This window comes from Arthrobacter parietis (genome assembly GCF_039530425.1).
Taxonomy (GTDB): domain Bacteria; phylum Actinomycetota; class Actinomycetes; order Actinomycetales; family Micrococcaceae; genus Arthrobacter_D; species Arthrobacter_D parietis.
Genome location: NZ_BAAAON010000001.1, coordinates 356,312 through 413,982, shown reverse-complemented (window position 1 = coordinate 413,982; position 57,671 = coordinate 356,312). Strand labels below are relative to the sequence as shown.

At 64.6% G+C, this 57,671-nt stretch carries 53 protein-coding genes (1 of these 53 cut by a window edge); 32 read left to right on the top strand and 21 right to left on the bottom strand.

The window, feature by feature from the left end; translation table 11 throughout:
- From pulA to ABFX19_RS01905, 8 genes are all read left to right on the top strand, one after another.
- Positions 1-2,424 carry the 3' portion of a pullulanase-type alpha-1,6-glucosidase gene (pulA, locus tag ABFX19_RS01940; RefSeq protein ID WP_346027282.1) on the top strand. Its footprint begins 645 nt before the window's first position, so only the last 2,424 of its 3,069 coding nucleotides appear in the window; the start codon falls outside the window, past its left edge; the stop codon is at positions 2,422-2,424.
- Between the two features lie 172 nt (positions 2,425-2,596).
- Positions 2,597-3,574, top strand: a complete 978-nt coding sequence (gene paaA / locus ABFX19_RS01935) for a 1,2-phenylacetyl-CoA epoxidase subunit PaaA (protein ID WP_277357709.1) — start codon at positions 2,597-2,599, stop codon at positions 3,572-3,574.
- On the top strand, positions 3,575-3,928 hold the full coding sequence (paaB, locus tag ABFX19_RS01930; RefSeq protein ID WP_056543633.1) for a 1,2-phenylacetyl-CoA epoxidase subunit PaaB: 354 nt from the start codon (positions 3,575-3,577) through the stop codon (positions 3,926-3,928).
- Complete coding sequence (gene paaC, locus ABFX19_RS01925) at positions 3,925-4,749, top strand: 1,2-phenylacetyl-CoA epoxidase subunit PaaC (RefSeq protein WP_346027281.1); 825 nt, start codon at positions 3,925-3,927, stop codon at positions 4,747-4,749. The genes paaB and paaC overlap by 4 nt, the downstream gene beginning before the upstream one ends.
- Positions 4,743-5,240: a 1,2-phenylacetyl-CoA epoxidase subunit PaaD gene (paaD, locus tag ABFX19_RS01920; protein ID WP_346027280.1), complete on the top strand. Its 498-nt coding sequence runs from the start codon at positions 4,743-4,745 to the stop codon at positions 5,238-5,240. The genes paaC and paaD overlap by 7 nt, the downstream gene beginning before the upstream one ends.
- Positions 5,240-6,400 carry a 1,2-phenylacetyl-CoA epoxidase subunit PaaE gene (paaE, locus tag ABFX19_RS01915; protein ID WP_277357706.1) on the top strand — a complete coding sequence of 387 codons (1,161 nt, stop codon included), beginning with the start codon at positions 5,240-5,242 and terminating at the stop codon, positions 6,398-6,400. The genes paaD and paaE overlap by 1 nt, the downstream gene beginning before the upstream one ends.
- Positions 6,401-6,427: 27 nt before the next feature.
- Entirely contained in the window at positions 6,428-7,207 is a 780-nt protein-coding gene (locus ABFX19_RS01910) for an enoyl-CoA hydratase/isomerase family protein (protein WP_346027279.1), read from the top strand.
- Between the two features lie 68 nt (positions 7,208-7,275).
- On the top strand, positions 7,276-7,872 hold the full coding sequence (locus ABFX19_RS01905; protein WP_346027278.1) for a nitroreductase family protein: 597 nt from the start codon (positions 7,276-7,278) through the stop codon (positions 7,870-7,872).
- Positions 7,873-8,118: 246 nt separating this feature from the next.
- Here ABFX19_RS01905 and ABFX19_RS01900 read toward each other — a convergent pair whose 3' ends face one another.
- From ABFX19_RS01900 to ABFX19_RS01880, 5 genes are all read right to left on the bottom strand, one after another.
- Entirely contained in the window at positions 8,119-9,096 is a 978-nt protein-coding gene (locus ABFX19_RS01900) for an NAD-dependent epimerase/dehydratase family protein (RefSeq protein ID WP_346027277.1), read from the bottom strand.
- A 4-nt stretch (positions 9,097-9,100) separates the two neighbouring features.
- On the bottom strand, positions 9,101-9,808 hold the full coding sequence (locus ABFX19_RS01895) for a class I SAM-dependent methyltransferase (RefSeq protein ID WP_346027276.1): 708 nt from the start codon (positions 9,806-9,808) through the stop codon (positions 9,101-9,103).
- Positions 9,805-11,367, bottom strand: a complete 1,563-nt coding sequence (locus ABFX19_RS01890) for an AAA family ATPase (RefSeq protein ID WP_346027275.1) — start codon at positions 11,365-11,367, stop codon at positions 9,805-9,807. Before ABFX19_RS01890 ends, ABFX19_RS01895 begins: the two co-directional genes overlap by 4 nt.
- 128 nt (positions 11,368-11,495) lie before the next feature.
- Positions 11,496-12,020 (bottom strand): hypothetical protein, encoded by a 525-nt coding sequence (locus tag ABFX19_RS01885; RefSeq protein WP_346027274.1) that lies wholly within the window; start codon positions 12,018-12,020, stop codon positions 11,496-11,498.
- A gap of 1,536 nt (positions 12,021-13,556) precedes the next feature.
- Positions 13,557-14,000, bottom strand: coding sequence for an Lrp/AsnC family transcriptional regulator (locus ABFX19_RS01880; RefSeq protein WP_056543672.1), 444 nt, complete (start codon positions 13,998-14,000; stop codon positions 13,557-13,559).
- A 214-nt stretch (positions 14,001-14,214) separates the two neighbouring features.
- Between ABFX19_RS01880 and pdhA the strand changes: the two genes are divergently transcribed.
- The 4 genes from pdhA to ABFX19_RS01860 are packed head-to-tail and all read left to right on the top strand — an operon-like array spanning position 14,215 to position 18,935.
- Entirely contained in the window at positions 14,215-15,381 is a 1,167-nt protein-coding gene (pdhA, locus tag ABFX19_RS01875) for a pyruvate dehydrogenase (acetyl-transferring) E1 component subunit alpha (protein WP_428830999.1), read from the top strand.
- A gap of 2 nt (positions 15,382-15,383) precedes the next feature.
- Positions 15,384-16,454 (top strand): alpha-ketoacid dehydrogenase subunit beta, encoded by a 1,071-nt coding sequence (locus ABFX19_RS01870; RefSeq protein WP_346027273.1) that lies wholly within the window; start codon positions 15,384-15,386, stop codon positions 16,452-16,454.
- Complete coding sequence (locus tag ABFX19_RS01865; protein WP_346027272.1) at positions 16,451-18,028, top strand: dihydrolipoamide acetyltransferase family protein; 1,578 nt, start codon at positions 16,451-16,453, stop codon at positions 18,026-18,028. The genes ABFX19_RS01870 and ABFX19_RS01865 overlap by 4 nt, the downstream gene beginning before the upstream one ends.
- 40 nt (positions 18,029-18,068) lie before the next feature.
- Positions 18,069-18,935, top strand: a complete 867-nt coding sequence (locus tag ABFX19_RS01860) for an MBL fold metallo-hydrolase (protein WP_346027271.1) — start codon at positions 18,069-18,071, stop codon at positions 18,933-18,935.
- On the opposite strand, the gene ABFX19_RS01855 is transcribed toward ABFX19_RS01860, so the two are convergent.
- On the bottom strand, positions 18,870-19,562 hold the full coding sequence (locus ABFX19_RS01855) for a dTMP kinase (RefSeq protein WP_346027270.1): 693 nt from the start codon (positions 19,560-19,562) through the stop codon (positions 18,870-18,872). The two genes, ABFX19_RS01860 and ABFX19_RS01855, sit on opposite strands and share 66 nt — an antisense overlap.
- 180 nt (positions 19,563-19,742) lie before the next feature.
- Here ABFX19_RS01855 and ABFX19_RS01850 point away from each other — a divergent pair, with 180 nt between their 5' ends.
- From ABFX19_RS01850 to ABFX19_RS01840, 3 genes are read left to right on the top strand one after another with little or no spacing between them, the layout of a single operon-like run.
- Complete coding sequence (locus tag ABFX19_RS01850; protein ID WP_277357695.1) at positions 19,743-20,228, top strand: cupredoxin domain-containing protein; 486 nt, start codon at positions 19,743-19,745, stop codon at positions 20,226-20,228.
- Positions 20,221-20,679, top strand: a complete 459-nt coding sequence (locus ABFX19_RS01845) for a hypothetical protein (protein ID WP_277357694.1) — start codon at positions 20,221-20,223, stop codon at positions 20,677-20,679. Before ABFX19_RS01850 ends, ABFX19_RS01845 begins: the two co-directional genes overlap by 8 nt.
- A gap of 10 nt (positions 20,680-20,689) precedes the next feature.
- On the top strand, positions 20,690-21,898 hold the full coding sequence (locus ABFX19_RS01840) for an MFS transporter (RefSeq protein ID WP_346027269.1): 1,209 nt from the start codon (positions 20,690-20,692) through the stop codon (positions 21,896-21,898).
- 28 nt (positions 21,899-21,926) lie between these two features.
- Here ABFX19_RS01840 and ABFX19_RS01835 read toward each other — a convergent pair whose 3' ends face one another.
- Positions 21,927-22,841, bottom strand: coding sequence for a phosphatase PAP2 family protein (locus tag ABFX19_RS01835; protein ID WP_346027268.1), 915 nt, complete (start codon positions 22,839-22,841; stop codon positions 21,927-21,929).
- Between the two features lie 118 nt (positions 22,842-22,959).
- Complete coding sequence (locus ABFX19_RS01830; RefSeq protein WP_346027267.1) at positions 22,960-24,954, bottom strand: fibronectin type III domain-containing protein; 1,995 nt, start codon at positions 24,952-24,954, stop codon at positions 22,960-22,962.
- A 127-nt stretch (positions 24,955-25,081) separates the two neighbouring features.
- Here ABFX19_RS01830 and ABFX19_RS01825 point away from each other — a divergent pair, with 127 nt between their 5' ends.
- The 3 genes from ABFX19_RS01825 to menD all read left to right on the top strand — a co-directional run bounded on the left by ABFX19_RS01825 (position 25,082) and on the right by menD (position 30,175).
- The gene (locus ABFX19_RS01825) at positions 25,082-26,062 is read left to right on the top strand and encodes an o-succinylbenzoate synthase (protein ID WP_346027266.1); all 981 of its coding nucleotides are present in this window, start codon (positions 25,082-25,084) and stop codon (positions 26,060-26,062) included.
- A 161-nt stretch (positions 26,063-26,223) separates the two neighbouring features.
- Entirely contained in the window at positions 26,224-28,362 is a 2,139-nt protein-coding gene (locus ABFX19_RS01820; protein WP_428831021.1) for a PhoX family protein, read from the top strand.
- Positions 28,363-28,471: 109 nt separating this feature from the next.
- Positions 28,472-30,175: a 2-succinyl-5-enolpyruvyl-6-hydroxy-3-cyclohexene-1-carboxylic-acid synthase gene (gene menD / locus ABFX19_RS01815; RefSeq protein WP_346027264.1), complete on the top strand. Its 1,704-nt coding sequence runs from the start codon at positions 28,472-28,474 to the stop codon at positions 30,173-30,175.
- A 48-nt stretch (positions 30,176-30,223) separates the two neighbouring features.
- Here menD and ABFX19_RS01810 read toward each other — a convergent pair whose 3' ends face one another.
- The 5 genes from ABFX19_RS01810 to ABFX19_RS01790 form a co-directional block, all read right to left on the bottom strand.
- On the bottom strand, positions 30,224-31,636 hold the full coding sequence (locus ABFX19_RS01810; RefSeq protein ID WP_346027263.1) for a D-alanyl-D-alanine carboxypeptidase family protein: 1,413 nt from the start codon (positions 31,634-31,636) through the stop codon (positions 30,224-30,226).
- Between the two features lie 88 nt (positions 31,637-31,724).
- On the bottom strand, positions 31,725-32,477 hold the full coding sequence (locus ABFX19_RS01805; protein ID WP_277359338.1) for an amino acid ABC transporter ATP-binding protein: 753 nt from the start codon (positions 32,475-32,477) through the stop codon (positions 31,725-31,727).
- 3 nt (positions 32,478-32,480) lie between these two features.
- Entirely contained in the window at positions 32,481-33,266 is a 786-nt protein-coding gene (locus tag ABFX19_RS01800) for an amino acid ABC transporter permease (RefSeq protein WP_346027262.1), read from the bottom strand.
- Positions 33,267-33,344: 78 nt separating this feature from the next.
- On the bottom strand, positions 33,345-34,148 hold the full coding sequence (locus tag ABFX19_RS01795; RefSeq protein WP_346027261.1) for a transporter substrate-binding domain-containing protein: 804 nt from the start codon (positions 34,146-34,148) through the stop codon (positions 33,345-33,347).
- A gap of 136 nt (positions 34,149-34,284) precedes the next feature.
- The gene (locus tag ABFX19_RS01790) at positions 34,285-35,637 is read right to left on the bottom strand and encodes an isochorismate synthase (RefSeq protein WP_346027260.1); all 1,353 of its coding nucleotides are present in this window, start codon (positions 35,635-35,637) and stop codon (positions 34,285-34,287) included.
- 94 nt (positions 35,638-35,731) lie between these two features.
- Between ABFX19_RS01790 and ABFX19_RS01785 the strand changes: the two genes are divergently transcribed.
- From ABFX19_RS01785 to ABFX19_RS01775, 3 genes are all read left to right on the top strand, one after another.
- Positions 35,732-36,496 (top strand): demethylmenaquinone methyltransferase, encoded by a 765-nt coding sequence (locus ABFX19_RS01785; RefSeq protein ID WP_346027259.1) that lies wholly within the window; start codon positions 35,732-35,734, stop codon positions 36,494-36,496.
- Positions 36,497-37,765 (top strand): geranylgeranyl reductase family protein, encoded by a 1,269-nt coding sequence (locus tag ABFX19_RS01780; protein WP_346027258.1) that lies wholly within the window; start codon positions 36,497-36,499, stop codon positions 37,763-37,765.
- Between the two features lie 147 nt (positions 37,766-37,912).
- The gene (locus ABFX19_RS01775) at positions 37,913-39,016 is read left to right on the top strand and encodes a polyprenyl synthetase family protein (protein ID WP_346027257.1); all 1,104 of its coding nucleotides are present in this window, start codon (positions 37,913-37,915) and stop codon (positions 39,014-39,016) included.
- Positions 39,017-39,152: 136 nt separating this feature from the next.
- Here ABFX19_RS01775 and ABFX19_RS01770 read toward each other — a convergent pair whose 3' ends face one another.
- Positions 39,153-39,551 (bottom strand): endonuclease domain-containing protein, encoded by a 399-nt coding sequence (locus ABFX19_RS01770; protein WP_346027256.1) that lies wholly within the window; start codon positions 39,549-39,551, stop codon positions 39,153-39,155.
- A gap of 321 nt (positions 39,552-39,872) precedes the next feature.
- Here ABFX19_RS01770 and ABFX19_RS01765 point away from each other — a divergent pair, with 321 nt between their 5' ends.
- The gene (locus tag ABFX19_RS01765) at positions 39,873-40,043 is read left to right on the top strand and encodes a hypothetical protein (RefSeq protein WP_346027255.1); all 171 of its coding nucleotides are present in this window, start codon (positions 39,873-39,875) and stop codon (positions 40,041-40,043) included.
- A gap of 166 nt (positions 40,044-40,209) precedes the next feature.
- Here ABFX19_RS01765 and ABFX19_RS01760 read toward each other — a convergent pair whose 3' ends face one another.
- From ABFX19_RS01760 to ABFX19_RS01750, 3 genes are read right to left on the bottom strand one after another with little or no spacing between them, the layout of a single operon-like run.
- Positions 40,210-40,677, bottom strand: coding sequence for an HIT family protein (locus tag ABFX19_RS01760; protein ID WP_277359347.1), 468 nt, complete (start codon positions 40,675-40,677; stop codon positions 40,210-40,212).
- Positions 40,674-41,096, bottom strand: coding sequence for a hypothetical protein (locus ABFX19_RS01755; RefSeq protein WP_056543734.1), 423 nt, complete (start codon positions 41,094-41,096; stop codon positions 40,674-40,676). The genes ABFX19_RS01760 and ABFX19_RS01755 overlap by 4 nt, the downstream gene beginning before the upstream one ends.
- A gap of 36 nt (positions 41,097-41,132) precedes the next feature.
- Entirely contained in the window at positions 41,133-41,768 is a 636-nt protein-coding gene (locus tag ABFX19_RS01750; protein WP_277359348.1) for a trimeric intracellular cation channel family protein, read from the bottom strand.
- 53 nt (positions 41,769-41,821) lie between these two features.
- Between ABFX19_RS01750 and ABFX19_RS01745 the strand changes: the two genes are divergently transcribed.
- The 9 genes from ABFX19_RS01745 to ABFX19_RS01705 all read left to right on the top strand — a co-directional run bounded on the left by ABFX19_RS01745 (position 41,822) and on the right by ABFX19_RS01705 (position 52,024).
- Positions 41,822-42,589, top strand: coding sequence for a sirohydrochlorin chelatase (locus tag ABFX19_RS01745; RefSeq protein ID WP_404800750.1), 768 nt, complete (start codon positions 41,822-41,824; stop codon positions 42,587-42,589).
- Between the two features lie 129 nt (positions 42,590-42,718).
- Positions 42,719-44,455: a nitrite/sulfite reductase gene (locus ABFX19_RS01740; RefSeq protein WP_277359349.1), complete on the top strand. Its 1,737-nt coding sequence runs from the start codon at positions 42,719-42,721 to the stop codon at positions 44,453-44,455.
- A 2-nt stretch (positions 44,456-44,457) separates the two neighbouring features.
- The gene (locus tag ABFX19_RS01735) at positions 44,458-45,198 is read left to right on the top strand and encodes a phosphoadenylyl-sulfate reductase (RefSeq protein WP_277359354.1); all 741 of its coding nucleotides are present in this window, start codon (positions 44,458-44,460) and stop codon (positions 45,196-45,198) included.
- A gap of 245 nt (positions 45,199-45,443) precedes the next feature.
- Positions 45,444-46,367: a sulfate adenylyltransferase subunit CysD gene (gene cysD / locus ABFX19_RS01730; protein WP_428831020.1), complete on the top strand. Its 924-nt coding sequence runs from the start codon at positions 45,444-45,446 to the stop codon at positions 46,365-46,367.
- Entirely contained in the window at positions 46,367-47,749 is a 1,383-nt protein-coding gene (locus ABFX19_RS01725; protein ID WP_346027253.1) for a sulfate adenylyltransferase subunit 1, read from the top strand. Before cysD ends, ABFX19_RS01725 begins: the two co-directional genes overlap by 1 nt.
- Before the next feature lie 33 nt (positions 47,750-47,782).
- Positions 47,783-48,499, top strand: a complete 717-nt coding sequence (locus ABFX19_RS01720; RefSeq protein ID WP_277359351.1) for an ABC transporter ATP-binding protein — start codon at positions 47,783-47,785, stop codon at positions 48,497-48,499.
- Entirely contained in the window at positions 48,483-49,322 is an 840-nt protein-coding gene (locus ABFX19_RS01715) for an ABC transporter permease (RefSeq protein ID WP_277359352.1), read from the top strand. The genes ABFX19_RS01720 and ABFX19_RS01715 overlap by 17 nt, the downstream gene beginning before the upstream one ends.
- Entirely contained in the window at positions 49,319-50,524 is a 1,206-nt protein-coding gene (gene cobA, locus ABFX19_RS01710; protein ID WP_346027252.1) for a uroporphyrinogen-III C-methyltransferase, read from the top strand. The genes ABFX19_RS01715 and cobA overlap by 4 nt, the downstream gene beginning before the upstream one ends.
- Positions 50,525-50,566: 42 nt before the next feature.
- Complete coding sequence (locus tag ABFX19_RS01705; protein ID WP_346027251.1) at positions 50,567-52,024, top strand: FAD-dependent oxidoreductase; 1,458 nt, start codon at positions 50,567-50,569, stop codon at positions 52,022-52,024.
- A 36-nt stretch (positions 52,025-52,060) separates the two neighbouring features.
- On the opposite strand, the gene ABFX19_RS01700 is transcribed toward ABFX19_RS01705, so the two are convergent.
- From ABFX19_RS01700 to ABFX19_RS01685, 4 genes are read right to left on the bottom strand one after another with little or no spacing between them, the layout of a single operon-like run.
- On the bottom strand, positions 52,061-52,492 hold the full coding sequence (locus ABFX19_RS01700; protein ID WP_277359810.1) for an ATP-binding protein: 432 nt from the start codon (positions 52,490-52,492) through the stop codon (positions 52,061-52,063).
- Positions 52,485-52,817, bottom strand: coding sequence for an STAS domain-containing protein (locus ABFX19_RS01695; protein WP_277359811.1), 333 nt, complete (start codon positions 52,815-52,817; stop codon positions 52,485-52,487). Before ABFX19_RS01695 ends, ABFX19_RS01700 begins: the two co-directional genes overlap by 8 nt.
- Positions 52,801-54,753: a glycosyltransferase gene (locus tag ABFX19_RS01690; protein WP_346027250.1), complete on the bottom strand. Its 1,953-nt coding sequence runs from the start codon at positions 54,751-54,753 to the stop codon at positions 52,801-52,803. Before ABFX19_RS01690 ends, ABFX19_RS01695 begins: the two co-directional genes overlap by 17 nt.
- A complete protein-coding gene (locus ABFX19_RS01685) occupies positions 54,750-55,871 on the bottom strand; it encodes a PP2C family protein-serine/threonine phosphatase (RefSeq protein ID WP_346027249.1) in 1,122 nt (373 codons plus the stop codon). The genes ABFX19_RS01690 and ABFX19_RS01685 overlap by 4 nt, the downstream gene beginning before the upstream one ends.
- A 138-nt stretch (positions 55,872-56,009) precedes the next feature.
- Between ABFX19_RS01685 and ABFX19_RS01680 the strand changes: the two genes are divergently transcribed.
- Positions 56,010-57,671 (top strand): sensor histidine kinase (locus tag ABFX19_RS01680; RefSeq protein WP_346027248.1); only part of this gene is annotated, 1,662 nt, incomplete at its 3' end.

Sequence of the window (57,671 nt, the reverse complement as noted above, 5' to 3'; positions counted from 1 at the left end):
GCATCCTTCGACACTCTGGCCCTTCCGAAGAAGGCCGCGCGCCAGGCAAAAGACCTGCTCAAGGGCGAGCTGCTTGTTGTGCAGGTCGGTGCCGACGGAACGGTCCTGCAGGCCACCGGCGTGCAGGTTCCCCGCGTACTGGACGCCCTCTACCCGAAAGCCCTCAAGCGCACACTCGGTCTGAGCTGGAAGGGCCCGCGCCCGCGCTTCGACCTGTGGGCGCCGACAGCCCGCCAGGTGAGCCTCCACGTGTACCGCGAGGGGTCCGGCGGCGAGGCCCTGGCCACAGTTCCCCTGAAAGAAGGGCACGACGGCGTGTGGTCGCTTCTCGGCGAGAAGGACTGGAAAGACGCTTATTACCTCTACGAAGTGGAGGTCTACGTGCCGGAAACGGGGGCAGTGGAGCGCAACCTCGTCACCGACCCCTACAGCGTAGGCCTGTCTACTAATTCCGAGCGCAGCCTGATCGTTGACCTGGACGATCCGGCACTGGCGCCGTCCGGCTGGAAGTCGCTCGAGAAGCCAGCCCTTGCACAGCCCGAAGACCTTTCACTGTATGAACTGCACGTCCGGGATTTCTCGATTTCCGACACCACAGTGCCTGCCGAGCGCCGTGGGACGTACGCAGCCTTTGCCGAAACGGGCAGCGACGGAATGAAGCGGCTTGCGGACCTGGCGGATGCCGGGCTGAACGCCGTGCACCTCCTGCCGGTGAATGACATCGGAACGATTGAGGAGCGCCGCGACGTCCAAGCCGAGCCGCAATGTGATCTGGAGAGCTTCGCTCCTGACAGCGAGGAACAGCAGGCCTGTGTCTCTGCCGTCGCGGGCAAGGACGGCTTCAACTGGGGCTATGACCCGCTGCATTACACGACACCGGAAGGCTCTTACTCCACCAACCCTGAGGACTCCACCCGCATCCGCGAATTCCGCGACATGGTGGTGGGCCTGAACACCACGGGCCTGAGGGTGATTCAGGACGTGGTCTACAACCACACCGCCGGCGCCGGCCAGACCTCGACCAACAACCTGGACCGGATCGTGCCCGGGTATTACCACCGGTTGAACCCGACCAGCGGCGGCGTCGAGACCTCGACCTGCTGCCCAAATACGGCAACCGAGAACGCCATGATGGGCAAGCTCATGGTGGACTCCATTGTGACCCTCGCGCGCACCTACAAGCTGGACGGCTTCCGGTTTGACCTGATGGGTCACCACAGCAAGCAGAACATGCTCGACGTTCGCGCGGCGCTCGACGAGCTGACGCTGGAGAAAGACGGCGTCGACGGCAAAAGCATCTATGTCTACGGCGAAGGCTGGAACTTCGGCGAGGTGGCCAACAACGCGCGGTTCGAGCAGGCCACCCAGCTGAACATGGCGGGCACGGGCATCGGCACCTTCAATGACAGGCTGCGTGACGCCGTGCGCGGCGGCGGACCGTTCGATGAGGACCCCCGCGTGCAGGGCTTCGGCTCCGGTCTCTGGACCCAGCCCAACGGCGCGGAGGTCAATGGCACGCCAGAGGAGCAGCGCGCACGCCTGCTGCTCAGCCAGGACCAGATCAAGGTGGGGTTGACCGGAAACCTGCGGGACTACACCTTCATCGATCGCACCGGAGCGGAAGTGACCGGCGCCGACGTCGACTACAACGGCAGCCCCGCGGGCTACACCGCCGATCCGCAGGAAGCGATCACCTACGTCGAGGCCCACGACAACGAGACCTTGTTCGACAGCCTCGCCTTCAAGCTGGCGCCAGGAACATCGATGGCCGACCGCATCCGGTTCCAGACCCTCTCGCTCAGCACTACGGCCTTCGGTCAGGGCATTTCCTTCTGGCACGCCGGGGGAGAGGCCCTGCGCAGCAAGTCGCTGGATCGCAACAGCTATGACTCCGGTGACTGGTTCAACCTCCTGGACCACACCGGTACGGACAACGGCTTCGCCCGTGGACTGCCGCCGCGTGCGGATAACGCGGACAAGTACGAATTCATGAAGCCGCTGCTGGCGGATCCCGCGCTCAAGCCCGCGCCGGCGGACATCGCAACGGCTCGCGAGCAGGCTCTGTCCCTCCTCGAAATCCGCAAGAGCACGCCGCTGTTCCACCTGGGTGCGGCCGAGCTGGTTCAGCAGAAGGTGTCGTTCCCCACGGGCGGCCCTGACCAGACTCCGGGCGTGATCGTGATGCACATTGACGACACCACCGGACCGGACGTGGATAGCGAGCGGACCGGCGTCGTCGTCGTTTTCAATGCGTCTGACACTGCCGCAACCCAGACGGTTCCGGGGGCGGAAGGGCAGTCCTTCGGGCTGCATCCGGTCCAGCGCAGCGGCTCGGATGATGTGGTGAAGGCTGCGTCCTTCGACCCCGCGACGGGCAGCTTCACCGTCCCGCCGCTCACGGTGGCGGTGTTCGAGGCGAAGTAGCAACCAGGCAGGGAAAGGGCCGGAACAGCAGAGCGTGCTGTTCCGGCCCTTCGTGCGTCCCGGGACCGCACCGGTGTTGACTCTGAACTCACCTCGCCGATATCCTGAACGAACGGTCGGTAATTATTTCGGGCTGGCACTTGGGCCGGCCTCGCACAGTGAGGTGACCATCATGACAACCGCGACTGACGCTCCGCAGGACCTGACAGCGGAGCAGGAACAGTTCGACAGGCTGATCGCCGAGGACTCCCGTATTGAGCCCCGTGACTGGATGCCCGAGGCTTACCGCAAGACCCTCACCCGCCAGATCTCCCAGCACGCGCATTCCGAAATCATCGGCATGCAGCCGGAGGCCAACTGGATCACGCGCGCGCCGAGCCTCAAGCGCAAGGCCATTCTGATGGCTAAGGTCCAGGACGAAGCCGGGCACGGCCTGTACCTGTACTCAGCGGCGGAGACTCTCGGAACAACTCGCGATTCGATGATGGCTGACCTCATCGCCGGCAAGGCCCGCTACTCCAGCATCTTCAACTACCCCGCGCGCACCTGGGCTGACATGGGTGCCATCGGCTGGCTGGTCGACGGCGCTGCTATCGCCAACCAGGTGCCGCTCTGCCGTGCGTCGTACGGTCCGTACGGGCGTGCCATGGTCCGCATCTGCAAGGAAGAGTCCTTCCACCAGCGCCAGGGATTCGAGATTCTGCTGGAACTCGCCAACGGAACCGAAGCACAGAAGCAGATGGCGCAGGATGCCGTGAACCGCTGGTACGCGCCGAGCCTCATGATGTTCGGTCCGCCGGATGAGGATTCACCGAACTCGCAGCAGTCCATGGCCTGGAACATCAAGAGGTTCTCCAACGATGAACTGCGCTCGCGCTTTGTGGGCATGATCGTCGAGCAGATCAAGACCCTCGGCCTGACCCTCCCGGATGACCAGATCAATTACAACGAGGCCACCGGCAAGTGGGAGCATGGCCCGCTGGACTGGAATGAGTTCAAGGAAGTCCTCGCCGGCCGCGGACCGTGCAACGCCCAGCGCCTCGAGCGGCGTCGCGAAGCGCACGACGACGGCGCCTGGGTCCGTGAGGCCGCGGCGGCTTACGCTGCAAAGCAAGCCGCGAAGCATTCTGAAATGAAAGAGGCGGCATAAATGGTCGGCGGATCAACAACGGGCGACGACGGCTCCAAGGCTCCCAGCGCGGAGCAGCCGGGTCATCCGGCGGCCGAACCGTGGCCGCTATGGGAAGTATTCGTCCGGTCCTCACGCGGTCTCAGCCACGTGCATGCCGGCTCGCTGCACGCCCCTGATGCTGACATGGCCGTCCGCAACGCCCGCGATCTGTACACCAGGCGCAACGAGGGTGTGAGCCTATGGGTAGTACCGGCGTCGTCAATCATTTCCAGCGATCCGGACGCCAAGGGGCAGTTCTTCGAGTCGCCGCAGGGCAAGGACTACCGGCATGCCACCTACTACACCAAGAGCGAAGGGGTGAAGCACCTGTGAGCGAGTCGAATGCGAGCGCCACGCGCATCACTCCGGGTAACGCGCTCCGGCCGGAGGACATTGCGGCGTCAGACGTCAAGCCGAGCGAAGCCGTGGGGGAGTACGCGCTGCGCCTGGGTGATGACGCCCTGATTCTTGCGCAGCGTCTGGGCTGGTGGATTTCGCGTGCACCGGAGCTCGAGGAGGACGTGGCGCTGGGCAATATTGCGCTGGACCAGATTGGGCATGCGCGCTCTTTCCTCGCCTACGCCGGGCATGCCTGGGGCAAGACGGAGGATGATCTCGCGTATTTCCGTGGTGAGGACGAGTTCCGCTCCTGCCACCTCGTGGAGCAGCCCAACGGCGATTTCGCGCGGACCATTGCGCGGCAGCTCGTGATTTCCCAGTACCAGTTCACCCTCTACGCCCGGCTGATGAATTCCGCCGACGACACGTTGGCTGCCATCGCGGCCAAGGCAGTCAAGGAAGTCGATTACCACCGGGACCACGCCCGCCAGTGGGTGCTGCGCCTGGCGCTGGGGACGGAGGAATCCCGCCGTCGCATCGTCGAGGGGATCCTTCTTACGTGGCCGTACGTGGGTGAGCTCTTCGAGGATGATGATCTTGTGACCGGCCTCGACGGCGTCGCGGTGCGTCCTTCGGGCCTCCGCCAGGCCTTCGATACAGACATCGAGTCCCTCTTCGCCGAGGCCGAGCTTGAAGTGCCGGCCGTCCCCTTCGCCGTTGGCGGCGGGCGCAACGGGCGCCACAGCGAACACCTCGGGTACATCCTTGCCGAAATGCAGGTCCTGGCCCGCGAACATCCGGGAGCGACATGGTGACCACAATGCTTACCCTTGAGCAGACTGTCTGGGACATCGCCGCAACAGTAGCGGATCCCGAGATTCCTGTGCTCTCCATTGAGGATCTCGGTGTTCTTCGCGCGGTGAACATCGACAACGACGGCGCCATCACCGTCACCATTACCCCCACCTACTCGGGGTGCCCGGCCATGGACGCCATCCGCGACGACATCATCACCGCACTCGCGGTGCAGGGCCACAGCAACGTGCGGGTCAACCTGGTGCTGTCTCCGGCCTGGACCACGGATTGGATGAGCGCGGCGGGCAAGGCGAAGCTCGAGGAGTACGGCATTGCGCCGCCCACGGGGAAGGCCGCCGCAGGCAAAGTCAGCATAGGCCTGAGCGTGAAATGCCCGCAGTGCTCATCACTGAACACCCGTGAGCTCACCCGTTTCGGCTCCACCTCCTGTAAGGCGCTCTACGTCTGCCAGGACTGCCGGGAGCCCTTCGACTACTTCAAGGTCCACTAATGGCAGTGAAACTGGCGCCGTCCACCAAGCGGAGAACCGCCTTCCACGAACTGACGGTCGCCGAAGTCCGCAGGCTCACCGAGGATGCCATTGAAGTGACCTTTGCCGTCCCGGAGGAACTGGCCGGCCGGTTTGACTACGTGCCCGGGCAGTACGTAGCCCTGCGAACCACGATGGACATCGACGGGGAACCGAAAGAGGTTCGGCGAAGCTATTCCATCTGCGCCGAGCCGCAGCCGGGGGAGATCCGCGTTGCCATCAAGAAGGATCTCGGCGGTACCTTCTCCACCTGGGCCAACGAATTCCTCAAAGCCGGCGACAAGCTGGACGTGATGAGCCCCATGGGCCAGTTCATCTCGAAGCATCCCATGGCGGGGCTGAACGATCCCGAGAGCATTGACACCACCACCGAGCACTCCTTCGTAGCGGTGGCCGCCGGCTCGGGGATCACGCCGGTCATCGCCATTGCGCGCTCGGTGCTCGCCGCCAGCCCTGCAACCCGGTTCGACCTCATCTACGCCAACAAGGCCGCGATGGACGTCATGTTCCTCGAGGAACTCGCGGACCTGAAGGACCGGTACCCCGCGCGGTTCGCGCTGCACCATGTTCTTTCCCGCGAACAGCGCATTTCCCCGCTGTTGAGCGGGCGGATCGACGCCGAAAAGCTGCAGACCATGCTGACCAGCGTCATCCGCACCGAAGAGGTGGACGAGTGGTTCCTGTGCGGTCCCTTCGAACTCGTCCAACTGTGCCGCGACACCCTCGCCGAGCGCGGTGTCGCCCCGGAGAAGATACGTTTCGAGCTGTTCACCACCGGCGAGCCGACCAAACCCGAGGGCCAGATCGGCCGGCCGGTGAAGGACGACGGCAACGCCGATTCCTACTCCATCAACTTCAACCTTGATGGCCTGCAGGGCACAGTTTCCAGCCCGACCCATGCACGCGAGTCCATCCTCAACGCGGCGCTTCGCGTCCGACCTGATGTGCCGTTCGCGTGTGCCGGGGGAGTTTGCGGCACCTGTCGCGCCAAGGTGGTCAGCGGAACCGTGGACATGGAGGAGAATTACGCGCTGGAGCCGGACGAACTGGCGAACGGCTACGTGCTGACGTGCCAGTCGAGGCCAACCAGCCCCGAAGTCACCGTCGATTACGACGCCTGACCCCCATCACAGAGGAGGAGCGGTCGCTTGATCGACCTGACCATTGACGGCAACGTCGCCGAGATAGTCCTGGACGCGCCAGAGAAGCTGAACTCCCTCAACGAGGAGGGGCTGTCTGAACTGTCAAAAGCGTACGACGACGCCGCCTCCGCTGCCGCGGAAGGCCGGGTCCGCGCGCTGCTGCTGCGGGGCGAAGGAAGGGCTTTCTGCGCCGGGCGCGATATTTCGCAGGTAACCCCCGAAACCGACGACGCCGTTGCCTACCTGGACGGGCTGGTCACCCCGCTGCTCAAGAAGATGGCGGCTTTTCCCGCGCCTACGTTCGCGGCAGCACACGGCGCGTGTCTCGGGGTAGGACTGGGTCTGTTGATCGCAACGGACGTGGTGTACGTTGCCGACTCAGCGAAGATCGGGTCCCCGTTCGCCAAACTGGGTGCAACTTTGGACTCGGGCGGGCACTGGCTGTTCACTGAACGGCTCGGCGCGCACCGGACGCTCGACCTCATTTATACAGCCGATCTGATGAGTGGTGCGGACGCCGTCGCTTCTGGACTCTTCAGCAGGGCTTTTCCGGCGGAGGAGCTGTTGCCGTCAACGAGGTCCACGGTGGAGCGGGTTGCCGAGGGCGCTACGGGTGCGTTCCGCGCGTCGAAGGAACTGGTCGCATCCATTCGTGACCGGCGGCTTGGCTTGTGGGAGTCGGTTGCTGACGAGAACACCGTCCAGGGCGAGCTCTGCAGCAGCCCGGACTACGCCGAAGGATTCCGGGCATTCCAGGAGAAAAGGGCGCCCATTTTCAAGGGGTGACGGAGGCAGGAGTCCTATGTCACAGCCGATTCTGGAATCTCGCCGGAATTCAACTGGTTGTCGCAAGCATGACCTCGACAACACTCGATTCCACCGTCCGCAACGCAGAGACCAGTATCCCGCTGGTTCCACTGCTCGACGAGCGCTGGAGCCCGCGTTCGTTTGACCCTACAGCTACCCTCACAGACGAGCAGCTCACTGCGCTGCTTGAAGCAGCACGCTGGGCGCCGTCCGCGGCGAACAGCCAGCCCCGCCGCTTTGTTGTGGGCCGCCGCGGGAGCACCACATTCGATGCGATTGTCAAGGCACTCATGGGATTCAACGCTGCGTGGGCAGGAAACTCGTCAGCGCTGATTGTAGCTATTGCGGAGACCTCCACAGTCGAAGGCGAGCCGCGGCAGTGGGCAGAGTATGACCTGGGGCAGTCGGTGGCACACCTCTCGGTTCAGGCACATCATGAGGGTCTTCACACCCACCAGATGGCGGGCGTCGACTGGGACCAGATCACCGCGGCCTTTGATCTGGCGGACAATCTGAAGCCGGTCACCGTGACCGCCGTCGGAGTTGTGGATGAGGCAGAAAAGCTGGTCGAGGCGCTTGCTGAGCGTGAGACGGCTCCGCGCACGCGCTTGTCGCTGGACGAACTGGTTCTGGTCCGCGACTGAACGCGAATTCGATACGCTAAAGCAACCAGTTATGCAACGGTTTGAACTCAATACTGCGTAATCTGCGGTGAAGAGCCGACATTTGTCTTTTCGTGGCATTTACTGGGACAGGTGGCCGGAGCAGTCTGCCGGGGGGCCTCATGGGGGATGGTGACATTCAGAACGGGATGTCACCTCCAGTACGGCGGACGTCCGGTCACCACTTTCCTCGTCGTAGTGACTCCAGGATCCAGTCTCCACCTCGGGCTAGCCTAGGCGAAGCTGGTCCAACAACTCCAGTTCCTCGGATCGGCTCAATCCGGACCTGCGTTCACGCTCAAGACCGAGCTCTCGTTCGGCTTCCAGCGTTCGTTGCACCGTTTGCCGAAGAGGCCTTAGTTTCCAGCCCGCCGCACGGAAGGCACTGTTGTCCCGCTGCGCGAAGGCGATGTCTGTCTTGGGAACCCAGAGCGGCAGCGAGCGGGGACCGGCCCAGAATCGGACATCGTGTTCAATGAGCCGTTCATCGAAAACGCAGACCAGCTCACCGGTAAAGCCGGCAACGTCTGCACAAAGCGCGAGCACGTCGGCGAGAGCATGTTGGTTGCCGGTGGCGTTGATGGCGCCGGTGATGCCGCTCTTGCCGGCCTGCGCAATGAAGATGGCGAGATCCTCGACATCAATCACCTCTACCACCCGATCATCAGCGATTGGTGAAAGCATAGGCCCTTCTCCTGCGAGAGCGAAGCGTCCAACCCAGTAGCTGAATCTGTCGCTGCCATCCCCAGGGCCCGCAATCAATCCCGGCCGGACAATGAGGAGCCGGTTACCCAGGGCTTTCTGTGACACCTGCTCAGCGGCGACTTTCGCTTGCCCATAATCATTCAGATCCACCGGCTTGAGTAGAGGTGCGGACTCCTCGGCACCCGCGTCGGTGTTCGTCGCGTACACGGAGACCGAGGAGACCAGGGTCCAGTGCTTCGCATTGTCGGCAAGGGCATCGAGTGCGCCCCGCACCATCGCCGGGTCGTAGGACAGTTCGATAACTTCGTCCCAGGCCTCATTGGCGACCGCCGCGTAGGCACCTGGTGAACGTCGATCCGACGGGACGAAGACGGCCCCGGCAGGTGCTTGTCCGGACTCGCCGCGCGCCAAACACGTCACCGCGTCGCCGCTGGCCAGCAATTGCTCGGCGATCTCGAAACCAAGCCAAGCAGTTCCCCCGAGCACCAGGACGTTACGCATTTGTTCAGTCGCCAGCTTTGAGCACAAAGAAGATGAAGGACAAGAACGCCGTCTTCTCGCCGTCAAGGATGCGTTGCGGAAGGAGTTCGCGCGGGGTTTCTGGAGATGGCGCTGGCTCGCTGACGGTGACTATGCGGTATCCCGCCGATGTAAAGGCGTTGATCATGGCGTGGAGTGGTCGATGCCAGAAGGTCAGGACCGCGGGCTCGCCATCGAATTCGTAGTCCTCCGAGTACTGCCGGATAGCGAAGTAGTCCTCGTCGGGTTGGTTGATCAGGCTGACCGTGGGGTGGTTCACCGACAGGATCAGGCGGCCCCCGGGCTTCAGCACCCGCCGCACTTCGGCAAGGGGTCCTGACCAGTCCTCAAGATAGTGCAGTACCAAGGACGAGACGACGTCGTCGAACGAGTCATCGGCGAAGGGGAGCGACTTGCCGAGATCTGCCAGGCACAGGTTCGCCGTCGCACCCAGACGCTGTCGCGCCAGTTCGAGCATCGCGGGGCTGGAATCAAAGCCGGTCATGATGGCGCCCTTCGCCTTCAGAGCGGCGGCCAGTGGCCCAGAGCCGCACCCTGCGTCAAGGACCCGGTGGCCGTCGACGTCGCCGGCGAGGGCGAGCATCGCCGGCCGCTCGTAGTATGCGTTGAGAAGGCTGGACTCGTTCTCCGCCGAATAGCTGTCAGCAAAAGCGTCATACAGATCGGCTTTCACGAATCCTCGCTCTCGCGTTCGACGTCATCAGGTTGTGGATGCTGAGCGTCCGATACATTTTGGTGATCGTCAAAAGTCACGGACATGGTTGAGCTATACGCCGGCGCATAGGACCCGGAATAGTGCTCGGCATGAGGGCGATACCCGAAGGACGGGCTGGCATCTTCCGCCGGCCCGTCTGTTCCCCGTTGAGAGTTGCTACCCAGCAGGCTCCGGGTGAGGGCGGCACCGTCTGCCATCAACTCATTCACCGCGACTAGCAGGTGATCGTCGCTCAAGGGAGTCGCATCAGAAGCTGCAGCAAGCACGGCACGGCGAACGAGTTCCTTCGTGAAAGAGGCCGTCGTTCCCTCCGTTCCTACCGCTGCCGCGTGGACAGCTTCGGGACTGAACGCTTGCCGCGGTGCGTAAAGCCTCAACAGGGCGGCGCGTTCACCCTCATCCGGAAGCGGAATCTCGACAGCGAGGTCCACCCGGCCGGGACGCTGCGCAAGGGCGCGTTCGAGCATGACCACACGATTGGTCGTAAGCACGAACGTGACGTCCGCATCATCATCGAGGCCGTCCATGGCGTCCAGCACTTCAAAGAGTAGAGGTTGCGGGCCATGGCCGAAGCTGCGGTCTTCCGCAATGAGGTCACAATCTTCAAGCACCACGATGGACGGTTGAAGAGCTCGTGCCATCCGGGCTGCCTCACCCACATGGGCGAGCGTGCCTCCGGACAAGATGATGGCCGTTGTTCCCGGGCTGGCACCCAATAAGTAACGAACTGTGTGTGTTTTGCCCGTGCCGGGTGGGCCGTACAGCAGAATCCCGCGCTTGAGATGTTGTCCAGCTGCGACAAGTTCGTTCTTGTGGGCGGCAATTCCGAGGGCATGCTCGCTGATCCTGGCAAGGAGACCGTTAGGTAACACGATCTGGTTCCTGGTCAGATCCGGCCGCCGGTGGAATGTGACGCCCGCGCTACTAGGACCGAACTCCTCGACGGTGAAGGACAGTATTTGTCCTTTGAGGATGCTTTCGCGCTGCATACGGCGCCGAAATACGGCGAGGAAGTCGGCTGTGACCGCCGCATCCGCACAGAGCACTTCCATTGAAGCGAACTGCCGACCATATCGGGGTTCCGCCTTGCGCTGCAGGAGTGCTATCGGTTCGCCGTTGTGGTGAAAGAGGCGCAGACCGAGCGCAACAGTTTGTCGTTGCTCGTCAGGACCGACTGGCAGATTAGCGTAGTCGGGCTGCGAGAGCGGAAAGTTCGGATACATATCGGACTGCTGGACCATGTCGCTCAAGGACATATGGTGCCTCTGGTCACCGCCGCCGATGCCAGTCAGCGTGCTGTTCCCACCCACGAGCGAGGCGAGGACTATATCCGCGTCGACCAACCGGTGAACAGGCACTTCCTCAACAACCAGCGGAAGGGACGATGGCGGAGCGCCGAGGTGGGCAGCCAAGGCATTGACCAGTTCCCGACCACGTTCCGAGGTAGGTTGTGCCGACTGCACAAGCCTGACCATCGCACCGAAATCACTAACAAACTTCGCCGTATTATCCCCCATGCAAGGAGGCTAGCAGCCCCGTCAAGAAGCCTCCCAGCCGCCCATGAGAGATGGAAGTGAATCAACTGGATCCTTCAGCAGGTGATTGCACGGAGACTTCTCGCTATGTCGGAAGTTGCTTGTTCCAATCAGTGGTTGAGAACTCCGCACGATTTGAAGAAGTTGCGCAGATTCGTGGAGTCGCCCTCGTACGCGGTGTCGACCACTGCGGAGTCGAAAACTTCAGGGTTCTGATGGTGAGCCACTATAGCTGGCAAGGATGTGTACTTTTCGATCTCGTTCAACGCTGAGCTTGCACCTGCAGCATCGCCGGTATCGGAAGCTTCGATGTACTCCGCCGTCCACGCGCACAGCCAGAACTCAGCAATACTCGTTTCTGCCACACCCACTTCAACAACAACGTCTTGCCCTGCGGCGACTGGTGCCACCGCGTTCTCGGCGGGCCAGGCGTATCCAGCTGGTAGCTCCTCGGGAAACTGTTTGATCGCCTGTCGCCGCGCTTCCGGCATCTCGGCGGCACCGATCATTTCATGGGCATCGGGTGTGAAAGCGCCGGCAGCCGTCTCCACTTCAGGTTCTGACGGCGCCGCGCAACCGGCCAGCAACAAACCCGTCAACAACACACCAGCAGCACGGACCCGGACTAGTTTCATTGCAATCCCCCGAAATCAACGAATGCTAAGGAGACTGACTCTACTGACACTTCCGCACCAGAGGCATTCGGCGCGTGCGGACACTCTCCTGTAAGGGGAACCGACGCCCGTATGAGCGACCCTTCACCGCGCCCTTCCGGCGTCGATTGGGAGGGGTGCCGAACCGGAACGAGCATCCCCAGGCTACGTGCTTCGGCCTGAATCGTGAGATTCGGAGCGGCTTTTTTCTGGCTTCAAGTCTTGAGCTTCCATCGGTTCGAAACCATAGAGTTCGGATTGAATTCCGCCGGACTTGAAGACTGGCCCCAGTACGTCATTCTTAACTCCGTGCTTTCCCCGGCGGAATATGACGATGATCAGCCTGACGAGAATACCCCCGATGATAATCAGGAGTATCGCGGACCCGATGATTCCTCCTATAGCTGGAGAGCCGGACGAAACGGCGATTGTGTTGTCCAACATGACCGGCGCTACCGCGTCTCACTTCGCGGTGAATCGTTAGAAGAACCGCTCGTGTTCGGATGAAGTGAGAACTCGTGACCATTCCATAGCAGCATGGCGGCCCCTGCCGGAAAGAAGAACAGGGCTGGAAGCCACTGCCAAATCGCTAGAACGGCCAGAGATACAACCATCACCACCAAACCAATGATTCGCACTGACCTAACCATCGCACTCTCCTAATCGCTGTTGATCAAAAGGGACGCTCCCTGAATTAGGGCAAAATTACCCACCGCTTCAAGCCGCTGAGCTGACTAGCTGAGTGTGAATCCCCATATCGTCACGTTACCAACCCGATCGCTCGACGCCGAGGGACCCGAAGATATGCAACGTCACCGTTACCGTCTGGCAAAGCGAACTGAGCGGATCCTTCACCGAGCATGTGACTCGGTGCTGACTAGCGGACCGGGAAGTCACCCTCGTAGTCATTCCATGTACCTGCCAGTTGATGCATAGCGAAAAGCTGGTCGTTCACAGAAGCGTCCTTGCCTGCGAAGTCCATGACGAAGTAGTTCACACTAAAGCTGTCGGTAAGGGTCGAGTTGTACTCTGTGGCCGCGGCACACTTCGAAAACGGTAGTAGTTCGCTTCAGCAGTGCTGTATGCCTCAACGCAGCCAACCTCGGCACCGCATGCTAAGTCAGTGATCTCTGTGACCTCGGTAGTTACATCTTTCCCTGTGTGCTCAGCTTCGATCACGTCCTCGAGCGTGAGGGTGAGTTGAGGGCGCAGAAACAAATAGATTATCCCTGCTACGAAGACCACTGGTACTGCTACCAGGACTGCGATCAGCCATTTCTTCCCCATACCGCACCATTATGCAGGAGTCGGTCGAGTCGACGACCGTCCGCAAGCCGGTCGCTCAGAGCCCGTAAGCCGAACCCTCACCGCGTCGCTCCGGGCGCGTTTCGTTTGCAGAGAGAGCCGCGTGTCCGGTACAGCTGCCAATCCCGTAGGACCCGCCCTCAATAATGCCCGGTGAAGGAGCCCCAACCAAGCTGCATATGAGCGACTCCCGGCTCCGCAGGCAACAAGCGACTAGCGCGTATCCATGTCCTCAAACACCAGGAAGGTCTGGGTGTCCAGCACACCGGGCATGGACTGCAGCTGATCGAAAATGACCCGCCGAAGATCCACATTGTCTTCAGCGCGAACCAGCAGGATGACGTCGAAATCGCCGCCCACCAGCGCAATGTGATGCACCTCCGGAATGGCACGCAGCTGCTCCCTGAGCTCCCGCCACGAATGCTGGCGCACCTTCAACGTTACATAAGCCGAAGACCGGAGCCCCGCCTTGATCGGGTCGATCAGTGCAGTGAACTTCGTCAGCACGCCGCTTTCTGTCAGCCGCGCAATCCGGGAATACGCATGCGCCCGGGAGATGTGAACGTTCTCGGCCACCGCCGTGACTGAGAGCCGGCCGTCGCGGGTGAGCTCGGCGAGGATCTTCCGGTCCACTTCATCGAGCGGCTGTTCCGCCATCTGTCTACACCCTTGTTAGTTATCCAGCTCACATTGTCGATATGTCTGCAGAATCAGCCACAGAACGACTATTCTTCCACGATATTGCCGGATTGTGGATACGAATCGGATGGCAAACGCATAATTGAGCAACAGATACAGTTCCTCAGCCATGGGCCGAGGATGCCAAGGCAGCGAAGCCGTCCCTCACAGTGGAACGGCTGAGGGAGGCAGTATGACCATTTCAACCGGCAACTCCGCCAACAACCAGTTCGGCGAGTCAATGAAGCCCACCGGTCGCAGCAGTGACCAGGGCCCTACGGCGGAGGAATACATGCTCCCGTCCGCCCAGCCGGTCCAGCTCGTGGACCCCAGCGGCGAGCACATTCACAATGACCGCTACCCCCTGCCCGACGGCGAAGCTCTCCTCAGCGCCTACGAGAAGCTGGTCGTCGGCCGCCGCATCAACGATCAGGCCAACGCACTGGTCCGGCAGGGCCGGATGGCTGTCTACCCCTCATCGCACGGGCAGGAGGCCTGCCAGGTGGCTGCCGCCGTCGTGCTTGAAAAGGATGACTGGCTCTTCCCGACCTACCGGGACACCGTTGCTGTCATCACGCGCGGCGTGGATCCCCTTGGCGTGTTGACGCTCCTGAGGGGCGACTGGCATTCCGGATATGACCCCTACGAGTACAAGACCGCCACCCAGGCAACGCCGCTGGCTACCCAGCTGCTCCACGCCGTCGGCGTGGCCCACGCGGCCAAGCTGCGCGGTGAAAACACCGTGGTGCTGGCCCTGTGCGGTGACGGCGCCACCAGCGAGGGTGACTTCCACGAGGCCCTGAACTTCGCAGCCGTGTTCCACGTGCCGGTGGTCTTCCTGGTCCAGAACAACGAGTACGCCATCTCGGTTCCGCTGAAGCACCAGACCGTGGCGCCGTCGCTGGCGCACAAGGCGATCGGCTACGGCATGCCCGGCGAACGCGTGGACGGCAATGACCTCGCTGCCATGCTGTCCGTGCTGGGCAAGGCAGTTGACCGAGCGCGCGACGGCGGTGGCCCGGCACTCGTTGAAGCCCACACCTACCGCATGCAGGCACACACCAACGCTGACGATCCGTCGCGGTACCGGGCCCAGTCCGACGTCGACGAGTGGGTTCCAAAAGACCCGATCACCCGCATGCGCACCTACCTGGGCAACCTGAACCTCCTCACCGCAGAAGAGGAGCAGCGTGTCGCCGGGGCGGCCGAAGAGACGGCCAGCACCCTGCGGGACGGCCTCAACTCCGAGCCGGAGATCAACCCGGCGGACCTTTTCGAGTACGTCTACACCGAGAAGACGAGCCAGCTGCGCGAGCAGGCCGCACTCCTGGCCGACGAGCTCTCACGGGAAGGTGCCTAGCCATGACTGACACCGCAGTTCGATCCGGCTCGGCCGAAAAGGCAACCGCGAACAAGACAGGGCTCCAGCCGCTCACCTTCGCCAAGGCGCTGAATACCGCCTTGGCCGATGCCATGGAAGCTGACCCCTCCGTGATCATCTTCGGCGAGGACGTCGGCCCGCTCGGCGGCGTCTTCCGGATCACGGACGGGCTTACCGCGCGCTTCGGCGAGGAGCGCTGCTTCGATACACCGCTCGCGGAGTCCGGCATCATGGGCATGGCAGTCGGTATGGCGATGAACGGGATGACTCCCGTCGTCGAAATGCAGTTCGACGCCTTCGCCTACCCCGCCTTCGAGCAGGTGGTCAGCCACGTCGCGAAAATGTCCAACAGGACCAAGGGCAAGGTGAAGCTGCCGCTGGTCATGCGCATCCCCTACGCCGGCGGCATCGGGGGAGTGGAGCACCACTGCGACTCCTCGGAGTCCTACTACGCACACACACCCGGGCTTACGGTTCTGGCCCCCGCCACCGTGCGCGATGCCTACCTGATGCTTCGCGACGCCATCCGCTTCCCCGATCCCGTGGTCTTCCTTGAGCCGAAAAAGCTCTACTGGACCAAGGAGACACTGGATCTGGACGAGCTTCGCAAGGAAGCCGACGACGCCGCCATTACCGGTTCCACGGTGGGCCGCGCCGTGGTTGCCCGCTCCGGAACCGACGCCACCCTTATTGCCTACGGACCCTCCGTGCCGACGGCGCTGGCCGCCGCTGAAGCGGCTGCGGCCGAAGGGCGCAGCCTGGAAGTCATCGACGTGCGCTCGCTCGTGCCGTTCGACGACGAGACCGTCACCGCCAGCGTGCGGAAGACGGGACGCGCCGTCGTCATTGCGGAAGCACCGGGGTTCGCCTCGGTCGCCGCCGAGATCGTTGCCCGTGTGCAGGAGCGCTGCTTCAACTCACTGGCTGCCCCCGTGCGGCGTGTGACCGGGTTCGACATTCCGTATCCCGCACCCAAGCTCGAGCACTTCTTCCTGCCAAGCGTTGACCGGATCCTCGACACCGTGGATGAACTGCAGTGGGAGGACGCATGAGCGCCATGACAACGAGCCCCTCGGTGAAGGTGTTCCTGCTGCCTGACCTCGGTGAGGGCCTGACCGAAGCCGAACTGGTGAACTGGCTCGTGGCCGAGGGGGACACCGTCTCCGTCGACCAACCGGTGGCCGAAGTGGAGACGGCGAAATCCATGGTGGAGGTACCCTCTCCGTTCGCTGGCGTCGTTGCCCAGTTGCACGGTGAAGCCGGGACCACCATCAACGTTGGCGCTCCCCTGATCTCGGTGCGGCCCGACGGCGCAGCGGCCGAGACAGTGGCTGCCACAGCAGCTTCCACGGGTAACCCTGACGCTGAGGCGTACCGCGAGGAGGAACGAGCCGGGGTCAGCGTGCCTACGGACGCGGAGGTCGCCGCAGCGCCGGACGCCGCGGAATCAGCTGCAGAGTCGGGTGAAGGTTCGGGCAATGTCCTGATCGGCTACGGCACCCCCGGAACCGGTACCGGAGGCCGGACCCGGCGTCGCAGGGGCGACGCCGGTTCAGCCGCGGTCTCAACCTCCGCTGCGGCAGCGGAGGCGCCGGCGAGCATGGAAGCGCCGGAGACCGCTGAAGTGCCGGCAACGCAGACGCAGGACTCACCTGTGGCAGCGTCCGAGCAGCGTGCAGTGCTGTGCATCTCGCCGCTGGTCCGCAAGCTTGCGCGGGATGCCGGCCTCACTCTGTCCTCTGTCGAGGGTACGGGCGTGGACGGCATGGTCCTGCGCCGCGACGTCGAGCGCGCTTTGCAGGCTTCCGCCGGAACGTCCGGTGAAACGCAGGAGACCCTGCCCAGCACCAGCAGGAATCAAACCACCAGCATCGATCAGAGCACCGCTGGGGGAGTGGACCAGGATCGCCGCAGTGGTCTGCAAATCGCTGAGCGCATCCCCGTCCGGGGCGTCCGCAAGGCGGTAGCCGAGGCCATGACCCGCAGTCGGCGCGAGATCCCGGAAGCAACGGTCTGGGTGGACGTCGATGCCAGCGCGCTGCTTGACCTGCGCACCGAGCTCAAGCGCAGGCAGCCGGATGCAACGCCCGGCCTGCTGGCATTTGTCGCACGGTTCGCACTGGCCGGGCTCGCCCGGTACCCGGAACTGAATACGCGCATCGTCGAGCGTGAGGACGGTAGCTCGGAGATCCTGAAGTTTGACGGCGTGAACCTCGGTATCGCCGCGCAGACCGACCGCGGGCTTCTGGTTCCCGCGGTTCAGCGGGCCGACCGGATGAGCGCACGGGAACTGGATGCGGAGATCCGGCGTCTTGCCGCCGTCGCACGCGAGGGCAAGGCGACACCCGCGGAACTCACCTCAGGTACGTTCACGCTGAACAACTACGGTGTGTTCGGCGTGGACGGCAGTGCAGCGATCATCAACCACCCGGAGGCCGCGATCCTCGGGCTGGGACGGATCATTGACCGGCCGTGGGTCGTCAACGGCGAGCTCGCCGTCCGGAAGGTGACCGAGCTGACGCTGACCTTTGACCACCGTGTCTGCGACGGTGGTGTGGCCGGAGGCTTCCTGCGCTACGTTGCCGACGCAATAGAGAACCCGGGCGGCGTCCTCGCGGACCTCTGACGATTACGCTTAGCGGACAGCCGCCACCAGAGAGGAACCCATGTCCGAGCGAGAAGACGAACAGTCCCACCCCTGGACCCAGTTGGGAGACCGCGTGTGGATGCTTCGGACCGATCCTTTCGGCCTGAACACCGGACTGGTTGTGGGAACGGACCGGGCGCTCGTGATAGACACCGGGGCGGGGCCGGAACAAGCAGCCCGGATCCTCGACGCTGTGCGTGGGCTGACTGACCTGCCGCTATGCGTGGTCAACACCCATTCGCACTTCGACCACGTGTTCGGCAACGCGTATTTTGCCGCCCACGGCGCTGAGGACTTCTGGGCAACTGACCGGTGCGCCGCAGTCGTTCGCGAGAGCGGCGAGGAACAGCGTGCGGAAGTTGGCAAGACAGAGCCGGCGATGGCCGAGAACCGCGGTGATCACACGGCTATCCACCCGGCCGACAGGCGTGTTTCGGGATCGCCGGTGGATCTGGACCTCGGCGGTATCTCGGTTACCCTGTTCCACCTGGGCTTCGGTCACACGGACAACGACCTTCTGGTTGGCGCCGGCAACGTGCTGTTCACCGGTGATCTGGTCGAGGAGGGCGCGGATCCCGGTTTTGAGGATTCATTCCCGGCGGAGTGGATCCGCACGCTGGGCAAGATCACGGCGCTCGATGACCTGTATGACGTCTTTGTCCCCGGTCATGGTGCGCCGGTGGACGTCGACTTTGTGGCCACGCAGCTGAACAAGATGCGCAGCGCCGTTCGGGTCACGAAGGTAGCCATGGACGAGGCATCGGTGGACATGACCAAGGCCATCCCGATTCTCCCGTACGGCCCGGAGCAGTCGCGGGCGCTACTGACTCGCCTGCGTACCCTCGCGCACTGGAAGTGGCTGGAGCGCCAGGGCAGCAGCAACTGACGACGAACCGGGCGTGCGCAGCCGGGCCTCGATGTGCTTCGCGAGCGCCTCGGCAATCTCTGCCGCGGTCCCGTTCGCATCCACGAGGGCGTAGTCCTCGAACCCGGGCAACTGCCGGTAGGAAGCGTCGAGCGCGGTGAGGAATTCAAAGGTTTCCTCGTCGGTATTCCGCGAAGCAACGCGGGCCTGCGCCGTGCTCGGGTCAACGCTGAGGTAAACCACAAGATCGGGCTGCGGCAGAACGCGCAGCAACCAGGGCAGCAGTCGGCCGGCGTCAAGACCCCGCTCCCGCCGCAAGGCCAGCTGGCACTGCAGGTGGCGGTCAAAGAGAACGACACCCCGCCGTCGTCGTGCCTGCAGCGTGGAGCGCAGCACTGCAAGCACGCGGAGGAAACTCTCGACTGCATCCAGGAAGCGGCTTCCTAGCAGGGATTGAGCGGTGTGCGAGTGCCGTGACGCCCAGCGGTCGAGGGTTCGCCGGCCGCCGGGATTGCGAAACAGCGCCGCCTCGATGCCGTCCACCCGGAGCTTGCGAACAACTGACCGCGCGGCCGTTGTTTTGCCCGCTCCGTCGATCCCCAGCAGGACCACGCGGAGAACCTGTGGATTCCTTGGGAACCGGGTCATTTTCACCTTTCACGGGTGTACTCTCTGTGAACAATCATCGCAAGGGCGGCTGGACGAAGACTGATAGCGCCAGTATCACTCTGTCTCTGCAGTTCATCCGGCTTCCCACAGCGAAGACCAGGTGAGAGGGATGCATGCTCCCGGGGAAGCCGGTGGTGAATCCCGCCGGAATGGAGAGCAATGAAAATCACGCGTAGTGCCCTTGGCCTGGTCCTTGCTGCAGCGCTCATTGGAGTGGCCGGCTGCGGTTCAGGCGGCGAGCCGACCAGTGAGGCGCCGCCGGCCGAGACCAGTAGTGCGGCCGAGCCCACGGCAGAGGAGACAACCGCAGCTGCGGAGCCCAGCGAAGCGGCCTCTGAAGCGCCCAGCGAAGCGGCCTCGGAAGAGCCCACGGAAGAAGCGCCGGCCGAGGAAATCGTCATCACCATCCGCAACTTCGAGTATGAGATGCCCGACTCCGTGCCTGCCGGTGCGGAGATCACGGTAGTCAACGAGGACACCGCACCCCACACGGTGACCACCACCGAGACCGAAGACTTCGACGCCATTGTGCAGGGCGGGGAGACCGTAACCTTCACCGCGCCGTCCGAACCGGGCGAGTACCCCTTCATCTGCACCTACCACCCCAACATGACGGGGACGCTGGTGGTGAGCAGCGATGGCTAACGCGGCAACGCACGGCCGGGTTACCCGCGGGCGCGGACGCTCGGCTCCGCTGCTAATGGTGATCCGCGTGGTCATTGCGCTGGGGTTGGCTGTTGACGCCTACGTGCACTTCATCCTTGCTCCCCAATACCAGCAGGCTTACCCCGACGGCATGGGCGGCGGGACTCTTTTCCGCATCCAAGCCGTGGCGGCCATCCTTGCGGGGCTCTACGTACTGATCCGCGGAAGCCGCCTGTCCTACGCCATCGCCGCGCTGGTTGCGCTCTCGGCCTTCGCCGCCGTCGTGCTGTCCGTCTATATCCAGCTCCCGCAAGTGGGCCCGATTCCGGCCATGTATGAACCGCTGTGGTTTTTCGAGAAGACGCTCAGCGCGGTTGCCGAGGGCATAGCGGGAGTTCTCGCCGTCGTCGGCTTCTTCCTGGTTCCGCGGAAGGACACTGCACTGCGCTAGCGTGTGAACGGTGCCCCAGGAACCGTTCAACCTCCGAAAGATTGCCGTTGGCGCATACGGCCCGTCACTCCTGTACGGCGCGGCAACGGGGTCCATCATCCCGGTCATCGTGCTCTCTGCCACTGAGCTCGGCGCCGATGTGGCGACGGCGGCGCTCATCCTCACGCTCACCGGCATCGGATCGCTGGTCACCAACGTACCTGCGACGCTGATCACCTCCCGGTTTGGGGAGCGGTGGGCGCTGGTAGCGGCGTCGCTCTTGTGCTCGGCGGCGATGATCCTTGCGCTATCGGCGCCTAACCTGGCCGTATTCGCGGCTGCGATCTTCATGGTCGGTATGGCAGGGGCGGTGTTCGGGCTCGCCCGCCAGAGCTACCTCACTGAGGCGGTGCCCGTTCACTTCCGGGCGCGCGCGCTCTCGACCCTCGGTGGAGTGACCCGGATCGGTGTCTTTCTGGGGCCGTTCGCCGGCGCGCTTGCCATGAGTTTCCTGGGGCTCGACGGCGCCTATTGGGTGGGTGCCGGAGCTACCTTCGTTGCCGCTGTCCTCAGCTTCCAGGTTCCCGAGTTGGGTGGTCCGCGCGCGTCCCTCGGCCAGGGCACGGCGGCTGCGGCTGCGGCGCCGCCGACCCTCCAGGCCATCTTCCGGAGCCACGCCCGGGTCTTCGGCACAGTGGGCCTGGGCGTGTTGCTGATTGCCGCGGTCCGGGCCACCAGGCAGGCCGTCCTGCCGCTCTGGGCTCAGGAGATAGGGCTTGACCCCGCAACGACGGCGCTCATCTACGGTCTCTCCGGCGCCATCGACATGCTGATTTTCTACCCCGCGGGCAAGGTGATGGACCTTTACGGCAGGCGCTGGGTGGCGGTGCCCTGCATGCTGATCATGGGAGTGTCGCTGCTCCTCCTGCCGCTCACGCGTGACGCGCTGAGCCTGCTGGCCGTCGCGTTGCTCATCGGGTTCGGCAACGGGATCGGCTCGGGGATCGTCATGACGCTCGGAGCAGACTTCTCACCATCGCCTGGGCGGCCGCAGTTCCTCGGGATCTGGCGCCTGCTGACGGATGTGGGGACCATGGCCGGTCCGGGAACCGTGTCTGCCGTGACGGCTGCCGCGTCCCTGGCGGGAGGTATCTGGACAACGGGCGCGCTGGGGCTCGTGGGGGCGGTTGTCCTGTGGCTGTGGGTGCCGCCGAGAGAGCAGCGCGTGCGGCAGCGGTAGCGCGACTGCCGAAAGGCCCGGCCGAGGCTCAGCTCGCGGCGCGCTGCAGCCGAGCCTGGGAGCCGAACAGCCAGCACGCCGTAGCGCTCAGCGTGTAGCCCACCCCAACGATGAGCGAGAGGCCGGACCAGAAGAACAGCGGAACGCCGGCCGTGCCTGGAACTGGAGCAGGGCCAATTGCCTGAACATACACGTAGAGACCAAGGGATAGCGCCAGGCCCAGCAGGCCCGGGACCCAGCACAGTGCCAGCCAGGCCCGGGACGCACCCCAGAACCGTCCAAATCCCTCCCACACGTTCCAGCGGTTTCCGGAGCGCAGGATCAGGAGCCCGCCGATGAGCGTCCAGGCTCCAACCACCAGGTACGCGGCCACGACGTCGGCCGGCCGGTGCCACAGATTGATGAACGTCGCGGCCCCCGCCAGAACGGAGTAGGTGCCGCCGGCGGCTGCCGCGAGCGGGCGCCAGCGGGGGGATACAACGAGGAAGATCGCGGCAGCGGCAGAGGCAGCCAGCGTTGTATGCCCGGACGGAAGTGAGTTGAAATCGAGGGTGGGCACCCCGCGGTCCGGACGGTCAAAGAGGACGTTCTTAAGGATCTGCGTTGTGAGATTGGCGCCGATGATGGTGCCGAGCGCTATTCCGGCAGCCGCCCACCGCCGTCGTCCGAGTGTCACAAACAGAATCACCGCTGCGGCGATGAACACCGAAATCAGAGGCAGGCTGTCGAGGAACCGAAGGAAGGGGACCTGGGTATCGGGTGCAGCTATGCCCGCTTCCGCCCACGCGGACTCGTCTGCGAACTGCCCAGTGGTGGTGCGGACAAACGCCCAGTAGGTCCACCCCACAGCGACAAAGCAGCCAAGCGCCCCGAGGACAAACAGCACTGGGTGCCGTGCGGCTGTGGAAAAGCGGCGTGCCGTTCTCGAGTGCTGGGTGTTCACCTGTTTAACACTGACACAGCGCCGCGTTGGTTCCTGAATCGGGCGGGTTTGTCCAGGCACGCGGCACAGCTCCGCCCGCACCGGGGCAGGTGCGGGCGGAACCGGGTGCCACTGCTTGCTACCGTGTTGAGACAGGTATCGTGATGGATCCGCCGGCCGAGGATGAGATGGTGATGGTCGCCGTCGCCGGGGCGGTTGAGTTCCGCGTGCGGATGGTCCAGCTGCCGTCAGCTGCAACGGTTGCCGTACCAATCACCGACCGGGCGAGATTCGTGCTCCGCGCAGTGATCGTATTACCGGCAGTGATGGTTGCCGTCCCGGTGATTCGCCATTCACGGCGGTCGGAGCGGAACTGCGCCGATGCCGTGAGCTGGTCGGCTGGGGTGACGGTTGCCGAAGCCCCTGCGCCGAAGGTCGCCGGTGCACTGTTGCCTGCCGCGCTGGTTGCGACAAGTTTCAGTGAGTACGCCGTACCGTTGGTGAGCCCGTTCAGCACTGCGGTGCGGGCTGCGGCGTCTGTTGTCACCGTCACCGGTGTTCCCGTTGCCGGCGTGGCGGTCAGGATGTAACCCGTGATCGGCGTGTTCGCGGCAACGGCCGCTTGCCACTCGACTGTTGCAGTCCCGTTGCCCACAGTGGTCCGCACGACCTTCGGTGCCGCGGGCGCCTGGAGGGTGACTTGCACGGGAGTGAAGGCTGTCGGAGTTGCAGACGTGTCACCTGCGGCGCTCAGCGCGGTGACGACAATACCGTACGCCGTGCCGGGCGTGAGTCCTTCAAGCCGCGCGGAGGTTGCGCCGCTTGCGGCCGTGACGGTCTTTGCGACACCGGCACTGGTGGTCGCATCGACGCGGTATCCCGTCACTGCGGCGCCGTTGGCGGTCGCAGCTGTCCACGTGACATCCGCCGATCCGGCCAGGGTGCCGTCCTTTACTGCCACGCTGCCTGGAGCCGTTGGTGCAGTGGCTTCGGAGACTGCTGTCGCAGAAACGGTGACGTTGCCGCCGGAGGCAGGCATGCTCGCCTGACCGTTGAGTGCAACGACGCTGACCGGGTAGACCTGTCCACCCACCAGACCCTGAATGGTGGCCGTGGTGGCGGTGGAGCCAACCTTGATGCTTACCTCCTGGCCGAGCACGGTATCCGCCGCGATCACCTGGTAGCCGGTGATAGCCGGGGCATCCGCGGGAACGGTTGCTGGTGCCCAGGTCGCCGTGAGGGTGCCGTTGCCGGACGCCTTCGCGAAAACCTCGGTGGGCTGGTTGGGGGCCTGCCCTGCCGGACCGGCGGGGCAGCCACCGAAGCCCGGGCCGTCGATCTCCTTGAATTCGGAGATGGTCAGGCCAAGCTGAGCCTCGACAGTTGCCGGCTCGGCCTGCCAGCTCGCGACCGACGGATCTCCCGCGAAGGCTGCGTCCTGTTCCGCCTTCGAGAAGAACCCGTACGTGACGGTGAACGCGCCGTTTGCGGCCGTACCATCCACGGTGTAGCCCGCCGGTACCTCATCATCCGGCCAGCCGATTGCCCGTTCGCCGATCCCCATGTCCCGCATGTCCGGATTGACGATCTCCACACCCATGCGTGCCGTGTCCACGTCGGTGCCGTAGGTACCCTTGACGACAACCCTGCCCTCGACGTCTCCTGCGATATCGGTGGCCGGAAGGTCCTCCCTCGTCACGGAGGTGATGACGGCGGTTCCGGCGTTGGCGCCGTCTCCACTGCCATCCGCGAACTCAACGCTGACCACATCCTTGCCGGTGATGTTGGGCGTGACCACATCCCAGCAGACGCCGCCGGGGTGGTTCACCTCGAGGAAGCCGGTTGCGTCGACCACCCCGTGGGCAATGCCGATCAGGTTCCCGTCGCGGGTGACCTTGATGGTGGCATCCTGGCCTGCCTGGGCGGTGTAGCCCTCAATGGCCACCATGTCCCGCTTGGTGAAGATTTCAACGTTGCCGGGACCTACCGGCGGGTTGGCTGCCATGACCACCGAAGCTCCGGCGGCAACCAGGACAACCGTCGTGGATCCGGCGAGCAGGGCCGGGAGTGCGCGCTTGCGTGAACGCGGCGCTTTCGCGGATGGAACGGACGTAACGGGACTTCGTGAATTCATCACGCATCCTTTCGTGACGGAGCGGACGGGCCCCGAGGATGATCCGCAGGACGGTCGCCTGCTGAAGAAACAATCGCGGATAGAACTTGGGAATAACTTGGCCACTCGTTATCACTACGCTGGTGGCATGAAGCAACCCACTGTCGAGGAACTGCTGGCGTCGGCGCGCGTCGTCTCCGTGCCGATGCGCGTCCGCTTCCGCGAACTGACCCATCGCGAGGCCCTGATTCTGCAGGGACCGGCCGGCTGGGGCGAATTCTCACCCTTTCCCGAGTACGACGACGACGAGTCGGCTACGTGGCTCCGCGCCGCAGTGGAAGCCGCCTGGCACGGATTCCCGACGCCGCTGCGCAGCCGTGTACCGGTGAACGCGACCGTGCCTGCGGTGCAGGCGTCCGGCGTCGAACCTGTCCTGGCGCGGTTCGGCGCGGTGAGCGCGGTCAAGATCAAGGTGGCGGAACGCGGGCAGTCCCTTTTCGACGACGTCGCGCGCGTGGCGGAGGTGCGCCGCCTCCTCCCGGAGGCAAACCTGCGCATCGACGCCAATGGCGGCTGGAGCACGGCCGAGGCACTGACCGCGCTGGAGTCTCTTGCCCCCTACTCCCTGGAGTACGCCGAGCAGCCCGTGATGGACACAGCAGACCTGCGCGCAGTGCGGCTGGAAGTGCAGCGGCGCGGACTCCCGGTGCTCATCGCCGCTGATGAAAGCGTCCGGAAAGCCGAAGACCCGCTGCGCGTCGCCCGGGAGGACGCGGCGGATCTGATCGTTGTGAAGGTCGCGCCGCTCGGAGGCGTGCGGAGGGCACTGGACATCGTGGCGCAGGCGGGACTTCCCGCCGTCGTCAGTTCTGCACTGGACACCTCGGTGGGGATTCGAGCCGGAGTGGCCCTGGCTGCGTCACTGCCGCAGCTGCCGTATGCGTGCGGGCTGGCAACGCTGTCGCTGATGGACGGCGACGTATCGCCTGAGCCGCTACTGCCCGACGGCGGCTGGTTGCCGGTGCGGCCGCTCACCGTTACGGAAGAGCTTCTTGATCGTCATGAGGCTCCGCGGGACCGTGCGAACTGGTGGCTCGAGCGGCTGAAGCGGGTGTCCGGGAAGCTGTAGGGATCCGGCAATGCGTGACGGCCGGTATTCGCCGGTCGTTGGGTTGGCGTTCACCGAAGGACCCTCCAAAGGTTCATTTTCCTTGTCAGGGTGGGACGGACCCCACGTCTGTACACCGGAAGGTTCCTCAAGTGAGCGACACCAAGCGCCGTCTCCTGCCCATGCTCGGCCACACCAACGGCAAGCGCAGCGCCGTCACCTGCGCACTGAAGTGCGACAACGCCTGCGCGTCCGCGGTCTGCAACACCAGCAGCAACAACTACTTCCGCGACATCGTCTCCAACGAGCTCTCCCGCCGCAGCGTCATGGGCGCAGGAGCCGTGGGCGCCCTCACCATGCTCATCGGCGCCAACGCACCGCAGCTGGCGCCGGGCGGAACGGGCATTGCACCCGCCGTAGCGATGAAGCGCCAGGGTGGAAAGGGGAAGCTGAAGTTCACGCCGATCGACCCGGTGGACGCGCTCGTTGACGACTTCACTGTTCCCGAAGGTTTCGCCTGGCGTCCGGTGATCCGCTGGGGCGACCCGCTGTTCCGTGGTGCTCCAGCGTTCGACGCCAACAACCAGAGCGCCGCCGCGCAAGCGCAGCAGTTCGGTTACAACTGCGACTACACCGACATCGTCGAGATTCCCGGCAGCAAAGGCCGCCGCGCCGTCCTGTTTGCCAACCACGAATACACCAACGAGAGCATCATGTTCCCGCCGGAACTTCCCGCCGGCGAAGTACGGGCCATTGCCCGCGCGGCTCACGGGCTCTCCGTCGTCCAGCTTGAGCGGAAGAACAAGAACGCGCCGTGGAGCTACATTGTGGGCGCGGGCCTCAACCGCCGCTACCTCCTGGATACCCCGTACGAGTTGACGGGCCCAGCGGCCGGATCCGAGTTCGTGAAGACCATCGATGACCCTGCAGGACGCACCATTCTCGGTACGCTGGGCAACTGCGCCGGCGGCACCACGCCGTGGGGCACCATCCTCTCCGGCGAGGAAAACTTCAACGGCTACTTCGTCACCCCGGGAATGTCCGACGCCGACCGCCGCTACGGTCTCACATCCCGGCCCACCGGGCGCGCGTGGGAAACCGATGAGCCCCGTTTCGACACCCGCAACGCCGGCTACGCCAACGAAGCGAACCGGTTCGGCTACATCGTGGAGGTCGATCCATTCGATCCGAACTCCATACCGAAGAAGCACTCCATGCTGGGCCGCTTCAAGCACGAGGGTGCAAACGTCATTGTTGCGGGCGACGGCCGCGTGGTTGCCTATTCAGGCGACGATGAGCGCTTCGACTACCTCTACAAGTTCGTTTCGAAGAACACCGTCCGCACGGGAAACAGCGCCGAGGACCGCAGGGCAAACATGGAGCTGCTCTCCGAGGGTTCGCTGTATGTGGCCCGCTTCCAGGGCAACTCCGTTCCGGAAATCGACGGCACCGGTGCGCTTCCCTCCGATGGTGCATTTGACGGCGTCGGCGAGTGGCTGCCGCTGATCATTGACAACGAGTCCGCCGTTCCGGGCATGAGCGCCGCTGAGGTTGCGGTTTTCACCCGCCTGGCAGCGGACAAGGTGGGACCCACAAAGATGGACCGCGCCGAAGACGTGGAGCCCAACCCGGCAACCGGCAAGGTGTACGTCGCGTGCACCAACAACACCAACCGCGGCGTACCGGGCCAGGCTCCGGTGGACGAGGCAAACCCCCGCACCCGCAACCGTGACGGGCACATCGTGGAACTCACTGAAAACGGCGGCGACCAGACCTCCACACGGTTCACCTGGAACCTGCTGATGGTCTGCGGTGATCCCGCCACCAACTCGAGCACCTACTTCAGCGGCTACCCGACGGACAAGGTGTCCCCGATCTCCTGCCCGGACAACCTCGCGTTCGACACTGCCGGCAACCTGTGGATTTCCACCGACGGTCAGCCGGGCACCATCGGCTACTGTGACGGACTCTTCCGGGTGGGCCTCGAGGGCAGCGAACGCGGCCGGGTGGACCAGTTCCTCGCGGTTCCGCGCGACGGCGAGACCTGCGGACCGATCATCCACGACGATGAGCGCAACGTCTTCGTTGCCGTTCAGCACCCGGGAGAGGACGGTGCCTGGGGCGCCCAGAACTCCCTGTTCCCCGACTACGTCGAGGCGGGCACTGCTCCGAAGCGCGGCGAAGGCGCCCTGCCGCGCCCGTCGGTCATCCAGGTCTTCCCGGCTGAGCGCGCAGGCAAGGGCGATGACAAGCCTGGCCGCGGACACGGCAAGGGGAAGCCGCGGACGGACGACAACCGCGGGGGCCGCGACGCCAAGTAGCCACCCAGGGGAACTTTGGTGCAGCTCCGGTGGGTTCGACCGGTCGTCGACCCGCCGGATCTGCGCAAAAGTTCCCTGACGTGGTGCGTAGGGATGTGAGGATGGGGGAGTGGACTCTATCGAATCAGCCCGCCGCGTGACTGCAGCCCTCGCTGCCGCCGGAATCACCGACGTCGTTCTCGCTCCCGGATCGCGTAGCGCACCTCTGGCCTACGCGCTCGCCGAGGCAGCGGAGCGCGGGGAGCTCCGCATCCACGTGCGCGTTGATGAACGGGTGGGTGCCTTCACCGCGCTGGGCCTCGCGCTCGGTGCACAGCGGCCGGCCGCCGTCGTCACCACCTCCGGAACCGCTGTGGGGGAACTGCTTCCGGCGGTCATGGAAGCCAATCATGCCGCTGTGCCCCTCGTGGTTCTCTCTGCTGACCGCCCGGAGGAGCTGCGCGGAACCGGCGCCAACCAGACCACCCGGCAGCCGGGACTGTTCGGTGTCCACGTCCGTGCCGCCATGGATGTCCCCGCCGGAACCGATCCTGCCCCCTTCCTCGCCCGGGCGCTCGCCGAAGCGCGCGGAGCCAGCGGTCCGGCCGGTCCGGTGCACGTGAACCTGGCGTTCCGGGACCCGTTGGTGCCGAGTATTGACGGCGCCGCGGGCTCGGCTGGGGCAGCGCGCAGTGAGGCGGGAACGGAGCCCGGAACGGCGACAGCAACAAGCGCAGTCACAGCACCAGACATAACAACCGCACCACAACGGACGACGACGACGCCTGCACCTTCCGGTGACGGCGCGCGCACCGTTGTGGTCGCCGGGCACGGTGCGGGGGAGCTGGCGGCGGTGTTCGCGCAGCACCTGGGCCTGCCGTTGCTGGCTGAGCCCTCGTCGAACGCCCGGTTCGGCCTGTCGGTGATCGGCGCGTACCGGCTGCTTCTCGAGCGGTTCGGCCCGCAGATCGAGCGTGTTGTTGTCTTTGGCCGGCCCACCCTCTCCCGGCCGGTGGCGGCGCTGCTGGCCAGGACGGACGTGGAACGCGCCCTGTATGTGCCCGAGCCGCAGGCGTGGTTCGAGGAGGGCAGGCGCTCAGAACGGCTGATCAGCACCCTCGATGAACTGCTGGCCTTTGCCGGCCGCGGTGCAGACGATTGGCTCGGCGAATGGCGGAAAGCCGGGGCCCGCGCCGAGGCCGCTCTGCAACTGCATCTCGCGGACGAGCCGGTGCTGACCGGACTGCACGTGGCGGATGCAGTGTGGGAGAACACGACGGACAATCTCGTGCTCGGGTCCTCCAACCCCATTCGCGATGTGGACCTGATGGCCACGGGTGACTGGCACCCGCTCGAGGTGTACGCCAACCGGGGTCTCGCCGGGATCGACGGCACCATCTCCACCGCAGCCGGAATCGCGCTCGCAGCCGGAATCCCCACCCGGCTCCTTGTCGGTGACCTGACCTTCCTCCATGACGCCGGCGGCCTTCTGCTGGGGACGGGCGAAGAAGAACCGGACCTCCAGGTGGTTGTGCTCAACGATTCAGGCGGCGGCATCTTCGGGCTGCTTGAGCATGGGAACCCGGCAACGCTGGAGCGCTATGGATCCGCCGTCGAACGCTTGTTCGGCACGCCGCACTCCGCGAACCTCGCCGCTCTGGCGGAGGGGTTCGGCGTGCCCCATCGTCTGATCAGCACAGCCGACGAGCTGGACGCAGCGCTGGAGGAACCGATCAGGGGCCGGTCGGTCCTGGAGGTGCGGACCGACCGCGCCGCGCTGCGTGCCATGCACGCGCGGGTGAAGCAGGCGGTGCTGGACGCCGTCGGGCGCTGACCGCAGCTCAGCCTCATCCAGCGGAGCAGGGTGCCGAAACGTCCCCGCTCACCGGAACAGCCGGTAGGTCTGCCAGCCGTGGCCGATGGTCGCGGCAGCTCCCCACCGGTTGCCCGGCATCGGGTAGTACCGAAGTTCTCCCGCAGCTGAGCGCGCCCGCAGACCATATGAACCGGGACCCTGGAACCCGGCAATGGCCTTCACACTGTCCATCCCCTGCCACCCATGGCCGATCACACGCCGGGCTTCATTGACGAACGCACCGGCTCCTGTGGAACGGTACAGTGCCAGCTGTCCGTTGGTCCGGATGGCGAGGATGTCCTGGTTGCCGTCGCGATCCCAGTCGGCCTGAGTGAGGCGCAGGTTTTGCCAGCCGTGGCCTATCCTGGCGGGCGCTGACAAACCGGCGCCGGCGGTGTTCGCGTAGTGCCACAGCACGCCTGCACCGTCCTTCGCCACCACGGAGGGGAACCGGCTGCCGCGGAGCCAGGCTCCCACGGTGATGTCGTAGCTTCCCCAACCATGACCTATGCTGATCGGCGCCCGGAATCCGCCGCCGAACTGACCGCGGTACAGCGTCAACCGGCCGTCATTCCACTGCGCAAGGATGTCCTGGAGCCCGTCGGCATTCCAGTCGGTGCTGAAGCCCGCCTTGAGCGTGGACCACCCGGCGCCGAGCCGCGCACGCGGACGAAACCCGTTGAGGAAGTTTGACGGATATGTCCACGACGTTCCCGTCGAGTCGACTGCGACCACGTCGGAGGAGTGCTTGATGGGCGGGTTGGAGCCGTTGTAGTAGTGCTCCATGGTGGGGATGCCTCGGGTCCGCATCTCGGTGGCCACGGACCTGCCGACATAGCGCAGGTGCCACGGCTCGAAGGTGTAGCCGGTGGTGGACTGATACCCGTCCGGGTAGCGGATGATGAACCCGTACCGGTGCGCATTCGCTGCCACCCAGCGGCCGCCCGCCGTGGTGGCGAAGCAGGCGTTGAGGCCGCATGAGCCGCTGAGGTTGCCGACGTCGACCGCCAGCCCGGTCTGGTGCTCGCTGTGGCCGGGACGGGCAGAAATGGTGTCCGCGACCGCCTGGCCGTACTGGGCCACGTACGAGTTGTACAGCGCAGCCTGCTGGTCATAGGAGCGGTACGCGCTGACCACGGCAAGCGGCGCGCCGGCGCTCCTGGCACCCGCGAAGAGGTTCTGCAGATTCGCCGACACTTCACGCCGGAGCACATAGTTGGTCCCGGGGAAGAACACGAGATCCGGCGCAATGTACCGGAGGGGATTGAGCGGCCGGGACTTGGTCACCAGCACCTGGATGTTGCCGGGGTCAGTCACCGGGAGCGCGGCAACGGCCGGCGGTGCGGTAAGCAGCCCGGTGAGCAGAGTGAAACAAACGACGACGACGGCGGCGAACCGCGCTCTCAGGCGCGGCCGTCCGGCGGTGGGAAGCTCGGACATGGGATTCCTGGGGTAGGGGAGACCAGGCGGGTTGGTGCGTATATTTTTGCACGCACCAACCCGTTTGGAAACGGCCCTCAAATCACAATTAGAGAACCTTCGAGAGGAAGCCTCGCGTGCGCTCGTGCTGCGGGTTTCCAAGGACATCATCCGGCTTGCCCTGCTCCACGACAACGCCGCCGTCCATGAAGACAACGCGGTCGCCGACCTCGCGCGCGAAGCCCATCTCGTGGGTGACCACCATCATGGTCATGCCATCACGCGCAAGCTGCTTCATGACGTCGAGGACGTCTCCGACCAGCTCCGGATCGAGTGCGCTGGTCGGTTCATCGAAGAGCATCATGTCCGGGTCCATCGAAAGCGCCCGGGCGATGGCGACGCGCTGCTGCTGGCCGCCGGAAAGCTGAGCCGGGAACGCATCGACCTTGTCCGCCAGGCCCACCTTGTCCAGGTTGCGGCGGGCGATTTCCTCAGCTTCCGCCTTGCCCCGCTTCTTCGCGCGGATCTGGGCGAGCGTCAGGTTCCGCAGGACCGTGAGGTGGGGAAACAGGTTGAACTGCTGGAACACCATGCCAATGCGGGTACGCACCTTGTCCAGGTCAGTGTCCTCATCGGTGATGTCGACGCCCTCAACGATGATGGTTCCCGAGGTGGGCTCTTCCAACCGGTTGACGCAGCGCAGCAATGTGGATTTGCCCGATCCGGACGGGCCGATGACGCAGACCACCTCGCCCTGATCAACGTGAAAGTCGATGCCCTTGAGCACCTCGTTGTCCCCGAAGGACTTGCACAGCTTGCGTACTTCAATGGCGGGTACGCCCGTTGTTTGCAGTTCGGCCATGACCTACCGGCCTCTCTTGTTATGGCGTTCCAGTTTGGCAACCAGCTGGGTCAGCGGGAGGGTGATGATCAGGTACAACAGCGCGGCAAGAACGAGAGGCGTCGAGTTTGCCTGCGAAGACACGGTGTCGCGCGCGAAAGTGGTCAGTTCCCTGTCGCCGAGCGCCATGCCCGCGATGAACAGCAGCGAGGTGTCCTTGATCAGGATGACCAATTCGTTGGTCAGCGGTGGAGTGATGATGCGGAATGCCTGCGGCAGCACCACGGACACCAGTGTCCACGAGGGCCGCATACCGAGCGAGCGTGCCGCTTCAACCTGACCTTTGGGCACAGCCTCGATGCCCGCGCGGATTGTTTCAGCGATGTAGGCCGAGGAGACAACGATCAACGCAATCAAACCGGCGCCGGTCGAACCTCCCGGCGGACGCCACTCGAAGGCGATCGGCACGGCGAACGCGAAACCGAAGATGACGAGGAGCGCCGGGAGGCCCCGGAAAAGTTCGATGTAGGCAGTGGCAACCCAGCGGTAGGGACCCACCGGAGAAAGCTTCATCAGCGCCAGGATCAGACCGCCGATCATTCCACCGATGAAGGCAATGACCGTGTAGACGACGGTGTTTTTCGCGGCCTCGGTGACGACCGTGGGAAAGGCTTCAGCCGCAACATCGAGGTTGAAGAAGTTGGTACGTATTGCTTCCCAGTCGGCAACGAGGATGACGGCAGCGACGGCAAGGATGAAAATTGCGTACAGGACTCCGCGGAACAAGCGTTTGCGGGTAGATGGTCTCACGTGTTTTACCTATCTTTCAGGAGGTGAACACGGCTGCGGCAGTCCCAGAAGCTGGAACTGCCGCAAGTCCGTGGAAGCTTACTGCTCCTCGAAGTAGGTGTTGTAGATTTCGTCGTAGGTGCCGTTGTCACGCAGCTCCGCGAGCTCGGTGTTCACAGCCTCGACGAGCGCTTCGCTGCCCTCCTTGGGGAATGCGAAACCGTACTGCTCATCAGTCTCGAACTCCGCAGCGATGGTGTACTCGCCTTCCTGCGTGTGGTTCAGGTTCACCGGCAGGTCCTGCAGGATCGCGGCAACGTTGCCGGCCTGCAGCGCCGCGTAGAGCTCGGCGTCGCTCGGGAAGGCCACTACCTCGGTGTCTGCGGGGACATTATCGCGGGCGTACTGCTCGCCGGTGGTGCCCTGCTGGACGCCCACGGATTTGCCGGCGAGGTCTTCAAGAGTGGCGACGTCAGAGTCAGCAGGAACCAGAAGCGACTGCAGGGAGTCGTAGTACGGGTCGGCGAAGGTCAGGTTCTCTTCCCGATCAGGAGTGATGGTCATGGCGCTGGCGCCGACATCGCACTGCCCGGCGGCAAGCACGGCACCGGACTGCAGGCCGTCGAAGCCGACATCCTGCACAGTGAACTCAAGGTCAAGTCCGGCAGCAATCTCCTTCATCAGGTCCATATCGAACCCGACATACTCACCGTTTTCCTCGTATTCGAACGGCTCGTAGGGGATGTCAGAGCAGACGGTCAGGGCACCGGGGGATACGAGGTCGAACTCGGAACCACCTGCTGCCTCGCCGCCCTCTTCGGACTCGGAACCGCCGCCACACGCGGTTAGTGCCAGGGTGCCGATTGCCATAACGGCGAGCGACTTGGAAATCTTGGAAAACATGCAGTACCTCAGCTCGGGACGGAGTAAAGACTCGGGACGGAGTAATGAAACGTCATGGACGATTCTATCGGTAAAGAGATGTGCATCACAGGCTACAGGAATTGCCTATTGGTAACCAAGCGCGACAGCAATCGAGTCAGGATCGTAATGGTGCCCGCAGGCCCAGCGCCTCGATCATCGGCCGGAACTTGCTCCACGTTTCCGCCAGCTCCGCCACCGGCTGGGAAGCCTCGACAATGCCGCACCCGGCGTACATCCGGACCCGCGTCGGGGTCTCGACGACGGCGCCCCGCAGGGCGATGCCCCACTCACCGTTTCCTGTTGCATCCATCCAGCCCACCGGCCCGGCATACGGTCCGCGTTCCAAATGTTCCAGCTCGCGAATCAGTTCGCCCGCCACCGTAGTGGGCGTCCCGCACACGGCGGCGGTGGGGTGGAGCGCCTCCACCAGGGCCAACGACGACGGCACGTTGCCCTCGCTGTCCACCGTGAGCTCCGCACTTACATCGGACGCCAGGTGCCACACGTTGGGAAGTTCAAGGACAAACGGTTCGCTGTGCGAGGTCATGGTCCGGGTGAAGGGCTCCAACTGCCGTGTAAGGGAGTCGATCGCAATCTCATGCTCGTGCTGCTGCTTCTCGGAACCGGCCAGAACCCGGTTCGCGTATCCGCTCTCACCGGCGGGGGCGGTTGAGCGGTCGAGGGTTCCTGCCAGCACCCGGGCGCGGGCTGTCTGGTCCTCGACCTTGATGAGCATCTCCGGCGTGGAGCCGATCAGCCCGTCCACCGAATACGTCCAGCAATCGGAGTACCGGACAGCGAGCTCGCGGAGCACCTGCGACGTCGAGATCGGGGATCCGAGTTCCGCGACGACATCGCGGGCCAGCACGAGCTTGCTCAGCTCACCTTCCCTGATGTGCGCGACCCCGCGGCTGACGGCCGTCATCCATTGCTCTTCGGTCAGGATTCCCGGGGCAATCCGGTCTCCCGAACAGGGTTTGCGTTCGGGCTCCACCTCGTCGAGGTAGGCGGCGAGTTCCGCTTCGGCGGCTGAGGCACTCAGCTCTGCGCCGTCGTCGTCCGTGATGTAGGTGATCCAGCTCTTGCCTTCCCGGCTGCCGACAAGAATGCGCGGCACTATCAGGCGCGACAGGTGACGGGACGTCTTTGAGAAGGCGAACGAGCCGAACGCCACCAGCCCGCTGCCCGGCTGGGCGAGGGGGTCAACGACGTCAGCCGCCGCAACAACCTCGCGCCACCAGGCCTGAGCCTCAGCGAAGCGGCCGGGGCCGGAGGTGGTGAAGCGCGCCGTTTCACCGAAGGCAACGATGCCTCCGCCGCGCCGGATCCAGGTGTGGACATCACTGCGGACCACGAAGTCCAGGAGGCCGGTGTCGAGCTGGAGGTCGCCCCGCTCAAAGGTGATGCTGCGGAGGGCCGGCGCCTGATTCAGCGGCGTCGCCACTGCGGCAGGGGACGGATTGCTCATGATGCTCTAGCGTACTCCCGAGCGGCAGCCCGCCCGTTCCGCTAGGCGAGGGGCCGCATTTTTCGGCACTGACAATGTTTGAGACAATGACAAAGTGAATCGAGCATCGCTGGATAAGCGTCCTGACGAAGTTGCAGCCATGTTTGACGACGTGGCGCCCAAGTATGACGTCGTGAATGACGTGCTGTCGCTGGGGCAAACCCACCGGTGGCGGCGGATCGTTGTTGATGCCGTAGACGCCAAGGCCGGCGAGCGGGTGCTCGATCTCGCAGCCGGTACGGGCACCTCCAGCGAGCCTTACGCGGACGCCGGCGTACACGTGGTCGCGTGTGATTTCTCACTTGGAATGTTGCGGGTGGGCAAGCGCCGCCGGCCGGATATCGACTTCATCGCCGGAGACGCCACCGACCTTCCGTTCGCCGACAACTCCTTTGACGCCTCCACCATCTCCTTCGGCCTGCGCAATGTGGACAGGCCCACCAGGGCGCTGGAGGAGATGCTCCGCGTCACCAAGCCTGGGGGCCGCCTCGTCATCGCCGAGTTCTCCCAGCCGATCGTTCCGCTGTGGCGAACCCTGTACACCGAATACCTGATGCGGGCGCTCCCGGCGATTGCCACCAAGGTCAGCTCCAATCCCGCCGCCTACGTCTACCTCGCCGAGTCCATCCGAGCCTGGCCCAACCAGGACGAGCTCGCGGGTTGGATCACGCAGAGCGGCTGGGAATCGGTCGCGTACCGCAACCTCAACGGCGGCATCGTCGCGGTGCACCGCGCCACCAAACCGGAGGGCACCATCACGACGACGGCGGCCGCCTCACAGACGCGCGGTCGGCGCCGCAGCAGCAGGGCTGCCAACTAGGTGTCAGTCCTCATCATCGGAGCGGGGCCTGCCGGGTCCACTGCCGCCTACTACCTGGCCGCCGCAGGGATCGAAACCACTGTTGTCGAGAAGACCTTCTTTCCCCGGGAGAAAGTGTGCGGCGACGGCTTCACGCCGCGCGCCGTCCGGGAGATCCAGCTGCTTGGGTTGCCGCATGGCGAGGAACTCGGCTGGCGGCGGAACAAGGGCCTGCGGCTGCTGGCCGGCGGCCGCACGGTGGAGCTCCCGTGGCCCGAACTGTCCGACTTCCCCTCCTACGGGCTTGTCCGTACGCGCCTCGGCTTCGATGAGCAGCTCGCCTCGCACGCCCGGTCCGCCGGAGCGCAGATTCTCGAGGGCCACTCCGTCACCGAAGCAGTACGGGATGAATCCGGGCGGGTGACCGGCGTCGTCGTCAATGTTCTGGGTCCCAACGGGCGCCGAACCGGCGAGCAGAAAACACTCAGCGCGGACGTCGTGCTGGCTGCGGACGGCAACTCGACGCGGACCGCCGTGAGTCTCGGTATGGCCAAGCGGGATGACCGGCCGCTGGGCGTCGCTGTACGTACGTACTTCACCAGCCCCCGGCATGAGGATCCGTGGATGGAGGGCTGGCTCGAGCTGCCGGACGCCTCCGGAAAGCCGCTGCCCGGATACGGCTGGGTGTTCGGTGTGGGCGACGGCACGTCGAATGTGGGCCTGGGGATTCTGAACTCCTCGGCGTCGTTCGGGAAGCTCGATTACAAGCAGGTGTTGCGTGACTGGACTGCCGGGATGCCCGCCGGATGGGGGTTCACCGAGGAGAACCAGGTCGGCGAAATCCGCGGTGCGGCGTTGCCGATGGGGTTCAACCGCACGCCGCACTATTCACCCGGACTGTTGCTGCTGGGGGACGCCGGGGGCATGGTGTCGCCGTTCAATGGTGAGGGCATCTCCTATGCGATGGAGTCGGCGCGGTATGCGGCCGAGTTCATCGAGCGGTCGTTCACCGCTCCGCCGGGGATTGGGCGGGACACCGTGCTTGCCGGCTACGCGCCGTACATCCAGGACCAGTGGGGGAGCCACTTCACCCTCGGGCGGATCTTCGCGGGGCTCATCGGTAAACCGGCCATCCTTCGCCTCGCGCTGCGCACCGGCATGCCGATCCCGGTGCTGATGCGGTTCGTTGTGCGGATGCTGGCCAATCTGACTGACTCCTCACCGAAGGGCTTCGAGGATCGGCTGATCCATGTGCTCGAGAAGCTGGTCCCGGCAACCAGCAACCAGTAGTTTGCCCGAAACCCCTCGGGAACTTTTGCGCACGTCCGGTGGGTTCGACGGCCGTGGAACGCACCGAAACTGCACAAAACTTCCCGGGTTGTGCGCCTGATCCCCGCTGCGCTCGCATCGGGTCCCTCGCCCGATAGGCTTAGACCCATGACGGATTCCCCCCACACCAGCTGGACCCGCGCTGGCCATCCTCGGCCGCTCATCGACGAGCTGGACCCGAGCACCGGTGTGATTGCTACCGGGATGCGCCTGCCGGCGGGTTTCGCCCTGATCGCTGAGGACCCGGAGCTTGGTCCGGCGGTGTCGAGGTGCCTGGCGAAGGTTGAGAAGCAGCTGCGGGAGGCGATCTCCAGTTCCGACCCCCTGGCCGATGCCACCTCCCGCCACCTGGTGGAAGCCGGCGGCAAGCGGATCCGTCCACTGTTGACCATCCTTGCCTCCCACCTCGGGGACGCAAGCAAGGCGGAGGTGGTGGTTGCCGCCGTCGTCGTCGAACTGACTCACCTCGCAACGCTCTATCACGACGACGTCATGGACTCCGCGCCCTACCGCCGCGGTGCGCCCACGGCCCACGAAGTGTGGGGCAATTCCGTGGCCATCCTGACCGGGGACCTGATTTTCGCCCGTGCGTCGATCCTTGTCTCGGAATTGGGATCGCGTGCGCTGGGCATCCAGGCGCGCACCTTTGAGCGGCTGTGCCTGGGCCAGTTGCATGAGACCGTCGGCCCCCGTGACGGCGAGGATCCGGTGGAGCACTACCTGTCGGTCATTGCGGATAAAACCGGTTCGCTGGTTGCCGCGTCCGGCCAGTTGGGTGCAATTTTTGCGGATGCACCGGCGTCGGCTGTGGACGTCATGGTGTCCTATGGCGAGAAGGTCGGAGTGGCGTTCCAGCTTGCTGACGACGTCATCGATGTCACCGGGCTGAAGGACAAATCGGGTAAATCCCCGGGTACCGATCTGCGCGAGGGCGTGCCCACGCTGCCCGTGCTGTTGCTGCGGCAGGCGGCGGCGTCCGGTGATGACTCCGCGCAGCGGGTGCTCGCGCTGGTCGACGGCGATCTGACGTCCGATGAAGCCCTGGCTGAAGCCGTGTCCGCTCTTCGCGGGCACTCCGCCACCCGGCAGGCGTGGGCTGTTGCGCAGCAGTGGGCGGAAGATGCGGTGACGGCGCTCGACCCGCTACCTGACAGCATGGTCAAGACGGCCCTTGCGAGTTTTGCGCAGGCGGTCGTCAGCCGAGACGTCTGATTCCCGGTCAGTTCACCTCCCGCGTGCACAATCCTGCAACTTCCGGGCGTTTCGGGGGACGCCGGCCAGGGCATTCCGCGTCGTTGCTTGCGGAATGAGGAAGGAGCCCTCAAGAACCTGCAGGATTGTGCACGGTTCAGCGCCCGTGAGGCCGTCCTCGGCGTAACGCCAAGCGAATCTGATCCAACATCGCTTCCTGCTCGAACATGACGTCCTCGTAGCCGTACCGGAGAATGAGGTAACCGTTGAGGAGTGTCGCATTATTGCGGCGGTGGTCTCGTCGCAGCGCCTTTCGATCGGAGTGAAAGGCAGCGCCGTCGATCTCCACCACAAGGAAGCCGTCGAGTAGAAAGTCCACTCGTCCTACTCCTTCGATGCTTACCTGAGTCTCCACGTGGAACCCAGCCGCTACGAATAACAGTCTGGCGACCACTTCAATGGGTGATTCAGCGCATCCGGTCACGCGGCGCAGGGCTTCCCTGGCCTTCCCATTTCGGTCTCCGTCCAACCGGTCGAACAGAAAAGACAAAGCCATGTCACCACGCCGGACGGCACTCTCGACCATCACCACCGCTTCATGCAGGGGACGACAACGCAGCACGTGAAGGAGTGCATCGCCCAACCCGACCAATGGTAGGTATGGATGAGGCGGCACGCTGAGGGACCGGTGATTCACATGGGTCCCGCTTCCGCCGTCCGGGCAGCTCAGGTGGAGCATTTCGGGTGAATCCAAGCACCACAGACCGAAGTGGCTGGCTGCTGATACACAACTGAGCCGGCCGTTGTGACTCACTGCCGACACGAAATCCGAAGGCGCCCCGGGTATGGCGAGTATTCCTCGTCGTACTTTCAGGACTTGCCCCGTGCTGATGGCATGATCCATGGCACGCCGGCTGACGCCGCGTTGGCGAAGCGTGCGGACTGGCGCGACGCCACCGACATGGCGCAATTGTGCAGCAGGATCCATTCGGCCAGTGTCAAGCCAACCGGACCAGGGTTCGGACTGGAGCGTCCCAATGTGGACTAACTCAGCCGCCGGAGGAATTTGTGGAGGAATGCTGACCGAGCACAATCCTGCAGTTTCTCTCACCTGGACGAGTCCAGATCCGCATGTTCTCAGGGCACAACGGCGTGGCATCCCACCGATCGAGCCTGAAAGTGCAGGATTGTGCTCGGGCGTAAGCAGCTAGCAGCTAAAGCGCAGCGCGGAGCTCGCCAGCCTTGCGGGCCCGGATGGCGGGGTCCACGATGGGGCGCTTCGGCGTGAAGTAGAAGCCGTCGTCGTGCCAGCGGGGGAGGACATGCTGGTGGTAGTGCCACACGTGCTGGCTTCCGGCCGGCTCGTTGTGCTGGCGGGTTGAAACGCCGTCAGGGTTCCACGCGCGCTTGATGGCAATGGCCATGTCCCGGGTGACGGTCATGATGCGGCCCGCGACGTCGTCGGGCAGTTCATACAGCAGCTCATAGTGGGCGCGCGGAGTCACCAGGACGTGCCCGGGGTTCGGCTCGAAGCCGTGGGAGGCGATGAACGCCAGCACCAGGTCATCCGAGTAGATCAGGTCGCCGGGCCTGCAGAGATTGGTCGGGAACCGAAACTCGCCGGACGCCAGATCGCAGAAGGGGCACTCATACCCCGCAGGAGCGTGCGTTGTCCAGGTCATTCTGCCTCGTCGTCGAACACCCAGTCGAACATGTCAAGCATGAACTCACTGAACGTTCCTTCCTCGTTCTTCCAGGAGGCCCGCGCATTGTTTCGCCGCCACACTATGGGATCCGGGACATTCAGCTGATCTGCCTTGATGCCCCAGACAAACTTCTCATCCACGTCTTCCATGAAGAGCAGGAATCCGTCTTCGATCTCCAGCTCGTCCGGATCCCACACATAGTGGAACGCCTCCATGAGATCTTCGGAAGCACCGACCGCGAGGTAGAACTCGTGCACGGCCATCGGAAGCGGGAAATCCTGGCCTTCGCGCAGCTCCGCCAGCTCGTCTTCCGAAAGGCCGTCTTCCGGCACCCAGGGTTCCTCGAAATAGGCAGGTACGAGGGCACGGAATTTATCCAGGAACAGCTCGGTCACAGTGGCTCCAGGTGGTGTCAGGGGGATGCCCTCATCCTATCCCGTGGACGGGGGGTCGGCGCGACGCGCGTCCTGGGCTGCGAGGGGTGCATGCCAGCCCGACCGCCACGCCATCACCCGCAGCGTGAATACCAACACAGCGACGACGATCCCCGTCACCACGTTGAACAGGCCCAGCTCTGCCAGCGCAACAGTGAGCGTTGCACCGAGGAAGGCGGGTAGGGCATACAGGTCACCGGTGAAGAGCTGCGGCACCTCATTTGCAACGACGTCGCGCAGCAGACCTCCGCCGACTGCGGTTGTCACTCCCAGCAGCACTGCCGCTACGGGGTTGAGGCCCTCGTTGATGGCCTTGAGCGCACCGACGATGCAGAACAGGGCAAGGCCTCCTGCATCGAAGAGCACCAGCGGCCGGCTTGCTTTCTCGATCCCGGAATACAGGAAGTAGACCAGGCCAGTGGCAAGCAGCGGCGGCACCAGATAGAGAGGGTTGTAGAACGCTACGGGCTCGACGTCGATGATCAGGTCCCGTGCCACTCCTCCTCCCAGCGAGGCGAGGGAAGCCAGCAGCAGCGAGCCGATCAGATCGAACCCCTTGCGCGCCGCCAGCAGCGCTCCGGACATGGCAAAGAAGAAGACGCCGAACAGGTCCAGGACCAGCGGCGCGTTCATGAGGTCTCTGCGTTACGGGACACAACTGTCAATAGTCGCAGGCGGGTGCTTCAATGGCCAACATGCAGACGCCCAAACACCCCGTCCTGATCGCCTGTTCGCACGGAACCAGCAGCGCTGAGGGGCAGGCGGCCGTCAATCAGCTGCGGGATGAGATGCGTGCCCTGCGCCCCGAGCTGGACATCCGGGAAGCCTACGTCGACGTCCAGGAGCCCGATCTTCCCGGGGTAGTGGCCTCGCTTCCGGACGGCCCGGCCGTCATCGTGCCGCTGCTGTTGTCCGTGGGGTATCACGTTAAAGTGGACATCGCCGAAGCGGTGCAGAGCCGCCCGAACACCTTCGCCGCAGCTCCGCTAGGCCCCGACCCGAGGCTGGCGGAGCTGCTGCAGCAGCGGCTGGAGGAAGCGGGCGTGCAGGTGAGTGACGCCGTCGTACTTGCTGCAGCGGGTTCCTCGGACGCCTGCGCGGCTGTGGACGTCGAGGAGCTGGCAGGGCAGCTTAACGGACTGCGGACCGGGCGGATGGTCGTCGGGTATGGGGCCAGCGCGAGCCCCTCCGTTCCGGAAGCAGTGGCAGGGGCTCATCAGGACGGCACCGCTCCGGCGATCGCCTCCTATCTGCTGGCTCCCGGCTACTTCCATGACCAACTCGCCAAAGCCGGCGGCGCCGTGGTGAGTGCGCCGCTGCTACCGTCGACGGCGCTCGCGGAGATTGCGCTTGCCCGGTACGACGACGCCGCCAGCCGCCTTCAGGTGCCTGACCCCACCAGGGACTGCGGCAGGGCCTGCCGGCCCCTCGTCAAGGCATGCGCCAGGCCCTGACCAACGCTGGTTCCGCGAGCGCGCCAGTCCTGTCAAGACCCTGCTGGCATTGTGACGTGCTGTGTCCCCACGTGAACGGGTGTTTCCGGACCTTTGAAGGGCTTCCGAGGCCGGTCCTACTGTCTTTACATGACGAGTTCACTCGCGACCGAAGCAGCCCCTGAAGCCGGGCGAAAGCCGCGCGCGGCCAGGCCCGCTGCCAAGCCTCACGGCCAGTGGAAGGTTGACGGCACCACGCCTCTGAACCCCAATGAAACCTGGAAGCAGGAGGACAACGGGCTCAACGTCCGTGAGCGGATCGAGCAGATTTACGCGAAAAACGGCTTCGATTCAATCGATGGCACGGACCTTCACGGGCGCTTCCGCTGGTGGGGCCTCTACACGCAGCGCCGGCAGGGTATCGACGGCGGCAAGACCGCCACGCTCGAACCGCACGAACTCGAAGACAAATACTTCATGCTGCGCGTGCGCATTGACGGTGGTGCGCTCAGTACTGACCAGCTGCGGGTCATCGGCGGTATCTCCACCGAGTTCGCCCGCGACTCCGCGGACATCACGGACCGCCAGAATATCCAGCTTCACTGGGTCCGCGTTGAGGACGTCCCCGAGATCTGGAACCGCCTTGAGTCCGTCGGCCTCTCCACCACCGAGGCCTGCGGCGACGTTCCCCGCGTGATCCTCGGTTCACCCGTGGCGGGGATCGCAAAGGATGAAATCCTCGATCCCACCCCGCTCATCCGCGAACTGAGCGACCGGTTCATCGGCGATCCCGAGCTGGCGAACCTTCCGCGCAAATACAAGACCGCGATCACCGGCCACCCGAGCCAGGACGTGGTGCATGAGATCAACGACTTCGCCCTGGTCGGTGTGGTCCATCCCGAGCTCGGCGCAGGCTACGACCTCTGGGTAGGCGGCGGCCTCTCCACCAACGCCCGCCTGGCGGAACGCCTGGGCGCGTTCGTCACTCCGGAGGTCGCCGCCGAGGTATGGCTTGGCGTGACCAGCATTTTCCGGGACTACGGCTACCGCCGCATGCGCACCAAGGCCCGCCTGAAGTTCCTCCTCAACGACTGGGGTGCCGAGAAATTCCGGCAGGTCCTGCAGGACGAGTACCTCGGTTTCGAGCTCCCTGACGGTCCCGCTGCGCCCAAGCCCGATACTCCGGGGGACCACATCGGCGTCCACGAGCAGAAGGACGGGAAATTCTTCATCGGCGTCTCGCCCACGGTTGGCAGGGTCTCCGGAACAATCCTCACCTCACTCGCCGACACCCTCGAAGCTCACGGCTCCACCCGGCTGCGCACCACCCCGCACCAGAAGCTCGTAATCCTCGACATCGAGAAGGAGCAGGTGGAGCCGCTCATCTCAAAACTGGATGAGCTGGGGCTGTCCGCCCGGCCATCGCTGTTCCGCCGCTCCACCATCGCGTGCACGGGCATCGAGTTCTGCAAGCTCGCCATCGTGGAAACCAAGGTCACCGCAGCCACGGCCATCGCCGAGCTTGAGCGCCGCCTGAAAGACCTCGTTGACAGCGGCACGCTCACCCAACCGATCGCGCTGAACATCAACGGCTGCCCCAACTCGTGCGCCCGCATCCAGACTGCGGACATCGGCCTCAAGGGCATGATGCTTCCAACGCCCGACGGCGACCCCACTCCCGGCTTCCAGGTTCACCTCGGCGGCGGGCTAGCGGATTCCAACCGCGGTGAGGCAGGCCTCGGACGCACTATCCGCGGCCTGAAAGTCACCGTCGAGAACCTGCCCGACTACGTCGAACGCGTTGTCCGCCGCTATGTCGGCGGTCGCCAGGATAACGAGACCTTCGCCCAGTGGGCGCACCGAGTCGAGGAAGGAGACCTGCAGTGACGCTGTCACCCGAGAACGTTTCCCTGGAAGCCGCAGGCCGGTCCCGCCGCCCTGAAGCCGAGTTGAAGGCACTCGCCGCCGCGGGTGCCGAAGAGCTCGGCTGGAACTCCTCCGCCGAGCAGGTGATCGCCTGGGTAGCCCGAAACTTCAACCTGTCCCAGGCCGCCGTTGCCTGCTCCATGGCCGACGCCGTCCTGCCGCACCTGGTGTCGCAGCAATTCCCCGGCATTGATGTCCTCTTCCTTGACACCGGCTATCACTTCACTGAAACCCGGATTACCCGGGACGAGGTTGCCGGCCAGCTCGACGTCACAATCGTCGACGTAATGCCCGGGCAGACTGTCGCCGAACAGGACGCTACCTATGGCAAGGACCTGTTCGGCCGGGATCCCGCCCAGTGCTGCGCGCTCCGCAAGATGAATCCCCTCAAGAACGCCCTGGCCGGCTATGAGGTCTGGTTCACCGGGGTCCGCCGTGACGAGGCACCCACCCGGACCAACACGCCGCTGGTCACCTGGGACCACGTGCACAACCTGGTCAAGATCAACCCGCTCGCCGCCTGGACGTTCGACGAGCTCCTCGACTACGCGGGCGAACACCAGGTCCCCGTGAACATGCTCCTATCCAATGGCTACCCCTCGATCGGCTGCAAGCCGTGTACGCGGCCGGTAGCCCCAGGAGAAGACCCGAGAGCCGGCCGTTGGGCCGGCCTAGCGAAGACAGAGTGCGGAATCCACCAATGAGCTCATCAACCAACACCTTCCTTCCCAGCGGTGCAGGCTCCGCCTCCACCGCTGATGCCGCCCCCGCCCCTTCGCCGCACGGCCGATCTACGACCGACCAGGCGCGCGGCTCCGACAGCGGTGGCAGCCTACCCAACGCTCGCAAGCTCGCGTCGGGGCCCTCGGCTGACACCTTAGATGCCACTCCCTGGGCGGCATCAGCGGCTCCGGCTCAGCGGGCACGTCACCTCAGCGCGGAAACGGCTTTGCAGACAGACCGCATCGGGGGAGCCACGCACCGCTTGAGCTCATTGGATACGTTGGAATCCGAAGCCATTCACATTATTCGGGAAGTCGTTGCCGAGTTTGAGCGGCCCGCTTTGTTGTTCTCCGGCGGCAAGGACTCCGTGGTCATGCTGCACCTTGCCACCAAGGCGTTCTGGCCCGGCAAGGTTTCGTTTCCGGTGCTGCACGTGGATACCGGGCACAACTTTCCCGAGGTTCTCGAGTTCCGGGACCGCACGGTTGAGCGGCTTGGGATCCGCCTCGTGGTTGGGTCCGTCCAGGAGTACATCGACCGCGGCGAGCTGAGCGAACGAGCTGACGGGACACGGAACCCGCTGCAGACCGTCCCGCTGCTTGACACCATCAACGCGAACAAGTTTGACGCAGTCTTCGGCGGCGGCCGCCGGGATGAGGACAAAGCCCGCGCCAAAGAACGCATCCTCAGCCTGCGCGACGAGTTCGGTCAGTGGGATCCGCGCAACCAGCGGCCCGAGCTGTGGAACCTGTACAACGGCCGCCACACCATCGGGCAGCACGTGCGGGCCTTCCCGATCAGCAACTGGACTGAACTGGATGTCTGGCGCTACATCGAACGCGAGAACATCGAGCTGCCCGGACTGTACTACGCACACGAGCGCGAGGTCTTCCGCCGTGACGGCATGTGGCGTGCCGTCGGTGACGTGTCCCAGCCAACCGAAAAGGAGACCGTTGAGACACGGATGGTCCGCTACCGCACGGTCGGTGACATGTCCTGCACCGGTGCAGTCGAATCGGCTGCGGCAGACGTCTCGGCAGTCGTGAGGGAAGTCGCCCTCAGCACTCTCACTGAACGCGGCGCCACCCGCGCGGACGACCGGATCTCGGAAGCCGCCATGGAAGACCGCAAGAAAGATGGGTACTTCTAATGAGCACAGCAGTCGAAACAGCACTTGAGCACTCAACCCTTTTCAGATTTGCAACCGCAGGCTCCGTCGACGACGGCAAGTCCACCCTCGTGGGCCGCCTCCTGCATGACAGCAAGTCAGTCCTGGCTGACCAGCTCGACGCCGTTGCGCGCACCTCCGCCGAGCGAGGCTTCGGCGGGGAAGGGGCCACCGGCAGTCAAAAGCTGGACCTCGCGCTGCTGACCGACGGCCTGCGTGCCGAACGGGAACAGGGCATCACGATCGACGTGGCCTACCGGTACTTCGCCACGGCCAACCGCACCTTCATCCTCGCGGACACCCCGGGGCATGTTCAGTACACGAAGAACACGGTGACCGGCGCTTCCACGGCTGACGCCGTCGTCGTACTGATTGACGCTCGCAAGGGTGTGCTGGAGCAGACTCGCCGTCACCTCGCGGTGGCGCGGCTGCTGCGCGTCGCGCACATCATTGTGGCGGTGAACAAGATCGACCTCGTGGACTACAGCGAGGCCGTGTTCCGCGACGTCGAGTCCCAGCTCAAGCAGGCCGCCCGCGAACTGAAGGTCGATGAACCGGCAGTCATTCCCGTGTCCGCCCTTGAGGGTGACAACGTGGTGGACCGCTCGGAGAAGACCCCGTGGTACGGCGGCCCGTCGCTGCTGGAGACCCTCGAGCAGCTGCCGGCGCTCGCCGAGCTCGAAACCGATCTCGAAGCCTTCCGCTTCCCGGTCCAGACCGTCATTCGCCCGCAGGGTGCAGTGGCTCCCGGGCTCGACGCCGACGCTTACCGTGACTACCGCGGCTACGCCGGGCAGGTGGCGGCCGGGTCCATCCGGGTGGGGGACGCCGTCATAGTGCAGCCCTCCGGACGCGAAACGACGGTCACCGGCATCGACTTCGCCGGGCAAGACCTCGAGGAAGCCTTCGCTCCGCAGTCAGTGGTGCTGCGGCTCGCCGACGACATCGACATTGCCCGCGGAGACCTGATTGCTGAAGTTAGTTCAACCGCCAGCCTCCCGCAACCCACTCAGGACCTCTACGCAGCCCTCTGCTGGCTGTCGCCGAAGCCGCTGAAGGAGGGCTCCAGGCTTCTCATCAAGCACGGCAGCAAGACCGTCCAGGGGCTGGTTCGCCAGGTCATCAACAAGCTGGACCTCGCCACGTTCGCCGATCAACCGGCGTCGGGCCTTGAGCTCAATGACATCGGAACCGCCCACATCCGGCTCGCGTCAGCGCTGCCCGTGGACAACTACGGAAACTTCCGCCGTACTGGAGCCTTCCTGGTCATCGACCCGTCCGACGGCAACACCCTGGCCGCAGGCCTGGTGGAGTCCGACCACCTTGAACTGTCTGCCCGCGAGGACGAGCGTTATGACAGCTAGCAAGCCCGGTGCGCCGTGAACGGCGCACCCACTGTGGAAATTGCTAACCTGAGCAAGAATTTCGCAAGCATCCCGGTCTTCGAGGGGCTCGACCTGTCGATTTCCAGCGGCGAGTTCGTCTGCCTGGTCGGCGGATCGGGCTCGGGCAAGTCGACCCTGTTGAACATCGTCGCCGGGCTCGATCATGCCGACGGCGGTACTGTGCTGGCGCCGCCCGCAGCAGTCATGTTCCAGGAATCGGCGCTGCTGCCGTGGCTCAGTGCGGCCGGTAACATCTCGCTTGCGCTGAAGTTCGCCGGCGTGCCGCGGCAGGATCGTCAGCAACGGACGCAGGAACTTCTGAACCTGGTGCGGCTTCCCGATGCCGGCTACCGGTTGGTCCACCAGCTCTCCGGCGGGATGCAGCAGCGGGTAGCGCTGGCACGCGCCCTCGCGCAGAACCGCAGCCTGCTCCTCATGGACGAGCCGTTCAGCGCGCTCGACTCCATCACGCGGGATTTCCTGCACGACGAGCTGGAGGATATCTGGCGAGCCACCGGCCGGACCATCGTCCTGGTGACCCACAACGTTCGCGAAGCAATCCGGTTGGGCCAGCGCGTTATTCTCCTGGCCTCCGATCAGGGTTCCATTGCCGGCGAATGGCGGGTCTCGGATACCCAGCGCCATGACGCCGTCGCCGGTGCAGCCCTGGCTGAAACAATCAGGACCGTCCTCCACCGGGAGGTGCACGGTCTTGCCGCAGTTAGCTGAACCCAGACGGTCCGCGCAGTCCGTTCCGACCGTTTCCAGGGCACGCCGGCACGGGGGAGTCCTGCTGACCCTGGCGCCGGTTGTCACCCTCGCCGTGGTCCTCGGTCTCTGGGCCGCTGCCTCGTCGATCAACGGCGGAACGGGGCCCTCAGACCTCTTCGCTGCGCTGGGACGGCTGTGGCACTCCGGAGAGGTCGTCCAGGGTGTCGCCACCAGCCTGAGCCGGGGAGTACCGGGGTTCCTCCTGTCCGTGCTCGTGGGCACTGTGCTGGCGCTGGGCTTGTCCGCCTCGATCTGGCTCCGCGCCGCCGTCGCCCCCTATATGACGTTCCTGTTGACGCTGCCAACCGTGGCCTGGGTGCCGCTGGCCATTCTCTTCTTCGGCGTCACCGACGCCACGGTGTACTTCGTGGTGCTTACCGGCGCCGTTCCGGCCATCGTCAACGGCCTGCTCGCCGGCGTGGACCAGATCCAGCCACTGCACCGCAAGGTGGGCAGGGTACTCGGCGCGGGAACCTGGGACACCGCCCTCCACATCGTGCTGCCTGCGGCACTCCCGGCCTACATCTCCGGACTCCGGCAGGGCTGGGCATTCTCCTGGCGAGCGCTGATGGCCGCCGAAATCATTGCCGGCGGCCAGCAACTGGGCCTCGGCCTTGGCACGTTGCTGCAGCGCGGGCGCGAGCTCGACGACGTCGGCGGTGTCATGGCAACCATCCTGCTCATCCTCGTCGTGGGAGTAGTGATTGAAGTGTTGGTTTTCGGGCCGCTCGAACGTCACCTGCTCCGCCGCCGCGGCCTGCTCACCGGAGGTTCGCAATGACCTACCCTCTTGGACTGCAGTTGCGCGGTCGCAAGGTCCTCGTGGTGGGCGGCGGCCCGGTGGCCGCACGCCGGCTGCAGGCACTGCTCGACGACGGCGCACTGGTTACAGTTATCGCCCCCTATGCGTGTGAGGACATCACCGACGCTGCCGCCGCCGGCCGCGTGGACTGGCAGCAGCGCGAGTACCGCACCGCCGACCTCGACGGCGCGTGGCTGGTCCTCGCCCATTCCGGTTCCGCCGAAGTGCAGGACCGGATAGCCGCCGAGGCCGAAGCGCTGTGCATCTGGTGCGTCAAGGGCGGCGACTCAGCGGCGTCCGCAGCGTGGGTTCCCGCAGTCGCCCGTATCGATGACGTGACTGTTGCCGTCAACACCAACGGCGACCCCAAACGGGCGGCGGCCCTGCGCGACGGCGTTGCTGCCGCCCTCGAATCCGGTGAGCTGCCGCTGCGTCGGCATCGCACGGCCGAGGGGATGGGAACAGTCGCGCTGGTGGGCGGGGGACCGGCGGATGCCGGCCTCATCACCACCCGCGGCAGGCGCCTGCTGGCCATGGCCGACGTCGTCGTGGCTGACCGGCTCGGACCGCGTTCCCTGATCACGGGCCTTTCTGCGGACGTCCAGGTGATCGAGGTGGGCAAGCTCCCCGGCCACCATCCGGTCCCCCAGGAGGAGATCAACCGGATCCTCGTCGAGCAGGCTCTGTTGGGCAACCGCGTTGTGCGGCTGAAGGGCGGCGACCCGTACGTCCTGGGCCGCGGCGGTGAAGAGGAAGCCTACTGCCGCGATCACGGCGTGCCCGTCGAGGTGGTTCCCGGCGTCACATCCGCCATCTCCGTGCCGGCCGCCGCCGGCATCCCCGTGACGCACAGGGGAGTGGCGAAGGGCTTCAGCGTCATCACCGGTCACGAGGACATCCGGCAGCAGACAGGGCTCATCCCGCCGGGCAGCGACCACACACTGATCCTCCTGATGGGAGTGTCGCTGCTGCGTTCCTCCTCGGCGTCACTCATCACCGGCGGCCGGAAGGCGTCCACGCCCGTCGCCATCATCGAAAACGGGTGGATGGAGTCGCAGCGCGTGACCACCGGCACTCTTGAAACCATCGCGGACCTCGCCGAGCTGCGCGATGTGAAGTCTCCCGCCGTGATTGTGGTGGGAAACGTCGTCGCGCTTTCACCCCACTGGCAACCCGCCTAGCCCACGCCACCCAACACCACATCACAGCAAAGGAACACAGCCGTGTCGCAATCCTCCACGTTCTCCTCCGGTGACTCCCACCGCCCGCTGAGGGTCGCTGTCATCGGCTCCGGTCCGGCTGGCGTCTACGCTGCCGACATCCTGACCAAGTCAGCGCCCGTTGCCTCGGGTGAGCTGAAGGTCAGTATCGACCTCTATGACCGCTACCCGGCGCCGTACGGTCTCATCCGCTACGGCGTTGCGCCTGACCACCCGCGCATCAAGGGCATCGTCAATGCCCTGCACAAGGTTCTGGACCGCGGCGATATCCGCTTCTTCGGCAACGTTGAATACGGTACGGACCTCACGCTGGAGGACCTGCAAACCCATTACGACGCCGTCATTTTCGCCACCGGCGCGATCAAGGACGCGGACCTCAACATTCCCGGCATTGAACTTGAGGGCTCCTTCGGCGGAGCGGACTTCGTCTCCTGGTACGACGGGCACCCGGACGTGCCGCGCCAGTGGCCGCTCGAAGCCACGGAGATTGCTGTTCTGGGCAACGGCAACGTGGCCCTCGACGTAGCGCGCGTGCTCTCCAAGCACGCCGATGACCTCCTTGTCACTGAGATCCCGGACAACGTCTACCAGGGGCTGAGGAACTCGCCGGTGACGGATGTGCACGTGTTCGGCCGCCGCGGGCCGGCCCAGGTGAAGTTCACTCCGCTGGAGCTACGGGAACTTTCGCACTCACGGGACGTCGACATTGTGCTCTACCCCGAGGACTTCGAGTTCGATGCCGAGTCCGACCGGCAGATCCAGACGAACAACCAGACCAAGACCATGGTCGGCACGCTGACCAACTGGATCGCCGAGCAGCCCGAAGACCCGGCTGAATTCACCGCATCCCGCCGGCTCCACCTGCACTTCCTCCACAACCCGGTGGAGGTCCTGGGCGAGGACGGAAAGGTCACGGGCATCAGGTTCGAGCGCACCGCACTCGATGGAACCGGCAACGCCGTCGGCACCGGCGAATACCTCGACTACCCGGTCCAGGCGGTCTACCGCGCGGTGGGCTACTTCGGCTCAGCCCTGCCGGAGGTCGAGTTCGATCACCGCCGCGGTGTCATCCCGAACGACGGCGGCCGCGTGCTGGATGGCTCCGGCGTCCCCGTGGCAGGCGTGTACGCAACGGGCTGGATCAAGCGTGGCCCTGTCGGTCTCATCGGGCATACCAAGGGTGACGCGCTGGAGACGGTGACCCACTTGCTGGAGGATCTTGAGAACCTCCCGGCGGCCGCAGCGCCGGCGGATGACGCCGTCGTCAATCTTCTGAACGGACGCGGCGTGCAGTTCACCACCTGGGAGGGCTGGCTCGCGCTCGATGCGCACGAGCGCGCTTTGGGCGATGCCGCCACCGAGATCGACGGCGTGGTCCGTGAGCGGATCAAGGTTGTGCCCCGCGAAGACATGGTCTCCGTCGCCCGGAGCGTGCAGGTCGACGCACCGGCCGACGCATAGCATTAGCGGCGCGCAGGCGATCCGCGCCCCGAGGTCCTACCGCCGGGGAGCGGACTCCTTAGAGAGGACCCAGACGTTGGTGTTCCCCTGACGTTCAACCGTGACTGTGGTGACCAGGGCGTTGATCAGGAACAGGCCGCGCCCGGATTCCAGCTCCTCGGGATCACCTGTTGCCGGCGTCAAAGGATCCGGATGCGCTGCCGCATTGATTTCCAGAATGCGCGCCTGAAGCCGGGTGGCGGTGGCGCTCAACTCGACGCCGAGGCGCATCCCAGCGCGGTCGAGCGGAACTCCGTGCTCAACGACATTGGAGGCGGCCTCGATGACGGCGGTGGTGAAAGCCATCTGGTCCTCGAACGGGACATCTTCAAGGTCACTCCAGAACCGGTCAAGCTCATCGTGGAGATCGTTGATGGCCGCCGGAACTGCCTCGGCTTCGAACCGTCGCTGTGAATCGCGGTCAGTCACTGGCGAATGCCTCTTCTACCGTCGCGTAAGGAGACAGCACCCGGTTCATGTTGGTGAGCTCCAGGACCATCTGTACCTGCTTCTGCGCACAGGCAATCCGGAGATCCCCGCCTGCCTGCCGAGCGACCTTGAGGCAGCCGATCAGGGCGCCGAGTCCGGAGGAGTCCATGAAGTCCGTGGCCGCAAGGTTGACCACGATGTGGCGGCTGCCGGCTCCGACGGCCTCATCGACGGTGCTGCGCAGCGTAGGCGCTGAGACCATATTGAGCCGGCCGTTGGCCACCACCTCGGTGTACGTGCCCCTGTCCTCAATCGTGAACTGCATCAGCTTTCCTTTCCTCGATGACGTATCCCTCGTATTTCACTGCCTTGATGAGCACGCTCAACACAATCAGGTCGAAGACGACCCAGAAGACGTTGACGAACGTTCCGAGTGGTTCGTTGAGTCCGGTGGCCAGCCGGACTATGCCAACCACCGCGGCAATGACAAGCAGCACCATGACAATCAGCTGCGGCCGGATCAGGCTCCAACTGGGTCCGCCGTCCTGCCGGGCCTTCGGCGTGACCGCAAAGCCCAGCGGACGGCCAAACCAGACGTTACGCGCCGCCGTCGTGCAGGCTTTGATCCAGGTCGGGAACAGCGCCAGGCTGTACTGTTGGCCGCGCCAGGTGCTCACCCCTCGGCCCACCACCGCGAAGAGCAACTGGTTGACAATCATGAACGGCAGGAAGCGGATGAAGAAATCGAAGCTGATGCTGTTCACCGGAAGGATACCGAGCGTCAGGTAGATGATCGGTGCGGCGAAGTAGACGACGGCGGCGAAACCGCTCAGGTAGCTCCACATCGTTGCGAAGTACATCAGCCGCTGAACCAGGCTCATACCCTTCTTCAGCAACGGATTCTCGCGCAGGAGTACCTGGATGGTTCCCTGCGCCCAGCGGAGCCGCTGCGTCAGCATGGTCTTCAGATCCTCGGGCGCCAGTCCGTGGGCAAGGATCTCGTGGTGGTAGACGCTCTGCCAGCCCATCGCGTGCATGCGCATGGACGTAGCCATGTCCTCTGTCACAGAGATTGTGGCCAGCGGCATGACCGGTTGAGCCTCGTCATCGCGGTCCACCGAGATGGCATCGAGGACGGCCTGCACCGACTCAAGTGCGCCCAGGGGCGACCACGCTCGGTCCGACAGCTGCTCGACCGCCTGATCCAGGTTGTCCGGGACAGCAACCCCGGGTTCGCTACCGAGGTCCATGGCAGCGATCTCGGCAAGATCCGCCTCCATCGCCGACATGTCAGCCGCGACCATCTGCTGCACTGCGCTGTCCACCGAGCGGCGGACCCGGTAAGTCACCTCGGCGAGGGGCGCGCCGGCCGCTTTTTCCGTGCGCGCCGCGGCGACCGCCTTCTCGACATCGTCCAACAGTTCGGCCACCAGCGGGTTCGCGGCCTCCGGAGACTTCCGGGCGCGGCGTACCGCAGCGCGGGCGGATTTCAGCGCTGCGGTGACCGCCCTTTCCACCTCCTCGACATACCCGGCGAGTCCGAGCTGCATGAGCGCCTCACGGCGGAGGATGGCGTTGGAGCCGCAGAAGAATGCGGCGTTCCAGCCGTCCTTGCCCTGCTGGATGGGACCGTAGAAGAGGGGCGCCTGACTTCCGAGGGGGTCATCCTCGGGAACGTTCACGAAATACTGTGGTGTCTGCACGAGGCTCACGCGCCGGTTGTTGAAGTAACCGAGGGTCCGGTCCAGGATGCGCGGGTCCGGCACCTGGTCCGTGTCGAGAATGAGCAGAAACTCGCCGGAGGTGCTCATCAGGGCATTGTTGAGGTTTCCAGCCTTGGCGTGCCGGGGCCGGTTTGCCCATTCCGGCCCGCGCGTGATGTAGCCCACACCGATTCGGTCTGCGGCCTCCTGCAATTCGGGACGCGAGCCGTCGTCGAGAATCCAGGTGTTGTGCGGATAGGTGATTCGCTTCGCCGCCTCCGCGGTCTCAAGCACCATCTCGACGGGCTCGTTGTAGGTCGTGATGAAGACGTCCACCGTTGCGCCGACCGGCGGCTCGGGAGCGGTGCGGCGCTTAACCCGCCATACGGTGAGCCCAAAAAGAGCAACATCGATGAGGCTGTAGGTTTCGGCTGCGACCAGCGGCACGGCAATCCACCAGGCCTCCCAGTTCAGCGATTCCAGCCAACGCCACGCGATGTAGTTGATCCCCAGGATGACAGTGAGCACAACCAGCAGCCGCACCCAGAACGCGTTCATGCGCCGACCCCGGCTGTCCGGCGAACCACAACAGCGGTGACGTCATCTTCCACGCGTGGATCTTCCCCCAGAATCAACAGCTTGTCGCAGGCGTCTGCAGCCGAGGACGACGTGGCAACGACCTCTGCGGCGGCTGCAGCAAACTCGTCCAGTGTGTCGTAGATGTCCAGCAAGCCGTCACTGATGATGGCGAGGGCATCACCGGCAGCCAATGTCACGGTCATCACCTCCCAGTCCCAGCCCGGAACGGTGCCCAGCGGCACCCCGCCGGAGGCTAGGCGTCTCCATGAGCCGTCGGAGCTGACATGCAGTGCGAGGCCATGACCGGCGTCGATGAGGTCCACGGCGCCGTCGGAAGCGGTGAGCCGGCCGTGGAGAAGCGTGACGAAGGACGACGCACGCTCAAGGTCGGCGTCGAGGGATGCCGCCGCAGAGGTGAAGGCCCGCGCAAGGTCCGGTTCCTCGGCAGTTGAGCGCAGCACCGCGCGAACCGTGGCGGCTACCAGGGCGGCTCCCATACCTTTGCCCATGGCATCGGCGACGGAGAAGTGCATGCCGTCAGGGGTGGGGTACCAGTCGAAGAAGTCTCCGCCAACGTCGCGGGAGGGGCGAAATTGTCCCGCGATGTCATAACCGGGCAGTTGGAGACCGTGCCGGGGCAGCAGGCTCTGCTGCACCTGCGCGGCGCGTTGCCTCTCATCGGCGTCCGCTTCAGTGGCCGCGGTGCTGGCAGCGAGTTGGCGGTTCTGGCGACGGAAAAGAGAATTGATGCGCGCTACGAGTTCGCGCGGGCTGAAGGGTTTGACGATGTAGTCGTCAGCACCGGTATCCAGTCCCTGCAAGCGGTCTATCTCACTGCCGCGGGCAGTGATCATGAGGATGTAGGCGTCTGAGATAGGCCGGATCTGTGCGCAGGCGTCCAGTCCGTTGCCGTCGGGCAGGTTGAGGTCCAGGGTAATGATGTCCACGCCGCGCCGCGCGGCTTCAACCCCCTCACGAACCGTTCCGGCCTCCATCACCTGGAAACCCTCGCGCTTAAGCAGCGACGCCAGAAGCATCCGGATATCGGGGTCGTCCTCGATGACAAGAGCGCGGCGTTCCGGCGGTGAGACGGTCATGCTCCATTTAACCCACAATTTCCGGCCGGGTCGCACACGCTGCGTCACATCCCTGCGAAGCTGCGATTTGCCGGTTGCGCCGATCTATAGAGTTGGCAGTGTCGGAACGGCACCCGAGCGCTAGGAGCACCAGTCACCATGGACAATGTTCTGTCCTATCTGACGTTCAATACCAGGCAGTTCCACGAGATGTCGATGCGCTCACGGGTGCTGCTTAGTCAGGCTCCATTATCGATCACAACCGCGCTGCTGGCAGCAGGGAGCGTCGCTTTCCATCCGGTGGTATGGGCCAGCGCAGCGTTCCAGTGGGGCATGATCCTCAGCTGCGGAATTCTCCTGCTGTGTGCGCTCATCCCCTGGGACCGGTTGCCGTACGGACTGTTCCTGACCATTCCGGTGCTCGATTTCATCCCGATCGCGCTGCTACGCTTCGGCGCCAACACGGAGGTCCTCGGGATCGGGCTGATGGCGGTTTTCCCGGTCCTGTGGCTGGCGGCTTCCGGCCTATACCCGCGGCTTGGCCTTGCGCTGAGCCTGATTGGCCCGTTCGCGATGATCTGGGTTCCACTCTTCGCGGCGAACGCCGGCGTCAGTGCATCGGACCTGACCCAATCAGCCCTGCTGCCCACCATCATCTTCGGCATCGCGGTGACAATCCGGGTCATGACGGCCAGCATGATGGACCAGCAGAAAGCCATGGAGGAAAAGGACCACGCACTGCAGCAGGTGCTCCACCGCAGCGCCCAGCGGGAGCGGTTGCTGAATGCCACGATGAACACCGTCGACGTCGGTCTCCTCGCCATCGACGCGGACGGGCATGACATCCTGTTCAACCGGCGCCAGCACGAGGTGCACCGGATCGGGCTGCCCGATGGGGTGGATGACGCACCGGAGAAGGACCTCCTGCTGTTCCGGCCCGACGGCGTCACGCTCATCCCCACCGAAGAACGCCCGGCCTACCGCGCCGTTGCGGGTGAAACATTCTCCGATTACCTCATCCGGATCGGCGAGGGAGACCACCAGCGCGTTCTGTCAGCCTCTGCCCGCATGATGCTGGACGAGGGCGGACACCGTGAGGGCGCCGTCGTCGCTTTCAACGATGTCACTGAGCTGGTGAACGCGCTGAACGCGAAGGAGGAGTTCGTGGCGATGGTCTCCCACGAACTGCGCACTCCGCTGACGGTCATCGTCGGATATCTGGAGATGATGCTCGATGACGACCCGCCGCCGGAGACGCTGACCGGCCTGAACGTCATCGGCCGCAACGTGACGCGCCTTCGCAGGCTCGTAGACGACCTGCTCACCGCAGCCTCCGGGCCGCCGGAAGTGTCCCCGGTGCGCGCGGACCTCGCCGACATATCCCGCGAATCAGTGGATGCCATCATGGCGCGCGGCAAGGAAGCCGGCGTCGACATTGTTGACGAGGTTCCCGTGGGCACCATCGCCCGGTGTGATCCCGCGCGGATCGGTCAGGTTCTGGATAACCTGCTCTCCAATGCGGTCAAGTATTCGCCGGCGGGCGGAACCGTTACGGTGCGTGCGCAGAAGATGCCGGGCTCCGTGGTCTGCGAGGTGGAGGATCAGGGAATGGGCATGAGCCCGGAGGACAGCGCCGAGGTGTTCTCGAAGTTCTTCCGGACCTCCAGTGTGCGGCAGGCGGCGATCCCCGGCGTGGGGCTGGGCCTGGCCATCGTCCGTTCGATCGTCGAGGAACACGGCGGCCGCATCCATTGCCGCAGCGAGCTGGGCCGCGGCACCACGTTCACGTTCGAGCTGCCGGATAGTCCTCGCGAAGCTGAA

Bases quoted from the DNA above. Each gene is read 5' to 3' on its own strand.
- paaA (WP_277357709.1), top strand. From the start codon at position 2,597: ATGACAACCGCGACTGACGCTCCGCAGGACCTGACAGCGGAGCAGGAA.
- paaB (WP_056543633.1), top strand. From the start codon at position 3,575: ATGGTCGGCGGATCAACAACGGGCGACGACGGCTCCAAGGCTCCCAGC.
- paaD (WP_346027280.1), top strand. From the start codon at position 4,743: ATGGTGACCACAATGCTTACCCTTGAGCAGACTGTCTGGGACATCGCC.
- paaE (WP_277357706.1), top strand. From the start codon at position 5,240: ATGGCAGTGAAACTGGCGCCGTCCACCAAGCGGAGAACCGCCTTCCAC.
- ABFX19_RS01905 (WP_346027278.1), top strand. From the start codon at position 7,276: ATGACCTCGACAACACTCGATTCCACCGTCCGCAACGCAGAGACCAGT.
- ABFX19_RS01900 (WP_346027277.1), bottom strand. From the start codon at position 9,096: ATGCGTAACGTCCTGGTGCTCGGGGGAACTGCTTGGCTTGGTTTCGAG.
- ABFX19_RS01890 (WP_346027275.1), bottom strand. From the start codon at position 11,367: ATGGGGGATAATACGGCGAAGTTTGTTAGTGATTTCGGTGCGATGGTC.
- ABFX19_RS01885 (WP_346027274.1), bottom strand. From the start codon at position 12,020: ATGAAACTAGTCCGGGTCCGTGCTGCTGGTGTGTTGTTGACGGGTTTG.
- ABFX19_RS01880 (WP_056543672.1), bottom strand. From the start codon at position 14,000: ATGGCGGAACAGCCGCTCGATGAAGTGGACCGGAAGATCCTCGCCGAG.
- pdhA (WP_428830999.1), top strand. From the start codon at position 14,215: ATGACCATTTCAACCGGCAACTCCGCCAACAACCAGTTCGGCGAGTCA.
- ABFX19_RS01870 (WP_346027273.1), top strand. From the start codon at position 15,384: ATGACTGACACCGCAGTTCGATCCGGCTCGGCCGAAAAGGCAACCGCG.
- ABFX19_RS01865 (WP_346027272.1), top strand. From the start codon at position 16,451: ATGAGCGCCATGACAACGAGCCCCTCGGTGAAGGTGTTCCTGCTGCCT.
- ABFX19_RS01860 (WP_346027271.1), top strand. From the start codon at position 18,069: ATGTCCGAGCGAGAAGACGAACAGTCCCACCCCTGGACCCAGTTGGGA.
- ABFX19_RS01855 (WP_346027270.1), bottom strand. From the start codon at position 19,562: ATGACCCGGTTCCCAAGGAATCCACAGGTTCTCCGCGTGGTCCTGCTG.
- ABFX19_RS01850 (WP_277357695.1), top strand. From the start codon at position 19,743: ATGAAAATCACGCGTAGTGCCCTTGGCCTGGTCCTTGCTGCAGCGCTC.
- ABFX19_RS01845 (WP_277357694.1), top strand. From the start codon at position 20,221: ATGGCTAACGCGGCAACGCACGGCCGGGTTACCCGCGGGCGCGGACGC.
- ABFX19_RS01830 (WP_346027267.1), bottom strand. From the start codon at position 24,954: ATGAATTCACGAAGTCCCGTTACGTCCGTTCCATCCGCGAAAGCGCCG.
- ABFX19_RS01825 (WP_346027266.1), top strand. From the start codon at position 25,082: ATGAAGCAACCCACTGTCGAGGAACTGCTGGCGTCGGCGCGCGTCGTC.
- ABFX19_RS01820 (WP_428831021.1), top strand. From the start codon at position 26,224: ATGCTCGGCCACACCAACGGCAAGCGCAGCGCCGTCACCTGCGCACTG.
- ABFX19_RS01810 (WP_346027263.1), bottom strand. From the start codon at position 31,636: ATGTCCGAGCTTCCCACCGCCGGACGGCCGCGCCTGAGAGCGCGGTTC.
- ABFX19_RS01805 (WP_277359338.1), bottom strand. From the start codon at position 32,477: ATGGCCGAACTGCAAACAACGGGCGTACCCGCCATTGAAGTACGCAAG.
- ABFX19_RS01795 (WP_346027261.1), bottom strand. From the start codon at position 34,148: ATGTTTTCCAAGATTTCCAAGTCGCTCGCCGTTATGGCAATCGGCACC.
- ABFX19_RS01790 (WP_346027260.1), bottom strand. From the start codon at position 35,637: ATGAGCAATCCGTCCCCTGCCGCAGTGGCGACGCCGCTGAATCAGGCG.
- ABFX19_RS01775 (WP_346027257.1), top strand. From the start codon at position 37,913: ATGACGGATTCCCCCCACACCAGCTGGACCCGCGCTGGCCATCCTCGG.
- ABFX19_RS01770 (WP_346027256.1), bottom strand. From the start codon at position 39,551: ATGGCTTTGTCTTTTCTGTTCGACCGGTTGGACGGAGACCGAAATGGG.
- ABFX19_RS01760 (WP_277359347.1), bottom strand. From the start codon at position 40,677: ATGACCTGGACAACGCACGCTCCTGCGGGGTATGAGTGCCCCTTCTGC.
- ABFX19_RS01750 (WP_277359348.1), bottom strand. From the start codon at position 41,768: ATGAACGCGCCGCTGGTCCTGGACCTGTTCGGCGTCTTCTTCTTTGCC.
- ABFX19_RS01745 (WP_404800750.1), top strand. From the start codon at position 41,822: ATGGCCAACATGCAGACGCCCAAACACCCCGTCCTGATCGCCTGTTCG.
- ABFX19_RS01740 (WP_277359349.1), top strand. From the start codon at position 42,719: ATGACGAGTTCACTCGCGACCGAAGCAGCCCCTGAAGCCGGGCGAAAG.
- ABFX19_RS01725 (WP_346027253.1), top strand. From the start codon at position 46,367: ATGAGCACAGCAGTCGAAACAGCACTTGAGCACTCAACCCTTTTCAGA.
- cobA (WP_346027252.1), top strand. From the start codon at position 49,319: ATGACCTACCCTCTTGGACTGCAGTTGCGCGGTCGCAAGGTCCTCGTG.
- ABFX19_RS01695 (WP_277359811.1), bottom strand. From the start codon at position 52,817: ATGCAGTTCACGATTGAGGACAGGGGCACGTACACCGAGGTGGTGGCC.
- ABFX19_RS01690 (WP_346027250.1), bottom strand. From the start codon at position 54,753: ATGAACGCGTTCTGGGTGCGGCTGCTGGTTGTGCTCACTGTCATCCTG.
- ABFX19_RS01685 (WP_346027249.1), bottom strand. From the start codon at position 55,871: ATGACCGTCTCACCGCCGGAACGCCGCGCTCTTGTCATCGAGGACGAC.